This window comes from Methylobacterium endophyticum (assembly GCF_050591105.1).
In the GTDB taxonomy this organism is placed as follows: Bacteria; Pseudomonadota; Alphaproteobacteria; order Rhizobiales; family Beijerinckiaceae; genus Methylobacterium.
The window spans coordinates 1-54860 of record NZ_JBNHES010000022.1; the positions used below are offsets into that span (position 1 = coordinate 1).

Consider the following 54860-nt stretch of genomic DNA (forward strand, 5'->3'; position numbering starts at 1 on the left):
CGCCTCGCGCGCAACATCTTGGCGTCACACCCGTCCGACCTGCCCATCCGCAAGAAAATGAAGCACGCCGCGTGGAGCAAAGACTATCTCTTCAATCTCTTTACTCATGTGCGATAGCCCTGCCCGCAAAGGGGGGAGGGAAAACAGGCGGCGCCGGACCGATCAATCTGAAACGGTCTCAGACCCTCACGCGCACATAGGTGCCGGGCGCCGGCCCGAGGGAGGGCAGGGCGCCGCTGCCGGGGATGCGCGCGGGCACGCGCTCGGGGGCCTGCGCCTCCAGCCAGGAGAACCAGTAGGGCCACCAGGAGCCCTTGTGCTCGGTGGCGGCGGCGATCCAGTCCTCGAGCCTGCCGGTGGCGGGGCCTCCGGTCCAGAAGCCGTATTTCGCCTTGGCCGGCGGGTTGACCACGCCGGCGATGTGGCCCGATCCGGCGAGCACGTAGGCGACCTCGCCGCCAAACTTCGACGAGCCCTCGAACACCGAGACGGCGGGCGCGATGTGGTCCTCGCGGGTGGCGAGGTTGAAGATCGGCACCGTCACCTTCCCCAGGTCGAGGCGGATGTTGCCGAGCACCATCCTGCCCTGGGAGAGGGTGTTGTCGAGGTAGCAGTTGCGCAGGTAGAACGAGTGGTTGGCCGCCGGCATGCGGGTGGCGTCGGCGTTCCAGTAGAGCAGGTCGAAGGCGGTCGGCGGCGTGCCCTTGAGGTAGTTGTTGACCACATGCGCCCAGATCAGGTCGTTGGGCCTGAGCATGTTGAAGGCGTTGGCCATCTTGGACCCGTCGAGGAAGCCCTTCTCCTGCATCCGCGCCTCGATGGCCTGGATCTGCTCCTCGTCGGCGAAGACCTTGAGGTCGCCGGCATGGGTGAAGTCCACCTGCGTGGTCAGCAGCGTGGCGCTGCGGATGCGCCGGTTTCCGGTGGCGGCCTGCATGGCGAGCGTCACCGCGAGCAGCGTCCCGCCGACGCAGTAGCCGGCCGCGGCCACCTCGGTCTCGCCGGTGGCGACCCCGATGGCGTCGATGGCCGCCTCGATGCCCTCGCGCATGTAGCTCTCGAAGTCCTTGCCGGCGTGGCGCTCGTCCGGGTTGACCCAGGAGATGCAGAACACCGTCAGACCTTGGCTGACCATCCAGCCGATGAAGCTCTTCTGGGCGTTCAGGTCGAGGATGTAGAACTTGTTGATCCACGGCGGCACGATCAGGAACGGGCGCTTGAGCACCGTCTCCGTCGTCGGCGCGTACTGGATCAGCTCGATCAGCTCGTTGCGGAACACGACCTCGCCCGGCGTCACGGCGACGTTGCGGCCGACCTCGAAGCCCGAGGGGTCCGTCTGGCGCACCCGCAGCTCGCCCTTGCCGGCCTCGATGTCCTCGGCGAGCATCTTCATGCCGCGCACGAGGTTGGCGCCGTTCTCCTCGACCGTCTTCCGGATCAGCTCCGGGTTCGTCATCACGAAGTTCGAGGGCGAGAGCGCGCCGACGAGCTGGCGCAGGTAGAACTGCGCCTTGTGCCGGGTGTGCTCGTCGATCCCCTCGGCGTTGTCGACGAGATGCTCGGCCCAGCGCGAGGTGATGAGGTAGCTCTGCTTCAGGAAGTCGAAGACCGGGTTCGTGGACCATTCGGCATGGGCGAATCGGGTGTCCTTCGCCTCCGGCTCGGCGACGGGGCCGGTGGCCTCCCCCTGGAGGCGGAACCAGGTCGAGCCCCACAGGCCCATGAAGGCCTCGCTCAGACGGGTCTGCGCCTCCACGGCCTTCTTCGGGTCGGACATCCACTTCTCGGCGACCGTCGAGAGGGTGCGCACGATCTCGGCGACCTCCTCCGAGCCGGCCTTCGGCGGCTTGCCGTCCTCGGGCGGACGGAAATAGGAGGCGGCGGTGCGCCCGATCTGCTCGACCAGCAGGCTGGCGTTGCGCGACAGGGCCTCCACGTCCGGACCCTGCGGTATCGGCTCCTTCATGTTCACGCGTCGCTCGCTCCCTGGGATCCGCGGGCTTGGCGCCCGAGGCGGGTTCGCCGGGACGTCCGTCCCGCGAGCCTCGTTTCCGACAAATTAACGCGCCACCTCGGGATTTGCCCAGTGCGCGGCATGCTTTTGCAGAGACATACATCAGTCCGATGTCGGCATCCCGCTTTCCCTTGCGCGCCGGCCCGCGGGCCGTGGCGATCGGCCTCCTCGCTCTGATGCTGCCTCTGGCCGGGGCCTGCTCGAGCGATGTCAGTGCCATGCGCGACGGGCCGCTCGGCCTCGGCCCCAGCGTCAAGCCGATCCCGGCCCCGGATTTCGTGGCGAACTCCCGGCCGGCGGGCAGCGACTACATGCCGGTGGGCGTCTCGGCCCCGAAGCGCTCGCTGCGGGCGAAGTCCTCGGAGAGCCAGAAGGCGTTGGAGGCGGAGCTGGAGGGCGCCCGCAACCGCAACGAATCGCGCGGCCGGGCGGCGGAGGGCGTCGCCAAGGCCCAGCCCAAGGCGCCCAAGCCGAACGCCGCGCCCCCCGCCGCCGACGCGGCGGAGTAGCGAATTTTGGGGTCGGCCTGCGGCCCTCGAGGTGCTAGACGGGACGACTACGCCAAAGCAGAGCGCCGGACCCGGAATCCCGCGCCGACGGACAGTTCAAGGCCATGACCGATTTCCACCGCATCAAGCGACTGCCGCCCTACGTCTTCGAGCAGGTGAACCGGATCAAGGCCGCCGCCCGCGCCAACGGAGCCGACATCATCGATCTCGGCATGGGCAACCCCGATCTCGACGCGCCGAAGCACGTCATCGCCAAGCTCGTCGAGACCGCCGGGCGCCCGCGCACCGACCGCTATTCCGCCTCCAAGGGCATCGCCGGCCTGCGCCGGGCCCAGGCCGGCTACTATCAGCGCCGCTTCGGCGTGAGCCTCAACCCCGACACCCAGGTGGTGGCGACGCTGGGCTCGAAGGAGGGCTTCGCCAACATGGCGCAGGCCATCACGGCGCCCGGCGACGTGGTGCTGGTGCCCAATCCCAGCTACCCGATCCACGCCTTCGGCTTCCTGATGGCGGGCGGCGTGATCCGCTCCGTGCCCGCCGAGCCGACGCCGGCCTTCTTCCCGGCGGTCGAGCGCGCCATGCAGCACTCGATCCCGAAGCCCGTGGCGCTCGTCGTCTGCTATCCCTCGAACCCGACCTCCTACGTGGCGGGGCTCGATTTCTACAAGGACCTCGTCGCCTTCGCGAAGCGCCACGAGATCATCCTGCTCTCCGACCTCGCCTATGCCGAGGTCTATTACGACGGCGAGCCGCCGCCCTCGGTGCTCCAGGTGCCGGGCGCCATCGACTGCACGGTGGAGTTCACCTCGCTCTCGAAGACCTATTCCATGGCCGGCTGGCGCATGGGCTTCGCGGTGGGCAACGAGCGCCTGCTCGCCGCGCTCACCCGCGTGAAGTCGTATCTCGATTACGGCGCCTTCACGCCGATCCAGGTCGCCGCCACCGCCGCCATCAACGGGCCGGACGACTGCATCGCCGAGATGCGCGCCACCTACAAGAAGCGCCGCGACGTGATGGTCGAGTCCTTCGGCAAGGCCGGCTGGCAGATCCCGCCGCCCGCCGCCTCGATGTTCGCCTGGGTGCCGATCCCGGAGAAGTACAAGGCGATGGGCAGCCTGGAATTCGCCAAGCTGCTTCTGGAGAAGTCCGACGTCGCCGTGGCGCCGGGCATCGGCTTCGGCGAGTTCGGCGACGATTACGTGCGCATCGCGCTCGTCGAGAACGAGCAGCGCATCCGGCAGGCCGCGCGCAACGTGCGCCGCTTCTTCGACAACGCCGACAAGACGCTCCACAACGTGGTGCCCATCGCCCAGGCGAGCTGAGGTCCATCCGCCTCCCGGTCCGAAGTGCCTTCCGGCCATGTGGCCGGGGGGAGACAGGCCCTGCCAAACGGGCGCGGGAACGGGCGCCGCGCTTGCCAGCGGGTTCCGCGATCCGCAGGATTTCCGGGAGACGCCCGTCGATCCGCTCCCGAGAGCTTCATGCGCCGCCTGACCCTGCCCGCCGTCCTCGCGATCGCGGCCGCCTTCACGGCCTCCCTGGCGGCCTGCGCCCCGAACCCCATCGTCGCGCGCGATCCTGTGCCGGCGCCGGGACCGGACGCGGCCTATACCTGCGGCACGCGGCCCTTCGTTCTCGGCGCCCAGATGACGAATTGTGAACCGGTCCTGCGCGAGCGTCAGGTGGTCGTGCGGGCGAAGGGCTGACCGACCGGCCGCGACGAACGACTGAAGAGGCGGACCGCTTCCGGCCCGCCGCCGCCACTGGGAGGCCGCGCGTCTTGAGTTCCGCTCCGCTATCGATCGCCGCCGCGATCGCCTTTCTCGGCCTTGCCGCGCCCTGCGCCGCTCAGCCGGTGCCCTATTACTACGGCGGCCCCGGCGGCCCGACCGTTCTCGACGTGGACCGCGACTCGGGGAGGCCCATCGTCCCGCCGACCCGGCCGGACCTCGCCTCGCCGCCGGCCGTCCCGGTGCCGCATGTGATGAACGGCGGCGGCTTCGGCATGACCGGCTTCGCCTATTACAACGACGGTCCCGGCGAGGGGCAGCTCGGACGCGGCCACCGGAGCCCGCATTACGTGATCGCCCCCGCCTACAAGGGCCCGCTCGCGGGGCGCTGACCGCCCCCACGCGAGATCGCGGCGGCGCGGGGCGGCCGGCGTTTACACCGACCCGCCGGCCCGGTATCACGCGCCCTCGTTTTTCCGACACCCGAAGACCCGAAGCACCAGATGCGCGCCGAGATCGAACAGAGCTCGGATGCCGCCAAGCAGTCGATCGGACTGCTGAGGAGGCATCTTTGACTGGGATACCGTCGAGAGACGCCTCGCGGAGCTGAACGCTGCCTCCGAGGACCCGGAGCTGTGGAACGACGCCGCCGCGGCCCAGAAGGTCATGCGCGAGCGCACCGAGCTGGACGAGGCCTTCACCGCCATCAAGCGGCTCGAGCAGGGTCTTGAGGACGGCGCCATGCTCATCGAGCTCGGCGAGGCCGAGGGCGACGCCGACGCGGTCCGCGAAGGCGAGGAGGCCGTGCGCGCCGTCGAGAAGGAGGCCGCGAGCCGCCAGATCGAGACGCTGCTCTCCGGCGAGGCCGACGGCTTCGACACCTATCTCGAGGTCCATTCCGGCGCCGGCGGCACCGAGAGCCAGGATTGGGCGCTGATGCTCCAGCGCATGTACGCGCGCTGGGCCGAGCGGCGGAAATACAAGGTCGACGTGGTCGAGTGGTCGGACGGCGAGGAGGCGGGCATCAAGGGCGCCACGCTCCTCATCAAGGGCCACAACGCCTATGGCTGGCTGAAGACCGAGTCCGGCGTCCACCGGCTGGTGCGGATCTCGCCCTACGATTCGAGCGCGCGACGGCACACCAGCTTCGCCAGCGTCTGGGTCTATCCGGTCATCGACGACAAGATCGAGATCGAGATCAAGGAATCGGACTGCCGCATCGACACCTACCGGTCGTCGGGCGCCGGCGGCCAGCACGTCAACACCACCGACTCGGCGGTGCGCATCACCCACAACCCCACCGGGATCGTGGTGGCCTGCCAGCAGGAGCGCTCGCAGCACAAGAACCGGGCGACCGCCTGGAACATGCTGCGCGCCCGCCTCTACGAGGCCGAGCTGAAGAAGCGCGAGGAGAAGGCCAACGCCGAGGCCGCCTCCAAGACGGATATCGGCTGGGGCCACCAGATCCGCTCCTACGTGCTGCAACCCTACCAGCTCGTGAAGGACCTGCGCACGGGCACGCAGTCGACGGACCCGGACGAGGTGCTCGACGGCGCCCTCGACCCGTTCATGGAAGCCTCCCTGGCGCAGCGCCTCTACGGCGCCACCGAGGTGGTCGAGGACATCGACTGAGCGGCGGCCGGCCCGGCGCTCAGCGGGTCTCCTCCGTCCGCAGGGCCTCGACATCGGCGCCCGCCTCGAGGAAGCCCGCGGGGTTCACCGGCTCGCCGTCGACGCGCGTCTCGTAATGCAGATGGCTGCCGGTGGAGCGGCCCGTCGAGCCGACGAAACCGACGATCTCGCCGGCGGCCACCCGCCGCCCCGGATGCACCGCGAAGCTCGCCAGATGGGCATAGCGCGTGACGACGCCGTGGCCGTGGTCGATCTCCACGAGGTTGCCGTAGCCGCCGGCCGGCTCCGCCGCGATCACGCGGCCCGCCGCCGTGGCGCGGGCCGGCGCCCCCGTCTCCGCCTTGAAGTCGATGCCCGTATGCAGGGCCAGCCCGCGGGTGAACGGATCGAGCCGGGTGCCGAAGCCGCTGGACAGGCTCAGCTCCCCGAGGACCGGGCGGCCGAGCGGCAGCTCGGCGGCGAGCTTGGCGAGCCGGCTCTCGTCCTCGCGCTGCCGCTGCGCCCGAGCCAGCGCCTCGCCGAAAGCGTCCGCGATCACCGGCACCAGCGGACCGCCGATGCCGCCCTTCGGCCGCTCGAAGCGGGCGAGGTCGAGGCCGGTGCGGGCGAGGGCGCCGCGAAGACGGTCGAGCCCATGCCGCGAGCGGGCGCCGAGGCGCTCCACAATATCGCCCTGCGCGGCGCCGAGGGCGTCGGCGCCCCCTTCGAGGGCCGCGAGGTTCAGTCCCAGCGCTTCCGAGCGCCGGCCAGGCGCCGAATGCCCGCGCAAGGGAAGGAGATCGCGCCCGCCTCCGCGATCCGGCAGCGCGCCGGTGACATCCGGGTCCATCCGCGCGGGAGGAGGGGAGCCGGCCAGGGTCGCGAGGGCGGCCTGCCGGGTTTCGAGCCCCGACAGGCGCTCGGCCAGGGCGGCGAGCCGCGCCTCGGCGTCGTCGGTCTCGCCGCTGCGCTCGCCCGAGACCCTCTCCAGGCGGGCGCCGACCTCGGCGAGCCGCGCCTCGTAGGCGGCGCGCAGGGAATCCTGCTGCGCCAGGAACCGAGCGACCAGGGGATCGCGGAACAGCAGGTAATAGCTCGCCCCGAGCGCCCATAGGGTGGCGAGCGCCAGCCCGGCGAGGAGCACCGGAATCTCCCAGCGCCGGGGGCGCATGCGCATCGATCCGTCGGGCTGGGCTTGTGGGCGGCTCATGGGGGAACCCGCGTCGCGAGCCGCCATTCAACCCCGGTTAGGGTTAAGGAAGCGCCAAGGCCCGTCCCGCTCGTCGGGCTTGGCTTGCGGGCCGTCAGGGCAGGGCGCGCGCGGCGGCCAGCACCTCCTCGGCATGGCCGGGCACCTTCACCTTGGGCCAGATCCGCGCGATCGTCCCGTCCCGGCCGATCAGCACCGTGGTGCGCTCGACGCCCATGTACTTACGGCCGTACATGCTCTTCTCGACCCAGACCCCGTAGGCTTCGAGCATGCCCTTCTCCTCGTCGGCGGCGAGCGGGAAGGTGAGGCCGTGCTTGGCCCTGAACTTGTCGTGGCTCTTCACCGAATCCGGCGAGACGCCGATCACGATGGCGTCAGCCTCCGCGAAGGCGTCCTGCTGGGCGTTGAAGTTCTGCGCCTCCAGCGTACAGCCGCTGGTGTCGTCCTTGGGGTAGAAATACAGCACCACCTTCCGGCCCGCGAGGGCGCCGAGGTCGATGGTCTCGCCGCCGGCGCCGGGAAGGGTGAAACCAGGGGCCTGCATGCCGGGCGCGAGGGTCATCATGCCTTCCTTTCGGCCGATTGATGATGTGTCTGCTCGTCGAGCCATCCACGGGACTGACAACGTGAACACGCAGCCCGGATCGCCGCCCGGTTCTAGGACGCCGGGGCGCTCCGATCCAGCGGTCAAGGTTTGAATGGTTGAGGATACGGCCAAGGAAGCTGCCCGGAACGAGCCCTGCGTCCGGCGTCGGCGCGGGCCGGTCCGCCGCTGGAGCGGGGCGTGCCTGCTCTGGCTCGGCGTCCTGGTCCTGGTGGCGGCGGCGGGCATTGGCGTCGGAATCGTCCGCCTGACCTACGGGCCGCTGCGCATCGACGGCCTGTCCGAGCGCGTCGGCGCCGCCATCGCCGAGCGGATCGGTCCGGGCTGGACGGTCAGCCTGCGCGACAGCGCCCTCGAGCTCGATTCCGAACGCTCCCTGGCGCTGCGCGTCTCCGGCCTCGACATCCGCAACCCGCAAGGGGCGGCGGTGGTGAAGGCGCCCCTCGCCGTGGTGAGCCTCGACACCTGGGGGCTCGCCAGGCTCGCCGTGCAGCCGCGCTCCATCGAGTTCCGCGACATGCAGATGACGGCCCTCGTCCACCGGGACGGGTCGATCGCCTTCGCCGCCTCGGAAGCCGCCCATCCCGGCGAGACCAAGCCGCATACCCTACCGAGCGTCGACCCCGCGCGCGGAACGGTGTCGCCGATCTCGGCGGCGGTGGCCTCGATCTTCGGCGTCGTGCTGGATTCCGCCGGCGTGGTCGGGGCGCTGGACCGGGCCCGCATCACCGATGCCCGCCTCACCCTCGTCGACGAGGACGGCCGCGAGCGCGCCGTGTTCGAGCACGTCAACGGGCTGTTCGGCCGCGATCCCGTGAAGGACGCGCGCCTGTTCGAGCTGCGCATCGACGGGCCGCATGGCGAGTGGCGCTTCGGCGGAACCCTGCGTGAGGCAGGCGGCGCCAAGCGGGCCGGCGTCATCACCCTCGACGACCTGCCGGTGACGGACCTGCTGCTGCTCTCCGGCCAGTCGCGCCTGCCCGTGACCACCGACCTCAAGGTCTCCGCGCGGGCGGACGTCGCCCTGGACGGCGGCCGCATCGAGGACATGAAGGCGAGCCTGCGCACCAGCGACGGCAACCTCCTCATCGAGGAGAAGGACTTCAACCCCGTCACCATCGAGAGCGTCACCGCGAGCGCGAGCTGGGACGAGATCGGCCGTGCCCTGAAGCTCGACGCCCTCGACTATCGCGGCGCCGGCAACAGCGTGCACCTCTCCGGGGCCTGGACCGAGAGCCCGAAGGGCGCCGATTCCGACTGGACCGCGTCGCTCACCGGCCGGGACGCGACCCTGCGCGGCGCCGGCCCCCAGGACGCCCCCGTCAAGGTCGCTACCATCGACGCGCATCTCACCGGCCGGGCCGGCGGCGTCGCCGTGGACGACCTGCGCATGACCGGCGAGAAGTTCGGCGGCCGCATCACCGGCACCATCGGCACCAGCGGCGACGACGACGGCCTCACGCTCCACATCGTCGCGAACGACACCGAGCTGCGCACCGGCCTGCGGCTCTGGCCGGAGCACATCGCGCCGGGCGCCCGCGACTATCTCGTGGACGGGCTGCGGAGCGGCAGGCTCGACAGCGTCGACATCGTCCTCGACATGTCGGCGGCCGAGCTCGCGGCGGCGACGCGCGGCGATCCGATGCCCGACCAGGCGCTGCGCATCGCCTTCTCCGTCTCGGACGCCACGCTCCAGGTCTCCACCGACGCGCCGCCCCTGAGCCGGGGGCGCGTGAGCGGGGCGCTCACCGGACAGACCACCACCATCCGGGGCGTCACCGCCGACATCCGCATGGATGACGGCCGCGCCCTGTCGATCACGGATGGCAGCTTCGTCATCCCCGAGATCACCCCGGAGAAGGTCGTCGCCAAGATCGGGCTGCATCTCGGCGGCGGCGCCGACGCCCTCGCCGGGCTGCTCCAGACCAAGCTGTTCAAGAGCCTGTCGGGCATGGACATGGACCCGGCGACCATCAAGGGCATCGCCGACCTGCGCATCGACTTCCCGCTCAACCTCAAGCACGTCCCCGACCTGCCGGACATGCCGGTGACGTTGACGGGCACCCTCGCCGACCTCTCCGTCGACAAGGCGATGGGCAAGGACAGGCTGGAGGCCGGCCGGTTCGCGCTCGCCTACGACCGCAACGGGTTTTCCATGAAGGGCGACGGCCGGCTCGCCGGCGCGCCGCTCACCGCCGAGATGCGTCTGCCGAAGGCGGGCGCGCCCGGCGAGGCGACGGTGACGCTGCTGGCCGACGATGCCTTCCGCGCCAGGAAGGGGCTGCCCTCCGGGCCTCAGCTGAGCGGACCGATCCCGGTCAAGGCGGTGATCCCGCTGGGCCGCCCCGGCCCCGGCAAGCCTCCGGTTCGGGTCGAGGCGGATCTCGCGCGCGCCGGCATCGACGGGCTGATGCCCGGCTTCGTCAAGGCCGCCGGCAAGCCCGGAAAGCTCGCCTTCAGCTTCGTCGACAACGGCCCCGGCAACGCGACCGAGCTGCGCGAGATCGCCCTCGACGCCGGCTCGGCGAGCGCGCGCGGCAGCGCCACGCTCGGCGCGGAGGGCGGGTTCGAACGGGCCGAGATGACGAGCGTGAAGCTCTCTCCGGGCGACGACATGCGCGTCACCGCCGAGCGCAACGGCAACGGATACCGCGTCAGCGTGAAGGGGGCGGTGGGCGACGCGCGCCCCTTCCTCAAGAGCCTCGGCGGACCGGAGCAGAAGGGCGCCAAGGACCCGAGCCCCAAGGACATCGACGCCGATATCGCCCTCTCCATCCTCGCCGGCTTCAACGACGAGGCGCTGACCAATGCCAGCATGAAGCTGGCGCTGCGCGGGCGGGACCTGCGCTCGGCCAGCATCCAGGGCCGTTTCCGCGCCTCCCCCTTCGTGGCCACCGTCAGCCGGGGCGAGCGCGGCATCCCGGTGCTGGCGGTGGAATCGGCGGATGCCGGGGCGACGCTGCGCTTCGTGGACGTGTACCGGCGCATGCAGGGCGGCAAGCTCGCCGCGAGCATCAACCTCAACGACGGGCCGCAGGCCGGCGTGGTCCAGATCCGCAACTTCGCCCTGCGCAACGAGCCGGCCCTGTCGAGCATCGTCTCGCAGGGCGGCGGCGAGGTCACGGACCCGTCCGGCCGCCGCCGCGCCGTGGCCGGGGACGGCGATGTCGGCTTCGACCGCATGCGCGCGAATTTCGTGCGCACCGGCAGCCGCGTCGATTTCCGCGACGCCGCGATCTCGAACGCGGCCATGGGCTTCACCCTCGGCGGCTATCTCGACACCGGCCGGGAGCGCACCGACATCAACGGCACCTTCGTGCCGCTCTACGGGTTGAACAACGTCGTCGCCCAGGTGCCGCTGTTCGGGCCGCTGCTCGCCGGCGGGCACAACGAGGGGCTGTTCGGCGTGAACTTCCGCGTCTCCGGCAAGCTGCCCTCGCCCGACGTCTCGGTGAACCCGCTCTCGGCGGTGGCGCCGGGCTTCCTGCGCAAGCTGTTCAGCGCCGGGGGCGGCAACGACGCCTTCGCCGACGGAGTGCCGGGCGCGCCTCCGGGAGACCGCTGACCGTCCGCGTCTCCGGCACCCCGCAAAAGCCGGCGCGCCGTGCTATCGGGGCTCGGCGGGACCGATGGTGCGTCCGTGAACGGCAAAGGGCGAGGCGGGATGGCGATGATGCGCGCGATCGGGTTGATGAGCGGCACCTCCCTCGACGGCGTGGACGTCGCCCTGATCGAGACCGACGGCGAGACGATCAAGGTCGCGCGCGGGCACAACAACTTCATGGAGCCCCTCGGACCCACCGGCTATCGCGGCTACACGGACGAGGAGGAGGCGCTCCTGCGCGCCGCGACGAAGGACGCCGAGCGCATCGAGCGGCCGGACGACCGGCCCGGCCATATCCCGGAGGCGGACGCCTTCGTCACCCGCGCCCATGCCGAGGCGGTGGAGCGCTTCCTCGCCGAGAACGGCCTGAGCGCGGCCGATATCGACGTGATCGGCTTCCACGGCCAGACCGTGATCCACCGCCCCGACCAGCGCATCACCATCCAGATCGGCGACGGGCAGGCGCTCGCCGACCGGCTCGGCATCGCCGTGGTCTCCGACCTGCGCCGGGCCGATATCGAGGCGGGCGGGCAGGGGGCGCCGCTGGTGCCGGTGTTCCACCGGGCGCTCGCGGCGGCGGCGGGCTTCGAGGGGCCGCTCGGCATCCTCAACATCGGCGGCGTCGCCAACGTCACCCTCATCGACCGCTCCGGCGGCATGATCGCCTTCGATACCGGCCCCGGCAACGCCCTCATCGACGAATGGATGAAGGAGCGCGAGAACAAGAATCTCGACGATGGCGGCCGCACCGCCGCGCGCGGCCGCCCGGACGAGACGCTGCTCGCCTGGCTCCTCACGCATCCGTTCTTCGCGCGAAGGCCGCCGAAGTCGCTCGACCGGAACTGGTTCTCGCACAAGCTCGCCGGCCAGCTCTCCACGGAGGACGGCGCGGCGACGCTCACCGCCTTCACCGCCCGCGCCGTGGCCCGCGCCGTCGACCACGCCCCCGAGATCCCGACCCGCTGGATCGTCGCCGGGGGCGGCGCCAGGAACGGCGAGCTGGTGCGGCTCCTGAACTACCACCTGCGCGCCGAGATCACGACCGCCGACGCCATCGGCTGGTCCTCGGCCTATCTGGAGGCGCAGGCTTTCGCCTATCTCGCCGTGCGCTCCGTCCAGGGGCTGCCGAACACCTTTCCGAGCACCACCGGCGTGCGCGAGCCGGTGAGCGGGGGCGTGCTGTCGCGGCCGGGCGGTGCAGGATAGGCGCCGACCGTTTGTGACTCCGCGCATCCCGCGCTAGAGCGGGCGCGCGATGTCCCATAACAGCTTCGGCCACCTCTTCCGCGTGACGACCTTCGGCGAGAGCCACGGGGTGGCGCTCGGCTGCGTGGTGGACGGCTGCCCGCCCGGTCTCGCGCTCGATGCCGAGGAGATCCAGGCCGAGCTCGACCGCCGCAAGCCCGGCCAGTCCCGCTTCACCACGCAGCGCCGCGAGCCGGATCAGGTGAAGATCCTCTCCGGCGTGTTCGCCGACGACCGCACGGGCGGGCGCCAGCTCACCACCGGCACGCCGATCGCGCTGATGATCGAGAACACCGACCAGCGCTCGAAGGACTATTCCGAGATCCGCGACAGCTACCGTCCGGGCCATGCCGATTATGCCTACGAGGCGAAATACGGCATCCGCGACTATCGCGGCGGCGGCCGCTCCTCGGCCCGCGAGACCGCCGCGCGGGTGGCGGCGGGCGCCGTGGCGCGCAAGGTCGTGCCGGGAGTGACCATCCGCGCCGCGCTGGTCCAGATGGGCCCGCACGCCATCGACCGCGCCAACTGGGACTGGGACGAGATCGGCAACAACCCGTTCTTCTGTCCCGACGCCAAGGCGGCGGCCCTGTACGAGACCTATCTCGACGGCATCCGAAAGGACGGCTCCTCCATCGGCGCGGTGATCGAGGTGGTGGCCGAGGGCGTGCCGGCGGGGCTCGGCGCGCCGGTCTACGGCAAGCTCGACGCCGATCTCGCGGCGGCGATGATGTCGATCAACGCGGTCAAGGGCGTCGAGATCGGCGACGGATTCGCCTCCGCCGCCCTTACCGGCGAGGACAACGCCGACGAGATGCGCGCCGGCAACGACGGCCGCCCGCGCTTCCTCGCCAACCATGCCGGCGGCATCCTGGGCGGCATCTCGACGGGCCAGCCCATCGTCTGCCGCTTCGCCGTGAAGCCGACCTCCTCGATCCTGACGCCGAGGAAGAGCGTCACCCGCGACGGCGGCGAGGTCGACCTCGTCACCAAGGGCCGCCACGACCCCTGCGTCGGCATCCGCGCGGTGCCGGTGGCCGAGGCGATGATGGCGTGCGTGCTGGCGGACCATTATCTGCGTCACCGGGGGCAGGTCGGCGGCTCATAATCGGCCGGACTGCCGTTCCCTCCTCCTTGAGGGGAGGGTTAGGGTGGGGATGGTGCAGGAGGCACCGCCCACGCTCGATCCGGCACCACCCCCACCTCCGGCTCCTCCCCGCAAGGGGGAGGACAGGCGCATGTCACGACCCGAAAGGCCTGAAGTGTCCCATTGCAGCGTCACCGAGGCCATCGAGGCCTTCGCCCGCGGCGAGATCGTGGTCGTCACCGACGACGACGACCGCGAGAACGAGGGCGACCTCGTCGTCGCCGCCTCGCTCTGCACCCCCGAGAAGATGGCCTTCATCATCCGCAACACCTGCGGGATCGTCTGCGCGCCGGTCACGCGGGGGGAGGCGCGCCGCCTCCATCTCGACCCGATGGTCGCCTCGAACGACGCGCCGCTCGGCACCGCCTTCACCGTCACGGTGGACGTGAAGCACGGGCTCACCACCGGCATCTCGGCCGAGCAGCGCTGCAACACCGTGCGCGCGCTCGCCAACGGCAACATGGGCGCGGCCGATTTCGTGCGGCCCGGCCACGTCTTCCCGCTGATCGCGCGGGACGGCGGCGTCCTCATGCGCTCTGGGCATACGGAGGCGGCGGTCGATCTCTGCCGGCTCGCCGACCTGCCGCCGGTGGGCGTGATCTGCGAGCTCGCCAACGACGACGGCACCGTGATGAAGGGGCCGCAGATCGACGCCTTCGCGCAGGCGCACGCGCTGAAGCGGGTCTCCGTGGCCGATCTCATCGCCTACCGGCAGGCGCGCGACCGGCTCGTCGAGCGCGTCGGCCATTTCCCGGTGAAGACCGAGTTCGGTCCGATGACGGGCTACGCCTACACGACGCCCTTCGAGTCGATCCAGCAATTCGCCTTCGTCCACGGGGACATCCGCGACGGGCGCGACATGCTGGTGCGGCTGCACCGCTCCAACGTCGTCGCCGACGTGATCGAGGGCGGCCGCCAGATCGAGGGGGTGATGCGCCGCTTCGCCGAGGAGGGCCGGGGCGTGCTGGTCTATCTGCGCGACGGCACCGCCGGGGTGCCGCTCTCGCGCTATGCCGAGGAGGGCTCGGAGGCCCAGCGCGTGCGCCAGTGGCGCGAGGTGGGGCTCGGCGCCCAGATCCTGCGCGACCTCGGCGTGGTCTCGATCCGCAACCTCGCCACCTCGGCGCGCTCCTATGTCGGCCTGTCGGGCTTCGGCATCGAGCTTCTCGGCAACGTTCCCCTCGACGGCTGAGGGAACCGGCGGGCGCCGCCCCGCGTAGCAGCCAGACCATGAGACGCGCCCCTTCCGACGCCATGCCTCAGCGATGACAGAGACGTACGACGCTCCCGCCGGGCGGGACGCCGAGGATCTGGCCGTCGCGGAACGCCGGCTGCGCGACAGCGAGCGGCGCTACCGCACGCTCTTCGACGCCATCGACGCGGGGTTCTGCGTGGTGCAGGTGGCGTTCGAGGGCGAACGGCCCGTCGATTACCGCTTCCTCGACGTCAATCCGGCCTTCGAGGGGCAGACCGGCCTCGTGGGCGCGCAGGGGCGCTTCGCCCTCGACCTCGTGCCGAATCTGGAGCGGTTCTGGATCGAGACCTACGGGCGCGTGGCGCTGACCGGAGAGCCGATCCGCTTCGAGAACGGCTCGGAGCCCATGGGCCGCTGGTTCGACGTGCACGCGTTCCGGGTCGGAGAGCCCGAGGATCGACATGTCGCGATCCTGTTCAACGACATCTCCGACCGGCGCCGGGCCGAGCTCGCCCTGCGCGAGAGCCAGGATCGGCTGCGGCAGGCGCTCTCCGCCGGCCGGGCCATCGGGACCTGGGACTGGGACGTCGCCGCCAACCTGGTGACGGCCGACGAGCGCTTCGCCGTCCTCTACGGCGTCGATCCGGCCATGGCCGCGCGCGGGGCGCCCATCGGCGACTTCTTCGCCGGGATCCATCCCGACGACCTGCCCCGCGTGCGGATCGCGGTGGAGGCGGCCCTGCGCACGGGGGAAGCCTTCTCCGAGGAGTACCGTCTGCTCCAGGCGGACGGCTCGGTGCATTGGGTGGCGGCGCAGGGGCAGTGCAGGCTCTCCCCCGAGGGTGCCCCCCTGCGCTTTCCCGGCGTGAGCTTCGACATCTCGGACCGCAAGGCGGCGGAAGGCCGCCAGCTCGCCCTGCTGGAACTCGGCGACCGCATGCGCGACCTCACCGACCCGGCCGCGCTCGCCTTCGCCGGAGCCGAGGTCCTCGGCAAGGCCCTCGACGTGAGCCGGGCCGGCTACGGGGTCATCGACACGGGGGCCGAGACGATCACCATCGACCGGGACTGGAACGCGCCGGGCGTCACCACCATCGCCGGAGTGCTGCGGTTCCGGGACTACGGCTCCTATATCGACGACATCAAGCGCGGCGAGACCGCGGTGGTGGCCGATGCCCGCACCGACCCGCGCACCCGCGACACCGCCGCCGTGCTCGAGGCGATCAACGCGCGCTCCTTCGTCAACATGCCCCTGCGCGAGCGCGGCGATGTCGTCGCGCTGCTCTACGTGAACCACGCCCGGCCCCGCGTGTGGTCGGAGGAGGACGTCGCCTTCATGCGCGACGTCGCCAACCGGGTGCGCGCCGCGACGGAGCGGGTCCGCTCGGAGAAAGCGCGGCGCCAGAGCGAGGAGCAGTTCCGGGTCTTCGCGCAGGCGGTCCCGAACCAGATCTGGGCGGCGCGGCCGGACGGGCATTTCGACTGGTTCAACGACCAGGCCTATGCCTATAGCGGCGACGGGCGCGGCACCCTCGACGGGCCCGCCGCCTGGGAGCGGATCGTCCATCCCGACGATCTCGGGCCGGCGGCGGCGGCCTGGGAGCGGTCGCTGCGGCAGGGCAGCGTCTACGAGGCCGAGTTCCGCATCCGCCGGGCCGACGGCGCCTATCGCTGGTTCCTGGTCCGCGCCGAGCCGGTGCGCTCGCCCGAGGGCGAGGTGGTGCGCTGGGTCGGCACCAACACCGATATCGACGATCGCAGGCGGCAGGCCGCCGAGCTGGAACGGCTGAACGAGACCCTGGAGGACGAGGTCGCCGAGCGCACGCGCGACCTCATGCGCACCGAGGAGGCGCTGCGCCAGTCGCAGAAGATGGAGGCTGTGGGCCAGCTCACCGGCGGCATCGCCCACGACTTCAACAACCTGCTCACCGGCATCACCGGGAGCCTGGAGCTGCTGAGCGCGCGCATCGCGCAAGGGCGGCTCAACGACGTGGAGCGCTACGTCACGGCCGCGCAGGGGGCCGCGCGGCGCGCCGCCGCCCTCACGCACCGCCTGCTCGCCTTCTCCCGCCGGCAGACGCTCGACCCGAAGCCCACCAACGTCAACGCCCTGGTGGCGGGGATGGAGGAGCTGGTGCGGCGCACGGTGGGGCCGGGCATCGCGATCGAGGTGGTCGCCGCCGGCGGCCTGTGGGCGACGCTGGTCGACCCCAACCAGCTCGAGAACGCGCTGCTCAACCTCTGCATCAACGCCCGCGACGCCATGCCGGAGGGGGGCCGCCTCACCATCGAGACCGCCAACCGCTGGCTCGACATCCGCGCCGCGCAGGAGCGCGACGTGCCGGCCGGGCAGTACATCTCGATCTGCGTCTCCGACACCGGCACCGGCATGGCGCCGGACGTGGCGGCGAAGGCCTTCGATCCATTCTTCACCACGAAGCCCCTCGGCCTCGGCACGGGCCTCGGCCTGTCGATGATCTACGGCTTCACCCGCCAGTCCGGCGGCCAGACCCGGATCTATTCGGAGCCGGGCGACGGCACCATGGTGTGCATGTACCTGCCCCGCCATTACGGCGAGGTCGACGAGGGGGAGGCGCTCCCGGAATTCGCCGACGCGCCGCGCGCGGGCGAGGGCGAGACGGTGCTCATCGTCGACGACGAGCCCACCGTGCGCATGCTGGTGACGGAGGTGCTGGAGGAGCTCGGCTATGCCGCGATCGAGGCGGGCGACGGCGCCTCGGGGCTGAAGGTGCTGCAATCGGACGTGCGCATCGACCTGCTGGTGACGGATGTCGGGCTGCCCGGCGGCATGAACGGGCGCCAGATGGCGGACGCCGCCCGCCTCTCGCGCCCCGGCCTCAAGGTGCTGTTCATCACCGGCTATGCCGAGAACGCGGTGGTCGGCAACGGCCATCTCGAGCCCGGCATGCATGTCATGACCAAGCCCTTCGCGATGGAGGCGCTCGCCTCGCGCATCAAGGATCTGATCGCGGGACGGTGACGCGCGCCGCGTCGTGCGGCTAACGGTGCGGTCAAGGCTGCGGCGAAAGGTGCTGTCGTCGCGCCCGCGCGCCGCTCTACCTCGCGGGTTCCTCACTGTGCGGGAATCGTCGCGGATGCATCGTCGAACCGTCCTTGGAATGCTGGCGGCCGCTGGCGCCGCCCCCCTGCTGTCGTCGCGGGCGGGAGCGGCCGAGGCGCCCCCCGTCGCCCGCAACGTCGTGCTGGTGCACGGGTTGTTCGCGGACGGATCGTGCTGGACGGAGGTGATCCCGCGCTTGCAGGCGGCGGGGCTGAACGTCGTCTCGGTGCAGAACCCACTGACGACGCTGGAGGAATCGGTCGCCGCCTGCCAGCGGGCGCTGGCGCGGCTCGACGGCCCGACGGTGCTCGCCGGGCATTCCTTCTCGGGCATGATCGTCAGCGAGGCCGGAATCGATCCGAAGGTGACGGCCCTCGTCTACGTCGCCGCGCGGGCGCCGGATGCCGGCGAGGATTACGCGGCGCTGGCCAAGACCTTCCCGACGCCCGCCGCGTCCGCCGGTATCGTCTTCGACGGCGAGTATGGCCGGCTCGGCGAGGCCGCCTTCCTGCGCGATTTCGCGGGCGACCTGCCCGAGGCCAAGGCGAAGGTGCTCCACGCCGTGCAGGAGCCGTTCAGGAAATCCCTGCTCGCGGGCAGGACCACGCAGGCCGCCTGGCGCTCGAAGCCGAGCTTCTACGCCGTCTCCACCGAGGACCGGACCATCGACCCGGACCTCGAGCGCTTCATGGCCAAGCGCATGGGCGCCAAGACCATCGAGGTGAAGGCGAGCCATGTCTCCATGATATCGCAGCCCGCCGTCATCGCCGGGCTGATCCTGGAGGCGGCCGGCAGGAAGGCGTCCTGAGGCCGGGATTGGAGACGCGTCCCATCGCCTTGCGACGGCCCGCGTCTCCATAATCTCTTGTCTTGCCGCGCACTCTTGCGCCGAACCGGCAACCCCTTCGGCGGAGTGCGCTCTAGCGCCCCATCAGAGCGTCGACATGGTGGGCCACCGACTTGCCCAGGCCCTCCAGCGAGTAGCCGCCCTCCAGCACCGAGACCAGGCGGCCGCCGGCATGGCGGTCGGCCAGTTCCATCAGCTTGCGGGTGGCCCAGCCGAAATCGGTCTCGTCGAGGCGCAGGTTCGCCAGCGGGTCGAGGTGGTGGGCGTCGAAACCGGCCGAGATCAGGACGAGGTCGGGGGCGAAGGCGTCGACGCGGGCGAGGACGCCCTTCTCGAAGGCCTCGCGGAACACCGCGCCGTCGTCGTTGGGCCGCAGCGGCACGTTGACGATGGTGTCCTTCGAGCCGCGCTCGGAGGCCGCGCCGGTGCCGGGAAAGAGCGGCATCTGGTGGGTGGAGGCGTACATCACGTCGCCGTCGTCCCAGAAGATGTCCTGCGAGCCGTTGCCGTGATGGACGTCCCAATCGACCAGCGCCACCCGCGAGACACCATACGCCTTGCGGGCGTGGCGGGCCGCGATGGCCGCCTGGTTGAACAGGCAGAAGCCCATGGCCCGCGTCTTCTCGGCATGGTGGCCGGGCGGGCGCATGGCGACGAAGGCGTTGGCGCATTCCTTGTTCATCACCGCGTCGACGGCGTGGACCGCGCCGCCCACCGCGCGCAGCGCCGCCTCCAGGCTGCCCGGCGACATCGTGGTGTCCGAATCGATGGAGACGAAGCCGCTCTTCGGCGAGGCGGCGACGATGGCCTCCACATAGTCCTCGGGATGCACGAGGGTCGCGACGGTGGGCTCGGCCAGCGGAGCTAGGACGCGCACAAGACCGGCGAAGCGCTCGTTCTCCAGGGTCCGCTCGACGGCGCGGATGCGGTCGGGCCGCTCCGGGTGGCCGGGATGGACCGCGTGGTCGAGGGCGGCGGGATGGCTCACATACAGCGTCGTCACTCTTCATCCCTCCCGTCGGGCGGCCGTTGACCGGCCTCGTTCCCTGTCTCTTCCCGGCAACAACGCCGGCAAATGCGTCCCCGCTCCGGCCCGGCGCCCTGCCGCGCGGCGAGGGCGGGGTTAATCTCGCCTGCGTCGCGGTTCGCATCCTTGCATGCCGTGGACCAGCCGGACAGACATCAATGCGCCGATCCCGTTCCCTCGTTGCGTTGTCCTTGGCGTTGTCCCTGCCCGCGATGCTGCTCGGCGCCTGCCAGTTCCAGGGCGTGCCCGATCCGAAGCTCTCCGCGCGCGACGCCGCCTTCATGGCCCTGGTGCCCGACGCGGAAGCCGACCCGCATTTCGCCCGCTACCTGATGAACGATCCCACCAAGGAGCCGCCGGGCACCATCGTGGTCGAGACCAAGGAGCGGCAGCTCTATCTGGTGATGCCGGGCGGCAAGGCCATGCGCTACGGCGTCAGCGTCGGCGACGAGGCCTATGGCTGGACCGGCGACGCGACGGTCTCGCGCAAGGCCGAATGGCCGGCCTGGAACCCGCCCGCCGAGATGGTCAAGCGCTGGCCGCATGTCCACCCCATGGAGGGCGGCCCGATGAACCCGCTCGGCGCCCGCGCGCTCTACCTCTCCGACAAGGGCCGCGACACGCTCTACCGCATCCACGGCACCAACGAGCCGGAGAAGATCGGCCGCGCGGTCTCGTCGGGCTGCATCCGCATGCGCAACATCGACGTGGTGGACCTGTTCGAGCGCGTGCCGGTCGGCTCCAAGGTGATCGTCCGCTAAGGATCGGCTCTCCTCCCCCTTGCGAGGAGGAGTTGGAGGTGGGGGTAGTGCCGGACGTGGCGCGGCTTCTCCGGAACCACCCCCACCCTCGGTCCCTTCCCGCAAGGGGGAGGGAAGAGCGGACCCTTCCGTCCTCGAGCACTGCCGGCAGCGCGCCAAGTAACGCTCCCGTAAGGCTGGATCGTGAGCACACTTTAACCTGAACGTCAGTTCAGACTTCCCCGTTAACCGCCCAGGCGATGCCGTCCCGCATAGTGGAAACACACAGGGACACAAGACCGGCGCCAGTAAAGGCCGGGGAGGCATCAAGCAATGAGCAACCTTTCGCTTCAGGACTTCTGCAACCGTATCGTCGCCGCCGGCACCGTCACCGGCGAGGACGTGGCCGCTCTCTCCCGCGACGTCCTCCCGGACGGCATCGAGAGCCGCGACCAGGCCGACCTGCTGATCGCGCTCGAGCGCAGCGCGACCGACGCGGACGGCGCCTTCGCCGATTTCCTGGTCGCGTCGGTGGTGAACTTCGCCGTGTGGGGCGAGCGCCCGACCGGCTATATCGACCGGGAAGTGGCCGAGTGGCTCGGCGCCTCGCTCGCCGGCCGCGCCGGCCCGACCCCGGTCGGCGCCCGCATCGCCGTCGAGGTGGTGCGCGAGGCCCAGTCCAGCGACGAGGCGATGATCGTCTTCGCCCTCGACGCCAACCGCTGGACCCGCCAGCCCGCCCCCGCCAAGCGCCCGGCCTTCCTCCTCGCCGCTTGAGGCCCGGCCGCGACCCGGCTCGGAAAACCGGGGCCCCTTTTCCAGGGCGAGCCCGGAGCCGGCTCAGGTCGACCACGGTTGAGCTTTCGTCCGCTGCGCATGTGCTTTATCGGGGGCTCTGGCCGGGGTGATCCCCAGGGGGCCACCCGACAGCTTTGATCCGAGTGCGGCGCGCGATGTTCGAGAAGATCCTGATTGCCAACCGGGGCGAGATCGCCTGCCGCGTCATCAAGACCGCCCGCAGGATGGGCATCAAGACGGTGGCCGTCTATTCGGACGCCGACCGCGACGCCGTCCACGTCGCCATGGCCGACGAGGCCGTCCATATCGGCCCGGCGCCGGCGGCGCAGTCCTACCTGCTGATCGACAAGATCATCGACGCCTGCAAGCAGACCGGCGCCCAGGCCGTGCATCCCGGCTACGGCTTCCTCTCCGAGCGCGAGGCCTTCCCGAAGGCGCTTCAAGCCGCCGGCATCGTCTTCATCGGCCCCAATCCCGGCGCGATCGCCGCCATGGGCGACAAGATCGAATCGAAGAAGGCCGCGGCCGCCGCCAACGTCTCCACCGTACCGGGCTTCCTCGGCGTCATCGAGAGCCCCGAGCACGCCGTCACCATCGCCGACGAGATCGGCTATCCGGTGATGATCAAGGCGTCGGCCGGCGGCGGCGGCAAGGGCATGCGCATCGCCCACTCCTCCGACGAGGTGGCCGAGGGCTTCGCCCGCGCCAAGTCGGAAGCCTCGTCGTCCTTCGGCGACGACCGGGTGTTCGTGGAGAAGTTCATCACCGATCCGCGCCACATCGAAATTCAGGTGATCGGCGACAAGCACGGCAACGTGATCTATCTCGGCGAGCGCGAATGCTCGATCCAGCGCCGCAACCAGAAGGTCATCGAGGAGGCGCCGTCGCCGCTCCTCGACGAGGCCACCCGCCGGAAGATGGGCGAGCAGGCCGTGGCGCTGGCCAAGGCCGTGAACTACGATTCCGCCGGCACCGTCGAGTTCGTCGCGGGCCAGGACAAGTCCTTCTACTTCCTCGAGATGAACACCCGGCTCCAGGTGGAGCATCCCGTGACCGAGATGATCACCGGGCTCGATCTCGTCGAGCTGATGATCCGGGTCGCGGCAGGGGAGAAGCTGCCGCTCTCGCAGAGCGAGGTGAAGCTCGACGGCTGGGCGGTCGAGAGCCGCGTCTACGCCGAGGATCCGACCCGCAACTTCCTGCCCTCCATCGGCCGGCTCGCCACCTATCGGCCGCCGGAGGAAGGGCGGTTCGGCAAGGCCATCGTGCGCAACGACACCGGCGTGGAGGAAGGCGGCGAGATCGCGATCCACTACGACCCGATGATCGCCAAGCTCGTGACCTGGGCTCCCACCCGTGCCGAGGCGATCGATTCCCAGGCTGAGGCGCTGGACGCCTTCGCCATCGAGGGCATCCGCCACAACATTCCCTTCCTCGCAGCCCTGATGGCGCATCCGCGCTGGCGCGAGGGCAACCTCTCCACCGGCTTCATCGCCGAGGAGTTCCCGGAGGGCTTCGTCGCCCCCGAGCCGAAGGGCGAGGTCGCCCGCCGGATGGCGGCGGCGGCGGCGGCGATCGATCACAAGCTCAACCAGAGGAAGCGCGGCATCTCCGGCCAGATGCGCGATTCGAGCCTGCTGCATTTCGAGCGCGACCGCGTGGTGGTGCTCGCCGGCGAGACCTACCCCGTCACCGTCGATACGCAGGACGACGAGCTGGTCGTCACGCAGGACGACGGCACCACGTTGACGGTCGCGAGCGACTGGCGGCCCGGCGAGCCGGTCTGGAGCGGCACCATCGGCTCGGATCGCGTGGCGATCCAGGTGCGGGGGCTCCTCAACGGCGTCGCGCTCCAGCATGCGGGCGCCGCGGCGGAAGCCCGTGTCTACACCCGCCGCGAGGCGGAGCTCGCCGCGCTGATGCCGGTGAAGGAAGCCGCCGGCTCCGGCAAGCAGGTGCTCTGCCCGATGCCGGGCCTGGTGAAGGCGATCCTCGTCAAGGAGGGCGCCGAGGTGAAGAACGGCGAGCCCCTCGCCATCGTCGAGGCCATGAAGATGGAGAACGTGCTGCGCGCCGAGCGCGATGCCACGGTGGCGAAGATCCACGCCAAGGAGGGCGACAGCCTCGCCGTCGACGCGGTGATCCTCGAATTCGCCTGAGCGGGACGCGCGGTGAGCGCGGTCCATAACGAGCAGACGAAGCTGCTGGCGACGGCGATCAACAATGTCGCCGTGGCCTTCATCGTCATCGGCGCCGTGACGCCGATGACGGCCGCGAGCTTCGGTGTCCCGACCGTGCCGACGCTGACCCTCGGCAGCGGTTTCTTCGTGACCATTTGGCTTTGCGCGGGCGCGGCCCTACATTTCCTGGCGAGACGTGCGTTGCGGAGCATGAAGCCGTGAATTCCGGCGAGATCCTCGTCACCTTCATCATCCCCGCGATCGTCGTCGCGGGCGCCTATCTCGCCGTGCTCGCCAACGAACGGGCCGTTCGGCGCAGCGAGCGGATGCCGCCGGGCGAGTAGGCGCGTCGTCGACGGTTTCTCGCGGCTGAACCCCGGACGGCATGCCCCTCTATTTCGCCTACGGCGCCAACATGGACGCCGCCGCCATGGCGCTGCGCTGTCCGGCCTCGACGCTCATCGGCCAGGGGCAGCTCCGGCGCCATCGCTTCATCGTCATGAAGGAGGGCTACGCCTCCGTTGTGCGCGATCCCGCGCGCACCGTCTGGGGTGTGCTCTGGAACCTGTCGCTCGCCGACGTGCCGGCGCTCGACCGTTACGAGGGCGTCTCCGGCGGGCTCTACGTCAAGGCGTCGCAGCCGGTGGCGGCGGCGGGCGGGGTAAAGCGGGCGCTGATCTATCTCGGCCGCAGCACGGCGCCCGGCGTTCCGCGTCCGGGATATCTCGAAGCGGTGCTGCGCGCGGCGGAGGCCGCCCAGCTTCCCGCCGCCTACCGGCGCGAGATGGCGGCGTGGTCCCGGCGCCAAGTGCTCTGAACCAGGTGCCCTGAACCGAGGCCGGCGGCGCCGGTCATGGGCGCCCGGCGCGTCACCGGAGGAGCGAGGAATGAGCGACAGGCGCACGGTCGAGATCGTCGTCGAAGGCCGCGTCCAGGGCGTCGGCTACCGTGACTGGACGCAGCGCCGCGCGGTCGCGCTCGGCCTCTCTGGCAGCGTGCGCAACCGCGCGGACGGCACCGTCGCCGCGATCGTCTCGGGACCGGCGGATGCCGTCGCCGCGATGATCGACGCCTGCAAGTCCGGCCCCGGCGCGGCCCGCGTCGACGGCGTGAGCGTCACCGAGCGCGGAGGCGAGCCGGTCCCGGACGGGTTCGCGATCCTCCACGGCTGAGGCCCCCTGTCCGAAGGATCGCGCGGCCCGCGCGGGACGCGGCGCCGGTCTGTCCGCCTTCCCCCTCGACAGGCCGGTCCGGCGCGGGCTAGCCAGCCTGCATCCCGCGTCGGCACCGGAAACCATGACGAACCTGACGGGCAACCCGAATCTCTCGCCGCTCGACCTCGCCGCATTGGCCTTCTTCGTCGTGGCCTGGGTCGGCTACGGCCTGTCCGTGGGCCGGCTGCGCGGGCGGTTGGTGTCGCTGTCGCAGCTCATGAACGAGCAGCGCCGGGAATGGGCCCGGCAGATGGTGGTGCGCGACAACCGCGTGGTCGACACCACCATCAACGCCTCCCTCCAGAACGGCACCGCCTTCTTCGCCTCCACCTCGCTCATCGCGCTCGGCGGCGTGCTGACGCTCTCGCGCTCGGGCGACGACGTGCTGACCCTGTTCGGCGCGCTGCCCTTCGGCGCGCTGGCGACGCGGGCGACCTGGGAGATCAAGGTCGCGGGGCTGGCGGTGGTGTTCGTCTATGCCTTCTTCAAGTTCGCCTGGGCCTACCGGCTGTTCAACTACAGCGCCATCCTCATCGGCGCGGTGCCGCCGAAGGGATCGAGCACCCCGGTCGAGGTCATGCATCGCGCCGCCCAGCGGGCCGCCGCCATGAACACCGCCGCCGGCAGCCATTTCGCGCGCGGGCAGCGGGCGTTCTTCTTCGCGCTCGCCTATATCGGCTGGTTCGTCGGGCCCTATCTGTTCATGGCGGCGACGACGGCCGTGGTGCTGGTGATGTGGCGGCGTCAGTTCGTGTCGGAGATCCGGGGCGTGCTGCTCGCGGACGCCATGGCCGAGAACGAGGACGCGCCGCGATGAACGAGGCCGAGATCGAGGAAACGATGCTGCGGCTCGTCGCCGAGCGCGGCAAGGCCAAGACGGTCTGCCCCTCGGAGGTCGCCCGCGCGCTCGGCGGCCCCGCTCCCGAGGACTGGGGGCGGCTGATGAAGCCCGTGCGGCGTGTGGCCGTGCGCCTCGTGCGCGAGGGCCGCGTCGCGATCCTGCGCAAGGGGCGCCCGGTGGCGGACCCGGAGGATTTCCGCGGGGTCTACCGGCTCGGCGTGCCGGGCTCGTCCGGTGCCGGAAACAGCGAATCGGAATAACCCGCCAGCCGGTAGGCGAGGAGGCCGACCCATTCCTTGGCGGCGATATCGAAGGCGAGCAGCCCGTCCGAGGCGAAGGTGTTGAAGCGGCCGAGGTCCACCCAGCCCCGCGTGCGGTAGTCGACCGGATAGGCCGTCACCGCGAAGCCGGCCTTGCGGAAGCAGCCGACCGCGCGCGGCATGTGCCAGGCGGAGGTGACGAGCAGCCAGCGCTCGCCGGGCTTCGGCAGCAGGAGCTGCGCGCTGAAGGCCGCGTTCTCGCGGGTGTTGCGCGAGAGGTTCTCCAGGATGAGGCGGCTGCGCGGCAGGCCCAGCGTGTCGCCGTAGCGGCTGATCATGTCGGCTTCCGAGACGCTACCTTCCTGGAGGCTGCCGCTGCCCCCGGAGAAGACGAGGCGGGCGTTCGGGTAGCGGCGGGCGAGATCGGCGAAATAGATGGGCCGCTCGCCCGCGTCGTTGACGACGACCTGTCCGCGCGCGCTGGTCAGGCCCGCTTCCACCCCGCCGCCGAGGACGATGATGCCCGTGACGGGCCGGCCGTCCTCGGCGAAGGCGGCGAAGCGCTGCTCCAGCGGCAGCAGGGCGAGCGGGCTCAGCGGCGACAGGCCGGCGAGCAGGAGCCCGGCGAAGCCGAGGATCGCCAGCGCCAGACCCGTCCGCCGCCGCTTCGACACGCAGGCGAGGACGCAGCCGGCGAGTCCTGAGAGCATCAGGAAGTTCGACGGCGTGATCGCGAAGAACACGAGCTTCGAGAGCGGGAAGAACATCGCGCGGCCTGTCGCTTGATGGGAGGCCCGTCAGGACCTCGTGTCCGCCTCGAAGCGGGCGAGCGCATCGGCGTCGGGCGGCAGCAGCCCGGAGAGGCCACGGCCCGATTCGACCTCGCGCTGGAGCCAGATCTCGAGCCGCTGCTGGTCCACCGCCTCGAGCGCCACGGCCTCGGCGAACTCCGCCGGGCAGACCACCACGCCGTCGCCGTCTCCGACGACGACGTCGCCGGGATGCACCGCCGCCCCGCCGCAGGCGACGGGCTCGCCGAACCCGGCGAGCATCAGGCCGTGCCCGTGGCTCGCCGGCAGCGCCGATTGCCAGGAGGGCATGGTGCTCGGGCCCGGCAGCAGCCCGTCTGTCACGAACGCCACGGCGCCGCGCGCGGCGAGACGGGCGGAGAGGAGGGCAGCGAAGGGCAGCGCCTCGCGCGCCCCGCCGGTATCGGCCACCACCACGGCGCCCTCGGGCACCGCTTCGATGGCGTCGGCGAGCGACACCGCCGGCTCCCCGCGCGCCGGGATGAAGCGCAGGGTGAAGGCGGTGCCGGCCGCGCCCGCGCCGGTGCGGGCCCGCAGGCCCCTCAGCGAGCAGCCGGGCAGGCCGCGCCGCGACAGCGCCCGCGCGAGACCGGCGGTCGGCACCGCGAGGAGCGCATCGCGCAGGGTCGGGTCGAGGGTCATGGCGCTCCGGTGGGTCGGCGGTGAATCGTTGGCGCGAAGCTGTATCAGGAATGCGGGCCGGCAGGATCGCCTTGCGGGACCGCCCGCGCTCAGCTCAGCGGCTGCGTGACGACGCAGGCGGCGGCGGGCCGCGCGGCGATGCCGGAGAGCCAGCGCCGGATGTTCGGGCGCTCCTGCTTCTCCACCGGGATGTTGAGCCAGCGATGCGCGGCGCAGCCCACGGCGATGTCGGCGATGCCGAACGTCTCCCCGACCATGGCGGAGCGCCCTTCGAGATGGCGATCGAGGATCGCCGCGCATCGTTCCGTCGCCGAGATCGAGGCGGCGATCAGCATCCGGTCGGGCTCCGGCGCCCGGAAGGTCTGCCAGAAGGCGTCGCGCATGGCGGGGGTGAAGGTGGTCGCCTGCCAGTCGAGCCACTGCTCGAGGAGCGCGCGCTCGCGCAGGTCGCCGGGCAGCGCGAGTGGTCCGCCATGGGCGGCGGCCAGGTAGCGCAGGATGGCGTTCGACTCCCAGAGCGCGAAGCCGTCCTCCTCCAGCACCGGCACGAGGCCGTTGGGGTTGAGGGCCCGATAGGCGGGATCGTGGACCACGCCGTGCGCGCCGCCGGCGTCCACGCGCTCATAGGCGAGCCCGAGTTCCTCCAGCGCCCACATGGCCTTCTGGACGTTGACCGAGTTCGCCCGTCCCCACAGCTTGCGCATGGTCCTACTCCTCCCGCTGTCCTTCGCCGCCGGAGGTCGGCGGATACGCGTGCTCGACGCCGGACGGGTCGGTGACGCGTACACCCCCGGCCGTCTCCCGCAGGTAGCCGGGGCCGACCGGCACCTTGCCGTGGCCGCCGGGGATGTCGAGCACGTAGAGCGGCTGGGCCAGTCCCGAAAGCCGTCCGCGCAAGGCCCGCATCAGGTCCTGGCCCTCGCCGAGGCCGGTGCGGAAATGCCCGGTGCCCGGCGCGAGATCGCCGTGGTGGAGATAGTAGGGCTTCACCCGGTTCTCCACGAAGGCCCGCATCAGCGCCTCCAGCGTCGCGGCGTCGTCGTTGACGCCGCGCAGCAGCACGCTCTGGCTCACCATCGGGATGCCGGCATCGACAAGCCGCGCGATGGCGGCGATCGCGGCGGGGGTGAACTCGCGCGGGTGGTTGGCATGCAGCGCCACGAACACCGCCCGTCCGAATTTTTTCAGACTGGCGATGAGATCGGTGTCGATGAGCGCCGGGCTCGCCACAGGCACGCGGGTGTGGAGGCGCAGCACCCGCACATGCGCGATCTCCGAGAGCGCCGCCGCGATGGCGCCGAGCCGCCGGGGGGAGAGCGCGAAGGGGTCGCCGCCGGTAAGCACCACCTCCCAGATCGCGGGCCGCGCCGCGACATAGGCCAGCGCCGCCTTCAGTTCGGCCTCGGTGAGCGAGCCGAGCCCGTCGGGGCCGACGCCCTCGCGGCGAAAACAGAACCGGCAATAGACCGGGCAGACATGCAGCGGCTTCAGCAGCACCCGGTCGGGGTAGCGGTGCACGATGCCCGGCAGCGGCGCGTGCGCGTCGTCGCCGATGGGGTCTGCGAATTCCCCCTCGGCCGGGACGATCTCTTCCTCGCGGGGCAGGAACTGGCGCGCGATCGGATCGGCGGGGTCGGCCGGATCGATCAGCTCGGCCATGTCGGCGGTGAGCGACAGGGCGTAGCGCGCGCTCACAGCCTCCAGCATGGGCAGGTCGCCGGGCCGGGCGAGCCCCGCCGCGACGAGATCCGCCGGGCTGCGGATCGGGCGCGTCACGGCCCGGTCTCCGCCACCGGCGTCCAGATCACGTCCTCGATGCGGGGCGCTCCCGTGGCGAGCATCACCAGCCGGTCGAGCCCCAGAGCGACGCCGCTCGCTTCCGGCATGATGGCGAGCGCGGCGAGAAAATCCTCGTCGATTGGGTAGCGCTCGCCGTAGACGCGCTCCTTCTCCGCCATCTCCGCCTCGAAGCGGCGGCGCTGCTCGGCCGGATCGGTCAGCTCGCCGAAGCCGTTGGCGAGCTCGACCCCGCAGGCATAGAGTTCGAAGCGCTCGGAGACGCGGGGATCGCCCGGCTTCCTGCGCGCCAGCGCCGCCTCGCTGGCGGGATACTCGCAGAGCAGCGTCGGGCGGCCGATGCCGAGATGCGGCTCGATCTTGGCGACGAGCACCCGGCTGAACAGGTCCGCCCAGGTGTCGTCGGGCGCCACCCGCAGGCCGGCTTCCGCGACGGCGGCGGCGAGCGCCTCGCGGTCCGTCCCGCCGTCCTCGGCGATGCTCGCCAGCAGATCGATGCCGGCATGGCGCGCGAAGGCTTCCGCCAGCGTCAGCCGCTCGAAGGGCGCGAACGGGTCGCTCTCCCGTCCGCGCCAGCGCAGGACCGTCGCCCCGGCGGTCTCGGCGGCGAGCGCCAGGATGTCGGCGCAGTCGGCCATGGTGGCGGTGTAGGGCTCCTCGGCGCGATACCATTCGAGCATCGTGAACTCGGGATGGTGCAGCGGCCCGCGCTCGCGGTTGCGGAAGACCCGCGCCAGGCTGAACAGGCGCGGCTCGCCCGCCGCCAGCAGCTTCTTGCAGGCGAATTCCGGCGAGGTGTGGAGGTAGAGCGGGCGCTCCGACCCGTCCGCCCCGACGGCGCGCGTGGCGAAGGCCGAGAGATGCGCCTCGTTGCCCGGCGACACCTGGAGGGCGGCCGCCTCCACCTCCACGAAGCCGGCCTCCTCGAAATGCAGCCGCAGCCGCGCGGTGACGCGGTTGCGGACGAGCAGGGCGGCGCGGCGGTCGGCATGGCGGGGCGGCGCCCACCAGGGGGAGGGGGCGCTCAACGCGCCGCTCCCGCGTTCACGCCGGCCTGCCGGAATCGCGGGCGGATGCCTCGCCGGCTGGCAACCGGGACGCGGATAGGATAGTGGCGGGGCTCGCGACCTCTCGTTTGCGGGCGACCGCGCTCGGCGCATGCCCCGATCTTCGACAACGCAGGACCTATTTCCGTGAAGGTGATCGCCTCAACGCTCCGCAAGGGCAACGTCGTCGAGAAGGACGGCAAGCTCTACGTCATCCTGTTCGCCGAGAACATCCACCCCGGCAAGGGCACCCCGGTGACGCAGCTCGACATGCGCCGCATCACAGACGGCGTGAAGGTCTCCGAGCGCTACCGCACCACCGAGCAGGTCGAGCGCGCCTTCGTCGAGGACCGCGAGCATACCTTCCTCTACAGCGACGGCGAGGGGTTCCACTTCATGAACCCCGAGAGCTACGAGCAGATCGCGGTGCCGGAGGACGTGGTGGGCAGCGCCGCCCCCTATCTTCAGGAGGGCATGGCCGTGATGCTCTCGATCCATAACGCGGTGCCGCTCACCATCGAGCTGCCCCAGCGCGTCACCCTCGAGGTCACGGAGACCGAGCCGGTGATGAAGGGCCAGACGGCCTCCTCCTCCTACAAGCCCGCCGTGCTCTCCAACGGCGTGCGCACCACCGTGCCCCCGCATATCAACGTCGGCACCCGTGTCGTCGTGATGACCGCGGACGGCGCCTATGTCGAGCGCGCCAAGGACTGACGGGCGGCGGCCTCACGGGGGCGGCGCTGCCGTCCCCTCCGAGGCTTCGTAGCACTGCTGCGAGAGGCGCTGCGCCTCCAGCTGCTCGGCGGGCGTGAAGGCGCGCGGCGCGAAGGCCCAGAGCTTGTCCCGGCGCAGCGCGTCCGCCGTGCAGCGGGCCGCGATCCGGCAGGCGCCGGGCGAGCCGCCCGTGCGGATGCAGTTCGCGGCGTAGTCGCGGCGGAACTCCGGCATGCCGGCCTTCAGATTCGGCCCGGTCACGAAGGCCACGCCCGACAGCACAGCCAGCAGCAACGGCTGGTGCACCAGATAGATCGCGAGGCTGTGCCGTCCGGCGAGGGCCGCCGCCCGCGCGATCGGAGTCCGGGGATGCCACGCACCGAGGCGCGAGCGCGCCAGGACCGGCAGCGCGACCTGCCCGAGGGCCAGCCCGGCGAGCACCGTCCCGAACCACGGAAACAGCGGCACGTAGTCGTTGGTCTGCGGCGTCAGCCGGCCGAGGCCGAGGAAGAACAGCGCCGGCGCATCGAGCACCGGATGCGCCACCAGCCGGGGCGCCGCGATCACCAGGGCCGCGACGGTTGCGGTGATAGCCGGCGGCACGCGCAGGAAGGGCAGCGCCAGCAGGCTCGACACGGCGATGCAGTGCAGGATGCCGAAGAAGATGTAGCTGTCGGGAAAGGCGAGGACGGTCGCGACGGTGATGAGCAGCGCCGCCCCCGCGATCCGGCCGAAGCGGATCAGGATCGCGCGCGGGCGCAGGCCCGAGCGGTTCATCAGCACGAGCCCGATGCCGACGAGGACGAGGAAGCTGCCCGCGATGAGATGCGCGGCGACCTTGCCGGGGCCGCTCAGCGCGTGGTTTTCCGGCGTCAGGCGCAGGAAGCCGAGATCCCAGGTGGCGTGATAGCCTGCCATGGCGAGAAGCGCCGCCCCGCGGGCGACGTCGATGACGGCGAAACGGCCGCCGCGGGCATGGTCGGAGGGGCCGGCCGCTGCGGCGGGAAGTGACATGGACGCGGCCCTAGCATCCCCCGGCGCGCCGGGCGACCGTCGTCGCGACTCTCGGAAACGTGATCCCGTTTCGCGGTCGTCAGGGAGGTCGGGTCCGCCGAGGGGCGTCGTCTGCGAATCCGCGAGTCGGCGCATGCGCTTGCGCTCCGTGGAGCGGTCCTCCGCTGTGGCTAGCCGGCCCGGTTGCGGCGAATTGCGTAAGCGGACGGCGCCCCTGCCGGACAAACGGGCTTCCGCCGAGTCTAGACTTTGTTAATCTCGTTGCCGTGCCGCAGCGTGTGATTCGGGTTGGGTTGCTTACATGTCCGACGAAGCGGGATCACGGCTGGCCGATCTGATTCCGGCCGGCCGTCTCGATGCCGATCCGGCCAAGGCCGAGGACGCGGCGGGTCTCGATCTCGTCGAGGTCGCCGGCCACATCAAATGGTTCGACGTGGCCAAGGGGTTCGGATTCATCGTCCCCGACGACGGGCGGCCCGACGTTCTGCTCCACATCACCTGCCTGCGCCGGGACGGGCACCAGGGTGCCAGCGAGGGCGCGCGCATCGTGGTGGAGGCCGTGGAGCGCGCGCGCGGATGGCAGGCGTTCCGGGTCGTCTCGCTGGACCAGTCGAGCGCGACCCACCCGTCCGAGCTGCCGATGGCGCGCACGCATGTCAGCGTCACGCCGACGAGCGGGCTGGAGACGGCCGTGGTGAAGTGGTTCAACCGCCTGCGCGGCTTCGGCTTCCTCAGCCGGGGGGACGGCACGCCGGACATCTTCGTGCACATGGAGACCTTGCGCCGCTACGGCATCGCCGAGCTGAAGCCGGGCGACGCCGTGCTGGTGCGCTACGGCGACGGATCGAAGGGCGTTATGGCCGCCGAGGTCCGACTGGTCGACGGGGCGCTTCCGGCGTCGCATTGATGGGCGTCACTCGCATGCTGCACGGTCTCGTCCGTCCGGGCGTTGCTCTTCTCTGCCTCGCCCTCGCGCCGATGGCGGCGGCCCCCGTCCTCGCGGAGACCGTCCAGGCCGCTCCGGCGGCGGTGCGGCGCGAGCCGCTGACGATCGTCTCGGCGAACGGGGCGCACGCCTTCAGCGTGGAGGTGATGCGCGACGACGCCTCGCGGGCGCGCGGCCTGATGTTCCGCCGCAGCATGCCGGCGGACCAGGGGATGCTGTTCGACTTCGAGGTGAACCAGCCCGTCTCGATGTGGATGAAGAACACTTATCTCCCCCTCGACATGGTCTTCATCCGGGCCGACGGCACCATCGCCCGCATCGCCGCCGACACCGAGCCGCTCTCCACCCAGGTCATCCCGTCGAACGAGCCGGTGCTCTCCGTTCTCGAGCTCAACGCGGGCACCGCCGCGAGCCTCGGGCTCAAGCCCGGCGACAAGATCCGGCACCCGCTCTTCGGGAGCCGCTGAGCCGCTCGCGTCTTGCGAACGCATGGTGAACAGGTTGTTGACGCCTGTGCCGATTCAGGCCAATGTTCCTCTATTGTTCCGTCGCGTCGCGGTTCGCCGGACGCTGGCAGGGAGGAACGGTGCGATGCTGGACGAAATCGACCTCTGCGACCTCGTTCCGTTCCGTAACGCCGACTGGCTGGTCGGCGACGAGGGGATCGAGCACCGGGGAACCGGCTACTTCATCGCCCGCGACTTCGTCGCCCGTCGCCGCGACGGAGAGCTGTGGGAGTGGCCCCTGCACATGGCCGAGAAGCGCTGGTGCACGCCGAGCCTGTTCCGCGAGGCGTTCCTCGTAGCGCTCGATCGCTACGGCATCGCGCGGGATGCCGGGCTGGCGGAATCCTTCGCCCTCGGCTTCGGCATCCGCGCCGGTCGCTCGGCCGTGCCGGAGGCGGGATTCGTCATGCTCGGAGATCTTCTGCGTCCGCAAGGCGGCGAGCGCCGGCGCCGCGTTCCCTCGGCGGCGGAGGCCGGTACGGCGCGGGCGCCCCGGACGGCGGAGCGGATCGCCGCCCGCGTCTGATCGGCCGGGAACGGCTTGCCCCGGCGGCGCAGGCATGCTGCCGTCCAGGGTAACGGGAGGGCCGGCGGATGCAGCAGGACGACGGACGGAACGGGCGCGACGATCCGCGATCCGAGGGGTTTGGCGGCCTTCTCGTGCCGCCGCTCTCGCGCAGGGGCTTCGTGATGACGAGCCTGATGAGCGGGCTGACGCTCGCGACGACCCGCGTCGAGGCGCAGGCCATCCACACGGATGCGGCCGGGCTGGTCGCCGGCGAGGTGAGCATCCCCGCTGCCGGCGGGCCGATGCCGGGCTACCGGGCGATGCCGGACGGCGCCGGACCGTTCCCCCTGGTCCTCGTCGTCGAGGAGATCTTCGGCGTCCACGACTACATCAAGGATGTCTGCCGGCGTCTCGCCAAGGCCGGCTACTGCGCAGTGGCGCCGGAGCTCTACGCCCGCCAGGGCGACCTCTCGACCATGACCGACGTGCAGACCATCCTGCGCGAGGTCATTCTCAAGACCCCCGATTCTCAGTGGATGGCCGATCTCGACGCCGCCGCCGACTGGGCGGTGGCCTCCTCCCATGCCGATCCGGCGCGCAAGGCGGTGATGGGCTGGTGCCGGGGCGGGCGCGGGGTCTGGCTCTACGCGGCGCATCGTCGCGACCTGAAGGCGGCGGTGGCCTGGTACGGGCCCCTCGGCGGCGAGCGCAGCGCGATCCAGCCGAGGACGGCGGGAGATGTCGCGGCCGAGATCCGGGCGCCGCTGCTCGGGCTCTACGGGGGCGCCGATACCGGCATCCCGGTCGCCTCCGTGGAGGAGGCGCGCGACCGCGCCAGGGCGGCGGGCCGCGAGGTCGAGATCGTCGTCTTCCCCGATGCGCCCCACGGCTTCCACGCGGATTACCGTCCGAGCTACCGCAAGGCGGCGGCGGAAGACGGCTGGGCCCGCGCGCTGGCCTTCCTCAAGGCTCACGGCGCCGGCTGAGCCCGGCCCGGCGCGAGTTGCGAACTCCGGCTTGGCTGTGCCCTCGGGGACACGGTTCCCCCGTGCCGAGTGTGTCACTGTGGCAGTGGCAGCAGCGCGGATGCCGTCCGTGCGGGCCGGGCCCAAACACGGATGAAACTTCGCGACGAGTCCGCCGTTCAGCCGAAATAGAGTACCCCGACCATGAGCGACGCGCACCCTGCGGGCACGAAGCCGGTCATCCTCGTCGTGGAGGACCAACCCGACGAGCGCTTCCTCGCGGCGACTCTTCTGGAAGAGACCGGCTTCACCGTGATCGAGGCCGAGACCGCCGACCACGCCCTCGCCATCCTCAACGACCGTGCCGAGGAGGTCAGCGTCGTCTTCTCGGACGTGCGCACCCCCGGCCCCATCGGCGGCTTCGAGCTGGCGCGCATCATTGGCGTGACCTGGCCGAGCGTGCGGGTGCTGCTCACCTCGGGCGACGCGGGCGACCAGCCGAGCGACCTGCGCATGTCGGCGACCTTCATTCCGAAGCCGTGGCGGGCGCAGGACATCCTCACCTGGGTCGAGGAGGCCGCCGGCCTGCCCCCCGGCCGCCAAGGTCCGGCGGTGATCGGGGATGCGAGCCGGAATTTTCCCCGCGACGGGGAAACTTGAGGGGGCTGGCGCGTTGGGCAACCCCGTTCACGCAAGCCGACGCCCGAGCCGGGGCGCGATCCCGTCATGAAGATCATCGCCAGCAACCACGCCGCCGACTATCGCCGTCCCGACAGCGCCGGGACCTCGATCCGCGAGACGCTGTTTCTCGACGGTCTCGGCGAGGCGTTGCGCGGTGTTTACGGGGAGATGGAGGGCGAGCCGCTGCCGGACTCCCTCGCCGCGCTGGCCGCCCTGCTCGACCCGCGCGGCGACCGGGGCGATCCGGCCTGAGGCGTCTCCGTCCGCGCGGTCGTTGCGTCGGCGCCATCGCCAGGGCCGCCCGATGCCGCTATGGAACGGGTCACTCTGGAGCGTCGAGCCTGCCATGCGTCCCCGTCCCGCGTGCCCGCGCACCGAGTCCGAGAGCCGTCGCCGCATATTCGCGAGCCGCCTCGTCACTCTCTCGCTCGCGGCGCTGCTCACCTCGACAACCGTTTCCCTTGCCGCCGCCCCGCCGGCGCAGCCCGTGGAGGGCCCCGGCGGCATGGGCGACCGCGCCGCGACGGTGACGAAGCGCGGCCTCGGCACCACGAGCGCCTCCACCTACGCCTTCTACAAGTCGGGGCCGGCCCCCGCCGAGGGGCGTCCGGTGGCGATCTTCCTGCACGGCTGGGGCGCGGTGAACCCGCAGGCCTACGGCGCCTGGATCGACCATCTCGCGCGGCAGGGCTTCCTGGTCCTGTTTCCCCGCTTCCAGGAGGTGAACCGCTCGCGCCCCTCCGATGCCACCGACAAGGCCGAAGCCCTGGTGAAGGCGGCGCTCGCCGAACTCGCCGCCGATCCCGACGCCAAGCCCGACCTCTCCAAGGTCGCCGCCATAGGCCATCTCGCGGGCGCGCCCATCGCCGCCAACCTCGCGGCCGGGGCGAAGGCGAAGGGCCTGCCGCCGGTGAGGCTCGTCTTCGCGATCATGCCCGGCGGCATCGCCAGCAATCCGAAGGCGCGCGGCGTGGCGCTGGCCGATCTCGCCGCCGTGCCCGCCGAGACGACGATGATCGCGCTGATCGGCGACAAGGACGCCCGCGCCGCCGATCTCGCCGCCCGCCGCATCCTGCGCGAAGCGGCGGCCGTACCGAGCGAGCGCAAGCTGCTGGTGCGCGCCCTCTCGGACGATCACGGCTTCCCGGCGCTGACCGCGACGCTCGCGGCTCCGGCGGGGGTCAACCCGGCCTTCGACGGCGGCGCGATCAAGATCCCGCCGGAGCCGAAGGACGCCCCGAAGCCGCCGCCCTTCAAGTGGTCGGCGGAGATGGCGCTTACGGGCGAGCAGCAGACGCTGGTCGCGCAGATCAACAACGCGCGGACCGACACGCTGGATTACCTCGCCTTCTGGAAGACCTTCGACCTCGCGGCGGCCTCGGCCTTCTCGGGCGCCGACGCCACCGGGCTGAAGAGCAACCCGCGCTTCAGCGACATGGAGCGCTGGGCCGATGGCTGGCCGGTGAAGCGGCTCGCGGTCGAGACGCCGAGGGCGGCGCCCCCGGCCCCGCCGGCCGCCACGGCGGCGGTCCCGGCCAATCCGTCGCCGGCCAAGGCCACTCCCGCCGCCGCGCGCAGGCCGGCCGCGCCGAAGCACCCCTGAGCCGGCCCTTCCGACCGTCGAGCGCGAGACCGCGATGAAGCTCTTCCACTCCCATTTCTCCCCCTTCGTCCGCAAGGTGATGGTCTGCGCGCACGAGCTCGGCCTCGCGGGCGAGATCGCGCTCCTGTCGAGCGCCGCCCATCCCGTGCAGCGCGACGGCAATATCCTCGCCCGTCATCCGCTGGCGCAGGTGCCGACGCTGCTGCTCGACGACGGCACCGCCCTCGCCGACAGCCGGGTGATCTGCGAGTATCTCGACGCCAGGGGCGGCCACCGGCTCTTCCCCGCGGACGGGGTGGAGCGCTGGCGCGCCCTCAACGAGCAATCCCTGGCGGACGGGCTCCTCGATGCCGCCCTCCTCATCCGCTACGAGCTGACCGCCCGGCCCGAGGCGGCGCGCTCCCCTGCCTGGATCGAGGGCCAGACCGCCAAGATCGAGAGCGCGCTCGGCTGGTTCGAGAGCGCGGCCCCGGCTTTCGGCGGCCGGGTCGACATCGGCACTGTCGCGACGGCTTGCGCGCTGGGCTATCTCGACCTGCGCTTCGGCGATCTGGCCTGGCGTGCCGCCCATCCGGCCCTCGCGGCCTGGGAGGAAGGGTTCTCGGCGCGGCCGTCCATGCGCGAGACGCGCCCGCCCGCCGCCTGAGCGAAGTCTTCGCCGGCGTGTCCGAGACACCACGCCGGCGCGACATCTTGCTACGACTGTTCAGAGCACTCGCCGGACGCTGTTCCTGTCCCGGTTCATGGCGCGCTGCTTGCTATGCTTTCCGTGCCCGCCACGCACGGATGCGCGCCATGCCCGATTTCGTCGCCGCCCTTCTCGCCGCCGCCGTCTTCTGCCTGGGCGTGATCGCGCTCAACGCCCTGACGCGCCTCGTCATCCAAATGCAGGTGGCCCCGCAGGACCTCGCCGAGAACGGCTTCGTGCAGTATGGCGGCGCGCTCGTCCTCGCCCGCGCCGCCTATCGCCGCCGCCCGCAGGACCGTCTGCGGGCGTGACGGCTCCTCCGAGATTGGCCGGATAACCCTGCTTTCGTTCTCGGCCTCATGCGTCGCGGCTGCTTTCCAGCACGTCGGGATGAGTGCGAGGCGGAGAGAAGGAGAGTATGTCCGGTTGCCGCGTTCGGCGTCGCTCCGCGCTCCCTCTCCCCCTTGCGGGAGAGGGTGGCCCGCGAAGCGGGTCGGGTGAGGGGAGCGCCCTTTCCGGATAGCGCGCTCCCCTCTCCCGACCCTCGCTGACGCGAGGGCCACCCTCCCCCGCAAAGGGGGGAGGGTGCACCGGACGACGCTGGGCTGATTAGTCGAAAGCCGGATGAGCCGTTTCGGCCAGACACTCAGAACGACGCCCGCACGCCGCCGAAGACGCTGCGGCCGCTGCCCGGATAGAACGCGACCGGGCCGCCCGGCGTCGCGGCGGCGTTCACCACCACCGAGATGTCCGAGACGTAGCGTTCGTCCGTGAGGTTGCGCGCGTCGACGAACACCGACACGCCGTTGGCGAAGTCGATGCCGGTCTTGACGTTGAACAGCGCGTAGCCCGGCGTCTTCAGGGTGTTCATGTGGTCGGCGAAGGCGCCCTGCGGCACCCAGTCCACGGAGGGCGAGACGTAGAACCCGCTCGGATGGGCATAGGTGAGGATGCCCCTCAGCACGTCCTGCGGGATGCCGGCGATCCGGCGGTTGCCGAAGACGGGGTCGTTGACGAAGCGGAAGTCGTTATGCGTCCAGACGCCGCCGAGGCTGACGCTGTCGGTCGTGGCGGCGAGCCCGCGCGCCAGTTCGAGGGAGACCGCCGCCTCGACGCCCTGATGCAGGGTGCGCGGCGCGTTGAAGGTCGCCGCCGGGATCGCCAGCGCCGGATTGATCGTGAAGTTGATAAGCTCGTCCCGGACTTCCGAGCGGTAGAGCGTCACGTCCCAGGTGAGACGGTCGACATGCCCGCGCGAGCCCGCCTCCACCGTCCAGGCGCGCTGCGCCCTGAGCGGCACGAAGGTGGTGCCGAGGGTGTTGGTCTGCGCGAGATCGGAGAAGTCGGGCACGTCGCGCGAGCGGGTGACGTCGCCGAAGACCTGGATGTCGGGCAACGGCTGCCAGAGCAGGCCGAGCTTCGGGTTGACGCCTTCATAGGTCTCGGTGCCGAATTTCGGCTTCAGATTGCCGGCAAAATTCAGCGCCGCGACGGGGTTCGGCACGGCCGGCAATCCGCCCTTGTCGCTGTAGGTGCGGTTCGAGGAGAACAGCTTGGCCCCCGTCATCAGGGCGACGTCGGGCAGGAACCAGAACCGGTTCTCGCCATAGGCCTCGTAGTTCGAGGCGCTCTGCAACGCGTTCAGGGTCTGGGTGAAGCGCTGGCCCTGGACGTTCAGGAACTGGAGGGCCGAGTTCTGCCCGGCGAAGGCGCGTAGCCCCAGGGTCGTGTCGTTGCGGAAGCCCGCGATGTCGAAGGTGCCCGACCAGTGCGGCGAGATCCCGTAGGTCCAGCCGTCCTGGTCGATGGCCTGGAAGATCGGGTGGTAGAGCGACTTGTGGATCGCCCAGGTGTCGATGTCGAGCTTGCCGACATCGAGCACGAAGGAGGTGCGGTTGGCGACCCGCTCGGTCTCGACCTTGCGGGACTGGTTGCCGGAGACGGCGCTCGGGTTGGCCAGGGTCGGGTTGTTGAGCGCGTTGAACAGGCTCAGCGTTCCCGGCAGCTTCTGGTCCGTGAGATAGACGCCGATGTAGAAGCGGGTCTCGACCCCCGGCGCCAGCCGGTAGCCGATATTGGCGTTGAAATTCTTCGTGCCTTGCGCCTCGTGCGCGCGGTAGCCGTCCGAGTTCGTGAGCGTGCCGCTGATCGTGGCGTCGACGGGGCCGGATATGCGCGAGACCTGGAAGCTCTCCCGGATCGTGCCGAAGCTGCCGCCTTCGAGGCGCAGGATGTTCGGGGCGAAGGCCGTGTAGGCGGTGGGAGTCACGAAGTTGACGGCGCCGCCGAGCGTGGTCGCTCCGAAGGTCAGGGCGTTGCCGCCCTTGTAGACCTCGGCCGAGCGCAGGGCCAACGGATCGACCTGATAGAAGTCGCCGCTGCCGTCGGCGAGGTTCAGGGGAATGCCGTCTTGCAGGAGCTCGATGCCGCGCAGGTGGAAGCCGCGCGCGATCCCGGAGCCGCGCACCGAGAGGCGCAACTCCTGACCGTAGCGCTCCTGCACATAGACGCCGGGAACGTCCTTGAGCACGTCGCGCAGCGTGTTGGCGTAGGTGTTTGTGAACTCGGCCGCGTCGACGAAGGCGACGGAGCCCACGGTGGAATTCACCGCCGCGCGCTGCTCGGCGACGCTTGGCACGGTGGCGGAGCCGGCGGCAGCGGTCGGCGCCGCGGCTCCGGCGACGTGAAGCTCGGGCAGGACGGTCGCCGCACCGGGGTCGGCATGGGCCGCCTGGGGCAGGGCGGTGGAGGCGAGCAGGCACAGGGCGAGCGCACGCGCGCTCCGGGGAAAGGGGGCGGACATCGAAGAACACTCCGAACGGCGGCCGGCCGCTCACGGCCGGTCCTCGCGCGTTCCGTCAAGGAGAAGGGGAGCCCCCGCGAGGCGCGCGTCGGCGCCGTCTGCGGGGAGGACTGTCGCTGGAGCCGCGTTCTAGTGCTGGTGGCCGCCGGCCGCCGCGCCCGGCGCCTGCGCGCCGATGGGGGCGACCGTGAAGGTCACGGGCACGGTGCCCGCCCGCTCGAAGGTGAGCGAGCCCTGCACGCTCTCCCCGGCCTTCGGCGCGCCGGAGAGATCCTCGAACATGAGGTGGTAGCCGCCGGGCTTCAGCTCCACCGTCTCGCCGGGCTTCACCGCGAGCCCGCCCTCGACGAGCGCCATCTTCATGACGCCGCCCTCCATCGTCATGGAGTGGATCACGCCGCGTCCCGCCAGCTGGATCGCGGCGCCGACGAGGCGGTCCGGCTCCTTGCCGGTGTTGGTGACGCGGACATAGCCCCCGGCGACCTTGGCGCCGGCCGGGGTGGCGCGCATCCAGGGCTGCTCGATGGTGAGGTCGCCCGCCTTCACGGGGGCCGGTCTGGCGGGTGCGGCGGCGACGATGGTCACGCCGGGGGCCGGCGACTTCAGGTCGTGCGCGGACTGCCCGGCGGCCGGAATGTCGGACCATGCATAGGAGCCGGTCTGACAATCCTGCTGCACGGGGAAATACACCGTCGCCCCCGGCGCGAAGGCGTCGGAGACGCGGGCGAGGAAGGTGAACTCGTCGATCTGGTCGTCGGGCAGGCTGCCGCCGCTCCAGGTGATGGTCTTCACCCCTTCCGAGACGGTGCCGTGGAAGGATTGGTAGGCCCGCGCGTAGGGGCCCTTCTCGGTCGTCACCTGCCAGCCGGGCTTCGGCATCGGCTTGGCGCCGACGACGCCCTCGGGAATGGTGACGCTGACGCGGGTGGTCGGGGTGCCGCCGCAGCCGTGCATGATCTGCACGACGCCGCGATAGGCCGCGTTGGGGCTCGCCTCCTTCCGCTCCAGGGCGGCATGGGCGAAGGCGGCGGAGGCGGAGAGGACGAGGAGACCGGCGCCGAGCACGGCTCGGGGCATCCGGGATGAGAAGACGGTCATGGGGCGATCCGGGGTCTGAACGGGAAGGGAGCGCCGTCTCGCGAGCGGGCGGCGCGGCTTCGGTGCGTTCAGACGGCGGGGGGCCCTCGCGGACGGGCGCTGAGGCCGGGCGGCGCGCGCGGACGGGCCTGCTCGGAGGCGTCCCAGCGGACCCGCAGGACCGGCCGCGCCTCCCAGGACAGGCCGAAGGCCAGCGGGCGCGGCGGCTCCGCGCCGGCGGGCGCATGGGCGGCCGTGCAGCAATCGGCGTGCTTGTGGGGAGCGGCCGGCAGGCCCTTGCCGCCGTCGGGGGCGGGCCCGCCATCCGACAGGCCGAGGCAGAGGGCGCCGTCGAGGCCGGCGGCGTGGGCGGGCATCATCCCGCCGAGCACCGCCTGGAGGACGAGCGCGTAGAGCGCGATCACGGCGGTGATCGCGCGCAGACGTCCCGATCCTGCCGCGCCGGAGAGCATGGGCCACCCATAGGCGATCTCGCCGACCGCCGTCACTTCCCTGCCACAGGCGCGCCGGTTGCGCTGTTGCCGCAGGGCCGCAGCCGTCGATCATGCGTGGCCGTGTGCGCCGGCGCACGCGTGGGGCGCCGGGCGCCACAATCTGGCCCGGAGAACATGGGTTCTTAACGCCACCTCGACACACCTGAGGGCACACGAGAGTCGCGTGGTTACCCGTTTCTCTCGCAGCCCCATCACCGGACAGAGCTTTCGACCGATGCTGAACCAGCTCTCCACCCCTCGCGCGCTCGGCCTCGCCCTCCTCGCCTCGGCCTCGCTCCTGGCGTTTCCCGTGGCGGCCCGCGAATCCGCCGACGCGCAGGCCGAATGGGCGCAGGACTACGCCGCCCCCTCGGGCATGCAGGTCCAGCGCTCCTCGACGCCGATCCTGTCGCCGCAGACGGTGGCCGCCACCGAGCAGATGATCGAGCGCTACAAGGACATCGTGAACCGCGGCGGCTGGCGCCCGGTCTCCGGCGCCGACCGGCTGCGCGTCGGTTCGCGGGGCGGGGCGGTCGACGCCGTGCGCCAGCGCCTGATCGTCACCGGCGACCTCGATCCGGTGGCCGGCACCTCGGGCACCTACGATTCCTATGTTGCCGCCGCCGTGAAGCGCTTCCAGGCCCGGCACGGCCTCAGCCAGACCGGCTCCATGAGCCAGGCGACGCAGCAGGCCATGAACGTGCCCGCCGACGTGCGCCTGCGCCAGCTCGAGATCAACGCCGTGCGCCTGCGCTCCTACTCGGGCGATCTCGGCAACCGCTTCGTCATCACCAACATCCCCGCCGCGCTGGTGCAGACGGTGGAGAACGGCCAGGTCGTGACCCTGCACGCCGCCGGCGTCGGCAAGATCGACCGCCAGTCGCCGATCATGAACACCAAGGCGACGCAGATCAACTTCAACCCGACCTGGACGGTCCCGGCTTCCATCGTGAAGAAGGACCTCATCCCGAAGATGCAGAAGGATCCGAACTACCTCACCGACAACAAGATCCGCATCCTGTCGAACGGAAGCGAGATCTCGCCGCGCTCGGTGAACTGGAACTCGGACGAGGGCACGCGCTATACCTACCGGCAGGATTCGGGCGCCGACTTCAACTCGATGGGCATCGTGCGCATCAACATCCCGAACCCCTACGGCGTGTTCATGCACGACACGAACACCAAGGGCGTCTTCGGCGACGACTTCCGCTTCATCTCCTCGGGCTGCGTGCGCGTGCAGAACGTGCGCGAGTACATCACCTGGCTCCTCAAGGACACGCCCGGCTGGGACCGCGCCCATGTGGAGCAGGCTATCGAGAGCGGCCAGCGCGTCGACGCCACCCTGTCGAAGCCGGTGCCGGTCTACTGGACCTACATCACCGCCTGGTCGACCCCGGACGGCCTCGTGCAGTTCCGCGACGACATCTACAAGCGCGACGGCGTGAACGTCCCCTCGACCATCTCGGCCCCGACCCCGGTGGCGAGCGCCCAGTCGACCGCGCCGGAGACCTTCGAGCCGGGCGACGAGGAGAACTGATCCTTTCCCCGTCCGGGGCTTCTATCCGGCCGTAAGACCTTCGGGCCCGCGTCTCGTAAAGAGGCGCGGGCTTTTTCGTGGCTCCGCGCCGAAGCTCCCGCATGGGCGAAGCTCAATTTTTTTGAGCGGAACCGTAAAAAGACCTGTGCTTGGCCTGGCATCCCAGCCCGTGTAGGAATCCGGCCTTCGAATGCCCGCCCGTGCACGCCGACGGACGACGGGGCCCATAACCCGTACCAGAATAGAGGCCATTCCCATGAGCGCCGGTTCCGCCACCGACACCTCCGCCCAGAGCAACTTCTTCCACGCCTCGGTCGCGCAGACCGATCCCGAGATCGCCACGGCCATCGCGCAGGAGCTCGGCCGCCAGCAGCACGAGATCGAGCTGATCGCCTCCGAGAACATCGTCTCGCGCGCCGTGCTGGAAGCGCAGGGCTCGGTGCTCACCAACAAGTATGCCGAGGGCTATCCGGGCCGGCGCTACTACGGCGGCTGCCAGTTCGTGGACATCGCCGAGAACCTCGCCATCGATCGCGCCAAGCGCCTGTTCAACTGCGGCTTCGCCAACGTGCAGCCGAACTCCGGCTCGCAGGCCAACCAGGGCGTGTTCATGGCCCTCATGCAGCCGGGCGACACCTTCATGGGTCTCGACCTCGCCGCCGGCGGCCACCTCACCCACGGCGCCCCCCCGAACGTCTCGGGCAAGTGGTTCAAGCCCGTCTCCTACACCGTGCGCCGCGACGACCAGCGCATCGACATGGAGCAGGTCGAGCGCCTCGCCCACGAGCACAAGCCGAAGGTCATCATCGCCGGCGGCTCGGGCTACCCGCGTCACTGGGACTTCGCCAAGTTCCGCGAGATCGCCGACGCGGTCGGTGCCTATTTCTTTGTGGACATGGCCCATTTCGCGGGCCTCGTGGCGGCCGGCGTGCACCCGTCGCCGTTCCCGCACGCGCATGTCGCCACCACGACGACGCACAAGACCCTGCGCGGCCCGCGCGGCGGCATGATCCTCACGAACGACGAGGCTCTGGCCAAGAAGTTCAACTCGGCGATCTTCCCCGGCCTCCAGGGCGGTCCGCTCATGCATGTCATCGCCGGCAAGGCGGTGGCTTTCGGCGAGGCGCTGAAGCCCGAGTTCAAGATCTACGCCAAGCAGGTCATCGAGAACGCCAAGGCGCTCGCCGACACGCTGATCTCGGGCGGCTACGACATCACCTCGGGCGGCACCGACAACCACCTGATGCTGGTCGACCTCCAGAAGAAGGGCCTCACCGGCAAGGCGGCGGAAGCCGCGCTCTCGCGGGCCGACATCACCTGCAACAAGAACGGCGTGCCCTTCGACCCGCAGAAGCCGACCATCACCTCCGGTATCCGCCTCGGCACTCCGGCCGGCACCTCGCGCGGCTTCGGCGTCGCCGAGTTCAAGCAGATCGGCGCCCTCATCGTCGAGGTGCTCGACGGCGTGGCGGCCAAGGGCGAGGCGGGCGACGCGGCCGTCGAGGCGAGCGTCAAGCAGCGCGTGCACGCGCTGACGGACCGCTTCCCGATCTACGGCTGAGCGGCCGCTTCCGGCTTCCGCCGGGAGCCCTCAGGGACTACATGACGGCCGCGGGGTGGAAACGCCTCGCGGCCGTTCCCGTTTCCCGCTCCTTCCAGGAAGTGTTCCGCCCGATGCGGTGTCCCTATTGCGGCGGCTCCGACACGCAGGTGAAGGACTCGCGCCCGAGCGAGGACGGGGCCGCGATCCGCCGCCGCCGGGTCTGCCCGGACTGCGCCGGCCGCTTCACCACCTTCGAGCGGGTGCAGCTGCGCGAGCTCACCGTGGTCAAGCGCTCCGGCAAGCGGGTGCCCTTCGACCGCGACAAGCTCCAGCGCTCCATCGACGTGGCGCTGCGCAAGCGCCCCGTGGAGCCGGAGCGGATCGAGCGGCTGGTCAGCGGGCTCACCCGGCAACTGGAGAGCAGTGGCGAGGCGGAGATCGCCTCCGAGGCCATCGGCGAGCTGGTGATGGAGGGCCTGAAGGGGCTCGACGACGTTGCCTATGTCCGTTTCGCCTCGGTCTACAAGAATTTCCGCGAGGCCAAGGACTTCGAGGAGCTGCTCGGCACCCTCGGCGAGCCGCGGCGCGACGACGGGAAGGCGCCCTCGTGACCAACGCCGATGCCGGCCGCATGCGGCTCGCCCTGGCGCTCGGCCGGCGCAACCTGGGGCGGACCTGGCCCAACCCCTCCGTGGGCGCGGTGGTCGTCTCGGACGGCGGCGTGATCGTCGGGCAGGCGGCGACGGCGCCGGGCGGGCGCCCGCATGCGGAGCCGCAGGCGCTGGCCATGGCCGGGGAGGCGGCGCGGGGAGCGACCCTCTACGTCACCCTGGAACCCTGCTCCCATCACGGCCGCACGCCGCCCTGCACCGATGCGATCATCGCGAGCGGCGTGGCGCGCGTGGTCACGGCGGCGGGCGACCCGAACCCCGAGGTCGCGGGCCGGGGGCACGCGCTGCTGCGTGAGGCGGGAATCGCGGTGGAGACCGGCCTCCTGGAGGAGGAGGCCGCCCGCGACCATCTCGGCCACGTCACCCGCATGCTCCACGGCCGCCCGGCAGTTAGCCTGAAGCTCGCGCGCACCCGCGACGGCTTCGCCGCCGGCACCCCCGAGACGCGCCTGCGCATCACCGGCCCGCTGGCGGACGGCGCCGTCCATCTCTGGCGCGCGCATGCGGACGCGATCCTCGTCGGCATCGGCACCGCGCGCGCCGACGATCCCTCGCTCACCGTGCGCCTGCCGGGCCTCGCCGAGCGCTCGCCGATGCGGGTCGTCTTCGATTCCGAGCTGCGCCTCTCGCCCTCGAGCGTTCTGGCGCGGACCGCCCACGACGTGCCGACCCTGGTCGTCACCACGCGCCGTGCCCCCACCCATGCCCGCCGGGCACTGGGGGCGCTCGGGGTCGAGATCGTCGTGGTCGAGGGGAGCGCGGGCCGCCGCCTCGATCTCCACGCGGCCCTGCGGGCACTGGCCGAGCGCGGGGTGACGCGGCTGTGCAGCGAGGGCGGCCCGCGTCTTGCGGACGCCCTGGCCGAGGCCGATCTCGTCGACGCCTGCACGCTCATCACCGGATCGGCGGTGCTCGGCGAGGCGGGCGGCCTGCCTGCCGTGGGCGAGAACCTCGCCCGGCGCCTGGAGGATTTCCGGGTGACAGAGACCCTCGATCTCGGGCCCGACCGGGCCGTCACCTACGAGCGGAGGCGCTGATGTTCACGGGGCTCGTCTCGGATGTGGGCACCGTCCTCTCGGTCGAGGGCGACGAACGCCTGCGGCGGCTCGCCATCCGCTGCGCCTACGATCCGGCGACGATCGCGCTCGGCGCCTCCATCGCCTGTTCCGGCCCCTGCCTCACGGCGGTCTCGGTGGAGCCGGCCGAGGGCGGCTGCATCTTCGCGGTGGACGCCGCCGCCGAGACGCTCGCCCGCACCACCGTGGGCGCATGGCGCGCCGGCACGCGCATCAACCTCGAACGCTCCCTCAGGATCGGCGACGAGCTCGGCGGCCATCTCGTCACCGGCCATGTCGACGGCCTCGCCGAGATCGTCTCGCGCGAGCCGGTCACAGGCGGGGAGGGGGATTGGGGCGCGAGCGAGCGTTTCACCCTGCGGGCGCCCGACGCCCTCGCCCGCTTCGTCGCGGAGAAGGGCTCGGTCTGCCTCGACGGGACCTCGCTCACCGTCAACGGCGTCGAGGGCGCACTGTTCTCCGTGCTGCTGATCCCGCACACCCTGGCGGTGACGACCTGGGGCGAGCGCCGGCAGGGCGACAGGCTCAATCTCGAAGTCGACCTCATCGCCCGCTACGCCGCCCGGCTCACCGAGGCGCGCGGCCTGTCGGCTTAGCTCACGTTAAAGACAAGGCTCGGCATGACCCTGACGCTCTACACCTTCGGACCCGGCATGGGCCTGCCGGACCCGAGCCCCTTCGTGATGAAGGCCGATCTGCTCCTCAAGATGTCGGGCCTGCCCTACGTCACCGACACCACGGGCTTCCGCAAGGCGCCGAAGGGCAAGCTGCCCTACCTGCGCGACGGCGATGCTCTGATCGCCGATTCGACCCTGATCCGCTGGCATCTCGAGAAGCGGCACGGCATCGATTTCGATCCGGGCTATTCCCCGGCCGAGATCGCGGTCGGCTGGGCGGTGGAGAAGATGCTCGACGAGCACGTCTATTGGGGGATGGTCGACGCGCGCTGGCTGGACGACGCCAATTTCGACCGCGGGCCGCGCCATTTCTTCGGGTTCGCCCCGGCGCCGCTGCGACCGCTGATCTGCGCCATGGCGCGGCGGAGCGTCCGGGGGCGGCTGAAGGCGCAGGGCTTCGGCCTCCACGCCAAGGCCGAGCGCGAGGCGCTCGTCATCCGCTCCATCGACGCGCTCTCCGCCATCCTCGGCGACAGGCCGTATCTGCTCGGCGAGACCGTCTCCGGCAGCGACGCCACGGTCTTCGCCTTCGTCGCCGGCCTGCTCTGCCCCTATTGCGAGACGCCCCTGCGCGAGGCGGTGTCGGGCCATGCCAATCTCGTCGCCTACGCGCAACGCATGGGCGCGCGCTACTACCCCGATCACGTCTGGCCGGCCGCCGCCTGAGACGGACGCAATGCTGCCGCGCCTTGTGGTCCGCCCGCCGCCGGTCTAGTGCTCGCCACCCGTCGGCGGCCGAGGTCGCCGGGCGGGCGGGAACGCCGCCGGGGCGACCCGGACACCAGGGTGGAACCGTCCGGAACGGGACGACGACTAGCATCCACGAAGGCCGGACATGGTTTCGACCACACCCACACCCCGCCGCGACACCGAGGTCGGGCCCTCCCTGAAGGGCGCGCGCATCCTGGTGGTCGAAGGCCGCTTCTACGACGACATCGCCGACGCGCTGCTCGCGGGCGCTCAAGCCGCCATCGACGCGGCCGGCGCCAAGGCCTTCACCGTCACCGTGCCGGGCGCCCTGGAGATTCCCTCAACCGTGGCGATCCTGGTCGAGGCGGCCGAGCGGGCCGGCGAGCCCTACGACGCCGCCGTGGCGCTGGGCTGCGTGATCCGGGGCGAGACCGGCCATTACGACATCGTCGCGGGGGAGAGCGCGCGCGCCCTCATGGACCTGTCGGTGTCGCTGCGGCTGCCGCTCGGCAACGGCATCCTCACCGTCGAGACGGAAGCGCAGGCCCATGCCCGCGCCAGCGTCTCCGAGATGAACAAGGGCGGCGGCGCGGCCGAGGCGGCGCTGTCGGTGCTCGCCCTGAAGCGCGCGGCCGAGGCCGCGCTCGCCGCCGTCGCCTCCCGGCGCGAGGGCTCTCGGAGCGCCGAGGCATGAGCGGCGTGGCGAAGCTCAGCGAGCGGACCGGCGCCCGCATCGCCGTGGTGCAGGCGCTCTACGAGATGGAGATCTCGGGCAAGGGCGTCCTCGAGGCGCTCGCCGAGTTCGAGGCCCACTGGATGGGCCAGGAGGTCGACGGGATCAGCCACCCCCCGGCCGATTCCGACTTCTTCCGCGACCTGCTGCGCGGCGTCGTGCAGGAGCAGCGGGCCATCGATCCGGCAGTGGAGGGCGCGCTGGCCCAGGGCTGGCCGTTGAAGCGCATCGAGGCGGTGCTGCGCGCCATCCTCCGGGCCGGAACCTACGAGCTGATGTTCCGCCGCGACGTGCCGGCGCGCTCGGCCATCTCCGAATATGTCGACGTCGCCCACAGCTTCTTCGAGGGCGAGGAGCCGGGCCTGGTGAACGCCGTGCTCGACAAGGTCGCGCGCGGGACCCGCGCCGCCGAGCTGGCGTTGCCGGCCCAGGCGAAGACCAAATGAGCAAGGCTAAGTGAGCGACGCTCCTTGAGCCGCTCCGGCGAGGATGCGCTGATCGCGCGCTACTTCGCCCCGCTGGCGGGAGAGGGCGCGGACGGCCTGCGCGACGACGCCGCGACGCTGACGCCGAGCCCCGGCCACGACCTCGTCCTCACCGCGGACGCCGTGGTCGCCGGCGTCCACTACTTCCCCGACGATCCGCCGGGCTCCATCGCCCGCAAGGCGCTCGGGGTGAACCTGTCCGACCTCGCCGCCAAGGGCGCGGCGCCGCGCGGCTTCCTGCTGACCCTGGCGCTCCCCGACGACTGGACGGAGGACTGGCTCGCGGGCTTCGCCGCCGGCCTCGGGACGGCCGCCGCCGCCTTCGGCTGCCCGCTCCTCGGGGGCGACACCGTGCGCGCCGCCGGGCCGGCGCTCATCGGCGTCACCGCCATCGGCGAACTGCCCGCCGGCTCCATCCTGCGCCGGAAGGCGGCGCGGGAGGGCGACCTTCTCTGCGTCAGCGGCACTATCGGCGACGCGGCGCTGGGGCTCGCCCTACGCCTGAACCCGGACGCCCCCTGGGCCGCCGCCCTCGCGGGCGAGGAGCGGGCCTTCCTGGCCGACCGCTACCTGCATCCGCGGCCGCGCCTCGCCCTCGCACCGCATCTGCGCGGTCACGCACGCGCGGCGATGGACGTGTCGGACGGTCTCGCCGGAGACCTCGCGAAGATGCTGGACGGTCTCGGGCTCACGGTTCGGGTCGACGAAGAGAACGTGCCGCTCTCGCCAGCGGCGCGGCATGCCGTCGCGTCCGATCCCTCGCTGGTCGAGACCGTGCTGACCGGAGGCGACGACTACGAGCTGCTGTTCGCCGTCGCGCCCGACGCGATCGATGGTCTGCGCGAGCAGGCGTCGGCGACGGGCGTGCCGATCACGGTCCTCGGCCGGATCGAGCGCGGCGAGGGGCCCCCGGTCTTCCTCGACCGCGCTGGGCGGCCGACCGTCTTCGCGAACCGCTCCTTCGCGCATTTTCGCTGATCGCATCGGCGCGGGGCCCCGCCGCGCCCCTCCGTTCCCCAGGGGCCTGTCCCGAGGATCGGGGCGGCGGCGATACTGCACAAAAGTTCCGGTTCCGACTGTCATACGGCGTTTGCGCTGCGCGGCGAAGTTTGGCAATCAAGACGGGCGTTTCCGGGGAGGAATGCAGGTTCGGACCATGCGCCCAGCGGCCGCCCAGGCCGGGGTCCGGACCCGATACGCCAGAGAAATCCCATAACAAGCAAGGACGGTAGAATGACCGCACTGTTGCTGATCATCGTGGGCGGGCTCTGCGCCGTCGCCTACGGAATCGTCACGATCAACGACGTGATGAAACGGGACGCCGGCACCCAGCGCATGCAGGAAATCGCCGGTGCCATCGCCGAGGGCGCCCAAGCCTATCTCCGGCGGCAATACATCACCATCGGCATCGTCGGCATCGTCCTGTTCGCGGCGCTGGCCTACTTCCTCGGCATCAAGGTCGCCGTCGGCTTCCTCATCGGCGCGGTGCTCTCGGGCGCGGCCGGCTTCATCGGCATGAACGTCTCGGTGCGCGCGAACGTGCGCACGGCCCAGGCGTCGTCCTCCTCGCTCGGCGCCGGGCTCGACGTGGCCTTCAAGTCGGGCGCCGTCACCGGCATGCTGGTCGCCGGTCTCGCGCTGCTCGGGGTCGCGATCTATTACGCCTACCTCACCCGCGGCGCCGGGCTGGCGCCGGCCAGCCGCGAGGTCATCGACGCGCTGGTGGCGCTGGGCTTCGGCGCCTCGCTGATCTCGATCTTCGCGCGCCTCGGCGGCGGCATCTTCACCAAGGGCGCCGATGTCGGCGGCGATCTCGTCGGCAAGGTCGAGGCGGGCATCCCGGAGGACGATCCGCGCAACCCCGCCACCATCGCCGACAACGTGGGCGACAATGTCGGCGACTGCGCCGGCATGGCGGCCGACCTGTTCGAGACCTACGCGGTGACGGCGGTCGCCACCATGGTGCTCGCGGCCATCTTCTTCGCCGGACAGACCGATGTCGGCGGCCGCAACGTCCTCGAGGCGCTGATGCTCTATCCGCTCGCCATCGGCTCGGCCTGCATCCTCACCTCCATCGCCGGCACCTACGCCGTGCGGCTCGGGGCCAACCAGTCGATCATGGGCGCCCTCTACAAGGGCCTCGTCGCGGCGGGCGTCCTCTCCATCGGCGCCATCGCGATCGTGAACGTCGTGCTGTTCGGCGGCTTCTCGACCACCTTCACCACGGTGACGGGGACGTCGTTCACCTCCGGCGCGCTGTTCGCCTGCGCGGTGATCGGCCTCGTCATCACGGCGCTGATCGTGGTCATCACCGAATACTATACCGGCACGAACTTCCGGCCGGTGAAGTCGATCGCCTCCTCGTCGGTCACGGGCCACGGCACCAACGTGATCCAGGGCCTCGCGATCTCGCTGGAATCCACCGCTCTGCCGGCCGTCGTCATCGTGGCCGGCATCATCTCGACCTACGCGCTGGCGGGCCTGTTCGGCATCGCCATCGCCGTCACCGCGATGCTGGCGCTCGCCGGCTTCATCGTGGCCCTCGACGCCTTCGGCCCCGTCACCGACAATGCCGGCGGCATCGCCGAGATGGCCGGCCTTCCGAGCGAGGTCCGCAAGTCCACCGACGCCCTCGACGCGGTCGGCAACACGACCAAGGCCGTCACCAAGGGCTACGCCATCGGCTCGGCGGGCCTCGGCGCGCTGGTGCTGTTCGCCGCCTACACCTCGGACCTGAACTACTTCATCGCCAATGCGAGCCCGACGCAGTATCGCTTCTTCCAGGGCGTCACCGTCGATTTCTCGCTCTCCAACCCCTACGTCGTCGTCGGCCTGCTGCTCGGCGGGCTGATCCCGTTCCTGTTCGCGGGCATGGCGATGACCGCGGTGGGCCGCGCCGCCGGCGCCGTGGTGGAGGAGGTTCGCCGCCAGTTCCGCGAGAAGCCCGGCATCATGCAGGGCACCGACCGGCCCGATTATGGCCGGGCGGTCGACATGCTGACGCGGGCCGCGATCAAGGAGATGATCGTCCCCTCGCTGCTGCCGGTGCTGATGCCGATCGTGCTCTTTTTCGCGATCCAGGCGGTCGCGGGTAAGAGCCAGGCCTTCGCCACGGTGGGCGCGAGCCTGCTCGGCGTGATCCTCACGGGCCTCTATGTCGCCATCTCGATGACCTCGGGCGGCGGCGCCTGGGACAATGCCAAGAAGTACATCGAGGACGGCCATCACGGCGGCAAGGGTTCGGACGCCCACAAGGCGGCCGTGACCGGCGACACTGTCGGCGACCCCTACAAGGACACCGCCGGCCCCGCCGTGAACCCGGCGATCAAGATCACCAACATCATCGCCCTGCTGCTGCTCGCCGTCCTCGCCCATCTCTGAGCGGGATCGGCGCGATCCGCGCCGCGCGCGTCTGAAACGAGACCGGGCCGCTCCTTCGCAGGGGAGGCCCGTCCTTTTCCTCGGTACCGGCGGGTGGGGTCAGCCCAGGCCGCCGGTCTCCGTGACGAAGCGGGCGATGGCATCGGCGCCGTGGCCGTCGCGCAGCGATGAGAACACGTAGGGGCGGCTGCCGCGCATGCGCTTGGTGTCGGCTTCCATGATCCCGAGATCGGCGCCGACGAGGGGGGCGAGATCGGTCTTGTTGACGACGAGCAGGTCGGAGCGGGTGATGCCGGGGCCCCCTTTGCGCGGGATCTTCTCCCCGCCGGCGACGTCGATCACGTAGAGCGTGATGTCGGCGAGCTCCGGCGAGAAGGTCGCCGCCAGGTTGTCGCCGCCGGATTCGATCAGCACGAGATCGAGCTTGGGGAAGCGCCTGCGCATCTCGGCCACCGCCGCGAGATTGATCGAGGCGTCCTCGCGGATCGCCGTGTGCGGACAGCCGCCGGTCTCGACGCCCATGATCCGCTCCTCCGGCAGCGCCCCCGCCACCGTGAGGAGCCGCGCGTCCTCCTTGGTGTAGATGTCGTTGGTGATGGCGCAGATGTCGTAGCTGTCGCGCAGGCGCTTGCAGAGCTGCTCCATCAGCGCCGTCTTGCCCGAGCCGACGGGACCGCCGATGCCGACGCGGAGGGGGCCGTTGCGGGATGTCATGCAGGGCTTTCAGAGGCGGCGGCCAGGACTCCGAATCCCAGGCCGAGGATGAGACACAGCGGCGAGTATACGATCCGATCGAGCCGGGCGAAGGGTTCCACCGGGTGGGCGCGCCGCCAAGCCGGGACATACCCGGCAATCGCACGGCCCGTGAAGACGAGGGCGAACGCGAAACCCGCGACGCCGACCAGGGAGCGCGGTATCGCTCCGGGCCAGCGCAGCAGGATGGCGGCGGCCGCCGCCATGCAGAGGCAGGCCGCCACGGCGAGCGTTGGCCCGCGTCCGGGCATGCGCCGGAGCCGGGGATCGCCGACGACGGTTCGGATCAGGTCGGCTTCAGTCCGCGCCGGCCAGGTCGCGCCGAGCCCCCAGGTCAGGTGGAGGCCCGCGATGCTCACGAGGAGCCCCGCGATGAGCAGAGACAGCACATTCACGAGCGGAAGATCCTGCTGTACTGCGTCTCGTGCCGGAACGAGCCGAGATCGAGGCGCAGCGTCGCCGAGCCGAGGGCATCGAGGCCGAGCCCGTCGACCTCCTCCGCGAGCGCGCCGACGCGGGGGCCGAGGGCGGCGACGATGCGCGTGCCCGCCGCCTGCCCGATCGGCGCCACGCGCAAGGCGGCCGAAACGAGGTTCTGGACGAAGGCGAGGCCGTAGGCGGCGAGCGTCGCGCCGCGATCCATGCCGTGCGCCGCCGCCGCCGCGCCCAGCGCGACGGGATAGGCGGTCTCGCCCGGCAGGGCCTCGGCGATGTCGCTCAGGCGCGGGCAGGGCCATGCCGCGAGGGTGGCGTCGAGGAAGCTGCGGCCCTGCTGGCTGGTCTCCAGCCGCAATTCCCGCGAGGGGGCGAGCGCCAGGGCCAGCGCGTTGACCGCCGCCAGGGCGTCCCGGTCTGCGGCTTCGGCGGCGGCATGGGCGTTGCCCGCCAGGATCATGTCGTTGCGGCCGGCGCCCCGTTCGAGCACGTCGGCGAGCCAGGCGGCAATGCCGGCCTCGTCGGCGACATGGCCCGCCTCGACGGCCCATTCGAGCCCGTGCGAATAGGCGAAGGCGCCCACCGGATAGGTCGGCGACAGCCACGCCATCAGCCGCAGCGTCTCAATCATGGCCGTGGGAATGGCCGTGGTGGTGAGGGTGCCCGTCATGTGCGTGCGCGCCATGGCCATGCTCGCCGTGGGCATGTGTGCTGGCATAGGCGCCTCC

At 71.1% G+C, this 54860-nt stretch carries 57 protein-coding genes (1 of these 57 running past the window's edge); 40 read left to right on the top strand and 17 right to left on the bottom strand.

All coding sequences use genetic code 11. The features are described from left to right. Window positions 1-178: 178 nt before the first annotated feature. Window positions 179-1966, bottom strand: coding sequence for a class I poly(R)-hydroxyalkanoic acid synthase (phaC, locus tag ACP56T_RS19370; RefSeq protein WP_430913854.1), 1788 nt, complete (start codon window positions 1964-1966; stop codon window positions 179-181). Window positions 1967-2124: 158 nt separating this feature from the next. On the opposite strand from phaC, the gene ACP56T_RS19375 reads away from it, so the two are divergent. The 5 genes from ACP56T_RS19375 (at window position 2125) to prfB (ending at window position 5885) form a co-directional block, all read left to right on the top strand. Beyond that, window positions 2125-2523, top strand: a complete 399-nt coding sequence (locus tag ACP56T_RS19375) for a hypothetical protein (protein WP_430913791.1) — start codon at window positions 2125-2127, stop codon at window positions 2521-2523. Window positions 2524-2627: 104 nt separating this feature from the next. Then, on the top strand, window positions 2628-3845 hold the full coding sequence (locus tag ACP56T_RS19380) for an LL-diaminopimelate aminotransferase (protein ID WP_430913792.1): 1218 nt from the start codon (window positions 2628-2630) through the stop codon (window positions 3843-3845). Window positions 3846-4004: 159 nt separating this feature from the next. Further along, window positions 4005-4229 (top strand): hypothetical protein, encoded by a 225-nt coding sequence (locus tag ACP56T_RS19385; protein ID WP_430913793.1) that lies wholly within the window; start codon window positions 4005-4007, stop codon window positions 4227-4229. A gap of 74 nt (window positions 4230-4303) precedes the next feature. Next, window positions 4304-4645, top strand: coding sequence for a hypothetical protein (locus ACP56T_RS19390; protein ID WP_430913794.1), 342 nt, complete (start codon window positions 4304-4306; stop codon window positions 4643-4645). Window positions 4646-4756: 111 nt separating this feature from the next. After that, a protein-coding gene (gene prfB, locus ACP56T_RS19395) for a peptide chain release factor 2 (protein ID WP_430913795.1) occupies window positions 4757-5885 on the top strand; the annotation gives its coding sequence in 2 pieces (ribosomal slippage) (window positions 4757-4825 and window positions 4827-5885; 1128 coding nt in all). A 19-nt stretch (window positions 5886-5904) separates the two neighbouring features. Here prfB and ACP56T_RS19400 read toward each other — a convergent pair. Both ACP56T_RS19400 and ACP56T_RS19405 read right to left on the bottom strand, forming a co-directional pair. Beyond that, the gene (locus ACP56T_RS19400; RefSeq protein WP_430913796.1) at window positions 5905-7041 is read right to left on the bottom strand and encodes a M23 family metallopeptidase; all 1137 of its coding nucleotides are present in this window, start codon (window positions 7039-7041) and stop codon (window positions 5905-5907) included. 127 nt (window positions 7042-7168) lie between these two features. After that, window positions 7169-7636 (bottom strand): peroxiredoxin, encoded by a 468-nt coding sequence (locus ACP56T_RS19405; protein WP_430913855.1) that lies wholly within the window; start codon window positions 7634-7636, stop codon window positions 7169-7171. 136 nt (window positions 7637-7772) lie between these two features. Between ACP56T_RS19405 and ACP56T_RS19410 the strand changes: the two genes are divergently transcribed. From ACP56T_RS19410 to ACP56T_RS19435, 6 genes are all read left to right on the top strand, one after another. Then, entirely contained in the window at window positions 7773-11243 is a 3471-nt protein-coding gene (locus tag ACP56T_RS19410; protein ID WP_430913798.1) for a YhdP family protein, read from the top strand. Between the two features lie 99 nt (window positions 11244-11342). Then, complete coding sequence (locus ACP56T_RS19415; RefSeq protein ID WP_430913799.1) at window positions 11343-12488, top strand: anhydro-N-acetylmuramic acid kinase; 1146 nt, start codon at window positions 11343-11345, stop codon at window positions 12486-12488. 49 nt (window positions 12489-12537) lie between these two features. Further along, window positions 12538-13635, top strand: a complete 1098-nt coding sequence (aroC, locus tag ACP56T_RS19420) for a chorismate synthase (protein WP_430913800.1) — start codon at window positions 12538-12540, stop codon at window positions 13633-13635. 154 nt (window positions 13636-13789) lie between these two features. Then, complete coding sequence (ribB, locus tag ACP56T_RS19425; protein WP_430913801.1) at window positions 13790-14866, top strand: 3,4-dihydroxy-2-butanone-4-phosphate synthase; 1077 nt, start codon at window positions 13790-13792, stop codon at window positions 14864-14866. Window positions 14867-14939: 73 nt separating this feature from the next. Continuing rightward, the gene (locus tag ACP56T_RS19430) at window positions 14940-17870 is read left to right on the top strand and encodes a PAS domain-containing protein (RefSeq protein ID WP_430913802.1); all 2931 of its coding nucleotides are present in this window, start codon (window positions 14940-14942) and stop codon (window positions 17868-17870) included. Between the two features lie 139 nt (window positions 17871-18009). Continuing rightward, entirely contained in the window at window positions 18010-18759 is a 750-nt protein-coding gene (locus ACP56T_RS19435; protein ID WP_430913803.1) for an alpha/beta fold hydrolase, read from the top strand. A gap of 112 nt (window positions 18760-18871) precedes the next feature. Here ACP56T_RS19435 and ACP56T_RS19440 read toward each other — a convergent pair whose 3' ends face one another. Beyond that, complete coding sequence (locus tag ACP56T_RS19440; protein ID WP_430913804.1) at window positions 18872-19801, bottom strand: histone deacetylase family protein; 930 nt, start codon at window positions 19799-19801, stop codon at window positions 18872-18874. Window positions 19802-19983: 182 nt separating this feature from the next. Between ACP56T_RS19440 and ACP56T_RS19445 the strand changes: the two genes are divergently transcribed. The 9 genes from ACP56T_RS19445 (at window position 19984) to ACP56T_RS19485 (ending at window position 25858) form a co-directional block, all read left to right on the top strand. Next, the gene (locus tag ACP56T_RS19445; RefSeq protein ID WP_430913805.1) at window positions 19984-20586 is read left to right on the top strand and encodes a L,D-transpeptidase; all 603 of its coding nucleotides are present in this window, start codon (window positions 19984-19986) and stop codon (window positions 20584-20586) included. 312 nt (window positions 20587-20898) lie between these two features. Continuing rightward, window positions 20899-21342, top strand: a complete 444-nt coding sequence (locus ACP56T_RS19450) for a hypothetical protein (RefSeq protein WP_430913806.1) — start codon at window positions 20899-20901, stop codon at window positions 21340-21342. 176 nt (window positions 21343-21518) lie between these two features. Next, complete coding sequence (locus ACP56T_RS19455; protein WP_430913807.1) at window positions 21519-23522, top strand: acetyl-CoA carboxylase biotin carboxylase subunit; 2004 nt, start codon at window positions 21519-21521, stop codon at window positions 23520-23522. A 12-nt stretch (window positions 23523-23534) separates the two neighbouring features. Beyond that, complete coding sequence (locus ACP56T_RS19460) at window positions 23535-23765, top strand: hypothetical protein (protein ID WP_430913808.1); 231 nt, start codon at window positions 23535-23537, stop codon at window positions 23763-23765. Continuing rightward, entirely contained in the window at window positions 23762-23887 is a 126-nt protein-coding gene (locus ACP56T_RS19465) for a hypothetical protein (RefSeq protein WP_430913809.1), read from the top strand. Before ACP56T_RS19460 ends, ACP56T_RS19465 begins: the two co-directional genes overlap by 4 nt. A 41-nt stretch (window positions 23888-23928) precedes the next feature. Beyond that, complete coding sequence (locus ACP56T_RS19470; RefSeq protein ID WP_430913810.1) at window positions 23929-24360, top strand: gamma-glutamylcyclotransferase family protein; 432 nt, start codon at window positions 23929-23931, stop codon at window positions 24358-24360. A 70-nt stretch (window positions 24361-24430) separates the two neighbouring features. Continuing rightward, window positions 24431-24715: an acylphosphatase gene (locus ACP56T_RS19475; protein WP_430913811.1), complete on the top strand. Its 285-nt coding sequence runs from the start codon at window positions 24431-24433 to the stop codon at window positions 24713-24715. Window positions 24716-24839: 124 nt separating this feature from the next. Further along, complete coding sequence (locus ACP56T_RS19480; protein ID WP_430913812.1) at window positions 24840-25574, top strand: DUF599 domain-containing protein; 735 nt, start codon at window positions 24840-24842, stop codon at window positions 25572-25574. Continuing rightward, the gene (locus ACP56T_RS19485; protein ID WP_430913813.1) at window positions 25571-25858 is read left to right on the top strand and encodes a DUF3253 domain-containing protein; all 288 of its coding nucleotides are present in this window, start codon (window positions 25571-25573) and stop codon (window positions 25856-25858) included. The genes ACP56T_RS19480 and ACP56T_RS19485 overlap by 4 nt, the downstream gene beginning before the upstream one ends. Here ACP56T_RS19485 and ACP56T_RS19490 read toward each other — a convergent pair. From ACP56T_RS19490 to epmA, 5 genes are all read right to left on the bottom strand, one after another. Continuing rightward, window positions 25804-26625 carry a YdcF family protein gene (locus ACP56T_RS19490; protein WP_430913814.1) on the bottom strand — a complete coding sequence of 274 codons (822 nt, stop codon included), beginning with the start codon at window positions 26623-26625 and terminating at the stop codon, window positions 25804-25806. The two genes, ACP56T_RS19485 and ACP56T_RS19490, sit on opposite strands and share 55 nt — an antisense overlap. A gap of 30 nt (window positions 26626-26655) precedes the next feature. Beyond that, window positions 26656-27309, bottom strand: a complete 654-nt coding sequence (locus ACP56T_RS19495) for an RraA family protein (protein WP_430913815.1) — start codon at window positions 27307-27309, stop codon at window positions 26656-26658. 89 nt (window positions 27310-27398) lie between these two features. Further along, window positions 27399-28013, bottom strand: coding sequence for a glutathione S-transferase family protein (locus ACP56T_RS19500; protein WP_430913816.1), 615 nt, complete (start codon window positions 28011-28013; stop codon window positions 27399-27401). Window positions 28014-28017: 4 nt separating this feature from the next. Further along, the gene (locus ACP56T_RS19505; protein ID WP_430913817.1) at window positions 28018-29085 is read right to left on the bottom strand and encodes a lysine-2,3-aminomutase-like protein; all 1068 of its coding nucleotides are present in this window, start codon (window positions 29083-29085) and stop codon (window positions 28018-28020) included. Further along, entirely contained in the window at window positions 29082-30134 is a 1053-nt protein-coding gene (gene epmA, locus ACP56T_RS19510; RefSeq protein WP_430913818.1) for an EF-P lysine aminoacylase EpmA, read from the bottom strand. Before epmA ends, ACP56T_RS19505 begins: the two co-directional genes overlap by 4 nt. 165 nt (window positions 30135-30299) lie before the next feature. On the opposite strand from epmA, the gene efp reads away from it, so the two are divergent. After that, entirely contained in the window at window positions 30300-30866 is a 567-nt protein-coding gene (gene efp / locus ACP56T_RS19515) for an elongation factor P (protein ID WP_430913819.1), read from the top strand. 12 nt (window positions 30867-30878) lie between these two features. On the opposite strand, the gene ACP56T_RS19520 is transcribed toward efp, so the two are convergent. Further along, window positions 30879-31880 carry a heparan-alpha-glucosaminide N-acetyltransferase gene (locus ACP56T_RS19520; protein WP_430913820.1) on the bottom strand — a complete coding sequence of 334 codons (1002 nt, stop codon included), beginning with the start codon at window positions 31878-31880 and terminating at the stop codon, window positions 30879-30881. Between the two features lie 301 nt (window positions 31881-32181). On the opposite strand from ACP56T_RS19520, the gene ACP56T_RS19525 reads away from it, so the two are divergent. The 9 genes from ACP56T_RS19525 to ACP56T_RS19565 all read left to right on the top strand — a co-directional run bounded on the left by ACP56T_RS19525 (window position 32182) and on the right by ACP56T_RS19565 (window position 38088). Then, window positions 32182-32787 (top strand): cold-shock protein, encoded by a 606-nt coding sequence (locus ACP56T_RS19525; RefSeq protein ID WP_430913821.1) that lies wholly within the window; start codon window positions 32182-32184, stop codon window positions 32785-32787. A gap of 14 nt (window positions 32788-32801) precedes the next feature. After that, entirely contained in the window at window positions 32802-33293 is a 492-nt protein-coding gene (locus ACP56T_RS19530) for a DUF192 domain-containing protein (RefSeq protein WP_430913822.1), read from the top strand. Window positions 33294-33417: 124 nt separating this feature from the next. Next, window positions 33418-33858 carry a hypothetical protein gene (locus ACP56T_RS19535; RefSeq protein ID WP_430913823.1) on the top strand — a complete coding sequence of 147 codons (441 nt, stop codon included), beginning with the start codon at window positions 33418-33420 and terminating at the stop codon, window positions 33856-33858. 68 nt (window positions 33859-33926) lie between these two features. Next, complete coding sequence (locus ACP56T_RS19540) at window positions 33927-34826, top strand: dienelactone hydrolase family protein (RefSeq protein ID WP_430913824.1); 900 nt, start codon at window positions 33927-33929, stop codon at window positions 34824-34826. A gap of 183 nt (window positions 34827-35009) precedes the next feature. Then, the gene (locus ACP56T_RS19545; protein WP_430913825.1) at window positions 35010-35465 is read left to right on the top strand and encodes a response regulator; all 456 of its coding nucleotides are present in this window, start codon (window positions 35010-35012) and stop codon (window positions 35463-35465) included. Between the two features lie 66 nt (window positions 35466-35531). Then, window positions 35532-35738 carry a hypothetical protein gene (locus tag ACP56T_RS19550; protein WP_430913826.1) on the top strand — a complete coding sequence of 69 codons (207 nt, stop codon included), beginning with the start codon at window positions 35532-35534 and terminating at the stop codon, window positions 35736-35738. Between the two features lie 94 nt (window positions 35739-35832). After that, window positions 35833-37089, top strand: a complete 1257-nt coding sequence (locus tag ACP56T_RS19555; RefSeq protein ID WP_430913827.1) for an alpha/beta hydrolase — start codon at window positions 35833-35835, stop codon at window positions 37087-37089. A 34-nt stretch (window positions 37090-37123) separates the two neighbouring features. Next, window positions 37124-37735, top strand: coding sequence for a glutathione S-transferase (locus tag ACP56T_RS19560; RefSeq protein ID WP_430913828.1), 612 nt, complete (start codon window positions 37124-37126; stop codon window positions 37733-37735). A 149-nt stretch (window positions 37736-37884) separates the two neighbouring features. Then, window positions 37885-38088, top strand: a complete 204-nt coding sequence (locus tag ACP56T_RS19565) for a hypothetical protein (RefSeq protein WP_430913829.1) — start codon at window positions 37885-37887, stop codon at window positions 38086-38088. Window positions 38089-38423: 335 nt separating this feature from the next. Here the strand turns inward: ACP56T_RS19565 and ACP56T_RS19570 are convergent, their stop codons facing one another. The 3 genes from ACP56T_RS19570 to ACP56T_RS19580 form a co-directional block, all read right to left on the bottom strand. After that, complete coding sequence (locus ACP56T_RS19570) at window positions 38424-40580, bottom strand: TonB-dependent receptor family protein (protein WP_430913830.1); 2157 nt, start codon at window positions 40578-40580, stop codon at window positions 38424-38426. A gap of 129 nt (window positions 40581-40709) precedes the next feature. Next, window positions 40710-41678, bottom strand: a complete 969-nt coding sequence (locus ACP56T_RS19575) for a DUF1775 domain-containing protein (RefSeq protein ID WP_430913831.1) — start codon at window positions 41676-41678, stop codon at window positions 40710-40712. A gap of 68 nt (window positions 41679-41746) precedes the next feature. Continuing rightward, a complete protein-coding gene (locus ACP56T_RS19580) occupies window positions 41747-42166 on the bottom strand; it encodes a hypothetical protein (RefSeq protein ID WP_430913832.1) in 420 nt (139 codons plus the stop codon). A 220-nt stretch (window positions 42167-42386) separates the two neighbouring features. On the opposite strand from ACP56T_RS19580, the gene ACP56T_RS19585 reads away from it, so the two are divergent. The 10 genes from ACP56T_RS19585 (at window position 42387) to ACP56T_RS19630 (ending at window position 52944) form a co-directional block, all read left to right on the top strand. Beyond that, entirely contained in the window at window positions 42387-43688 is a 1302-nt protein-coding gene (locus tag ACP56T_RS19585; protein WP_430913833.1) for a L,D-transpeptidase family protein, read from the top strand. A gap of 256 nt (window positions 43689-43944) precedes the next feature. Then, window positions 43945-45249: a serine hydroxymethyltransferase gene (gene glyA / locus ACP56T_RS19590; protein WP_430913834.1), complete on the top strand. Its 1305-nt coding sequence runs from the start codon at window positions 43945-43947 to the stop codon at window positions 45247-45249. A gap of 113 nt (window positions 45250-45362) precedes the next feature. After that, complete coding sequence (gene nrdR, locus ACP56T_RS19595; RefSeq protein WP_430913835.1) at window positions 45363-45842, top strand: transcriptional regulator NrdR; 480 nt, start codon at window positions 45363-45365, stop codon at window positions 45840-45842. A gap of 20 nt (window positions 45843-45862) precedes the next feature. Then, window positions 45863-46939, top strand: a complete 1077-nt coding sequence (gene ribD / locus ACP56T_RS19600) for a bifunctional diaminohydroxyphosphoribosylaminopyrimidine deaminase/5-amino-6-(5-phosphoribosylamino)uracil reductase RibD (protein WP_430913856.1) — start codon at window positions 45863-45865, stop codon at window positions 46937-46939. Continuing rightward, window positions 46939-47574 carry a riboflavin synthase gene (locus ACP56T_RS19605; protein ID WP_430913836.1) on the top strand — a complete coding sequence of 212 codons (636 nt, stop codon included), beginning with the start codon at window positions 46939-46941 and terminating at the stop codon, window positions 47572-47574. The genes ribD and ACP56T_RS19605 overlap by 1 nt, the downstream gene beginning before the upstream one ends. Window positions 47575-47598: 24 nt before the next feature. Beyond that, the gene (locus ACP56T_RS19610; RefSeq protein ID WP_430913837.1) at window positions 47599-48321 is read left to right on the top strand and encodes a glutathione S-transferase family protein; all 723 of its coding nucleotides are present in this window, start codon (window positions 47599-47601) and stop codon (window positions 48319-48321) included. A 169-nt stretch (window positions 48322-48490) separates the two neighbouring features. Then, a complete protein-coding gene (gene ribH / locus ACP56T_RS19615) occupies window positions 48491-49039 on the top strand; it encodes a 6,7-dimethyl-8-ribityllumazine synthase (protein ID WP_430913838.1) in 549 nt (182 codons plus the stop codon). Next, window positions 49036-49524, top strand: coding sequence for a transcription antitermination factor NusB (gene nusB / locus ACP56T_RS19620; protein ID WP_430913839.1), 489 nt, complete (start codon window positions 49036-49038; stop codon window positions 49522-49524). The genes ribH and nusB overlap by 4 nt, the downstream gene beginning before the upstream one ends. A gap of 24 nt (window positions 49525-49548) precedes the next feature. Next, entirely contained in the window at window positions 49549-50541 is a 993-nt protein-coding gene (gene thiL, locus ACP56T_RS19625; protein WP_430913840.1) for a thiamine-phosphate kinase, read from the top strand. 255 nt (window positions 50542-50796) lie between these two features. Beyond that, complete coding sequence (locus ACP56T_RS19630) at window positions 50797-52944, top strand: sodium-translocating pyrophosphatase (protein WP_430913841.1); 2148 nt, start codon at window positions 50797-50799, stop codon at window positions 52942-52944. A gap of 99 nt (window positions 52945-53043) precedes the next feature. Here ACP56T_RS19630 and ureG read toward each other — a convergent pair whose 3' ends face one another. The 4 genes in view from ureG to ACP56T_RS19650 are tightly spaced (each overlapping or abutting the next) and all read right to left on the bottom strand, a layout consistent with a single transcriptional unit that may run on beyond the window. Next, on the bottom strand, window positions 53044-53658 hold the full coding sequence (gene ureG, locus ACP56T_RS19635) for an urease accessory protein UreG (protein WP_430913842.1): 615 nt from the start codon (window positions 53656-53658) through the stop codon (window positions 53044-53046). Next, window positions 53655-54092 carry a DUF3995 domain-containing protein gene (locus ACP56T_RS19640; protein ID WP_430913843.1) on the bottom strand — a complete coding sequence of 146 codons (438 nt, stop codon included), beginning with the start codon at window positions 54090-54092 and terminating at the stop codon, window positions 53655-53657. The genes ureG and ACP56T_RS19640 overlap by 4 nt, the downstream gene beginning before the upstream one ends. Then, window positions 54089-54817 (bottom strand): urease accessory protein UreF, encoded by a 729-nt coding sequence (locus ACP56T_RS19645; RefSeq protein ID WP_430913844.1) that lies wholly within the window; start codon window positions 54815-54817, stop codon window positions 54089-54091. Before ACP56T_RS19645 ends, ACP56T_RS19640 begins: the two co-directional genes overlap by 4 nt. Then, window positions 54756-54860, bottom strand: partial view of an urease accessory protein UreE gene (locus tag ACP56T_RS19650; RefSeq protein ID WP_430913845.1) — the 3' end only. It continues 414 nt past the right edge of the window; the window shows 105 of its 519 coding nt (coding positions 415-519); the start codon falls outside the window, past its right edge — the gene reads right to left on this strand; the stop codon is at window positions 54756-54758. The genes ACP56T_RS19645 and ACP56T_RS19650 overlap by 62 nt, the downstream gene beginning before the upstream one ends.

Bases quoted from the DNA above. Each gene is read 5' to 3' on its own strand.
- nusB (WP_430913839.1), top strand. From the start codon at position 49,036: ATGAGCGGCGTGGCGAAGCTCAGCGAGCGGACCGGCGCCCGCATCGCC.
- ribD (WP_430913856.1), top strand. From the start codon at position 45,863: ATGCGGCTCGCCCTGGCGCTCGGCCGGCGCAACCTGGGGCGGACCTGG.
- ACP56T_RS19610 (WP_430913837.1), top strand. From the start codon at position 47,599: ATGACCCTGACGCTCTACACCTTCGGACCCGGCATGGGCCTGCCGGAC.
- ACP56T_RS19400 (WP_430913796.1), bottom strand. From the start codon at position 7,041: ATGCGCATGCGCCCCCGGCGCTGGGAGATTCCGGTGCTCCTCGCCGGG.
- ACP56T_RS19480 (WP_430913812.1), top strand. From the start codon at position 24,840: ATGACGAACCTGACGGGCAACCCGAATCTCTCGCCGCTCGACCTCGCC.
- ACP56T_RS19500 (WP_430913816.1), bottom strand. From the start codon at position 28,013: ATGCGCAAGCTGTGGGGACGGGCGAACTCGGTCAACGTCCAGAAGGCC.
- ACP56T_RS19585 (WP_430913833.1), top strand. From the start codon at position 42,387: ATGCTGAACCAGCTCTCCACCCCTCGCGCGCTCGGCCTCGCCCTCCTC.
- ACP56T_RS19485 (WP_430913813.1), top strand. From the start codon at position 25,571: ATGAACGAGGCCGAGATCGAGGAAACGATGCTGCGGCTCGTCGCCGAG.
- ACP56T_RS19605 (WP_430913836.1), top strand. From the start codon at position 46,939: ATGTTCACGGGGCTCGTCTCGGATGTGGGCACCGTCCTCTCGGTCGAG.
- ACP56T_RS19520 (WP_430913820.1), bottom strand. From the start codon at position 31,880: ATGTCACTTCCCGCCGCAGCGGCCGGCCCCTCCGACCATGCCCGCGGC.
- ACP56T_RS19415 (WP_430913799.1), top strand. From the start codon at position 11,343: ATGGCGATGATGCGCGCGATCGGGTTGATGAGCGGCACCTCCCTCGAC.
- glyA (WP_430913834.1), top strand. From the start codon at position 43,945: ATGAGCGCCGGTTCCGCCACCGACACCTCCGCCCAGAGCAACTTCTTC.
- ACP56T_RS19555 (WP_430913827.1), top strand. From the start codon at position 35,833: ATGCGTCCCCGTCCCGCGTGCCCGCGCACCGAGTCCGAGAGCCGTCGC.
- ACP56T_RS19630 (WP_430913841.1), top strand. From the start codon at position 50,797: ATGACCGCACTGTTGCTGATCATCGTGGGCGGGCTCTGCGCCGTCGCC.
- ACP56T_RS19645 (WP_430913844.1), bottom strand. From the start codon at position 54,817: ATGGCGCGCACGCACATGACGGGCACCCTCACCACCACGGCCATTCCC.
- ACP56T_RS19560 (WP_430913828.1), top strand. From the start codon at position 37,124: ATGAAGCTCTTCCACTCCCATTTCTCCCCCTTCGTCCGCAAGGTGATG.
- ACP56T_RS19575 (WP_430913831.1), bottom strand. From the start codon at position 41,678: ATGACCGTCTTCTCATCCCGGATGCCCCGAGCCGTGCTCGGCGCCGGT.
- aroC (WP_430913800.1), top strand. From the start codon at position 12,538: ATGTCCCATAACAGCTTCGGCCACCTCTTCCGCGTGACGACCTTCGGC.
- ACP56T_RS19540 (WP_430913824.1), top strand. From the start codon at position 33,927: ATGCAGCAGGACGACGGACGGAACGGGCGCGACGATCCGCGATCCGAG.
- ACP56T_RS19435 (WP_430913803.1), top strand. From the start codon at position 18,010: ATGCTGGCGGCCGCTGGCGCCGCCCCCCTGCTGTCGTCGCGGGCGGGA.
- ACP56T_RS19455 (WP_430913807.1), top strand. From the start codon at position 21,519: ATGTTCGAGAAGATCCTGATTGCCAACCGGGGCGAGATCGCCTGCCGC.
- ACP56T_RS19550 (WP_430913826.1), top strand. From the start codon at position 35,532: ATGAAGATCATCGCCAGCAACCACGCCGCCGACTATCGCCGTCCCGAC.
- ACP56T_RS19490 (WP_430913814.1), bottom strand. From the start codon at position 26,625: ATGTTCTTCCCGCTCTCGAAGCTCGTGTTCTTCGCGATCACGCCGTCG.
- ACP56T_RS19430 (WP_430913802.1), top strand. From the start codon at position 14,940: ATGACAGAGACGTACGACGCTCCCGCCGGGCGGGACGCCGAGGATCTG.
- ACP56T_RS19535 (WP_430913823.1), top strand. From the start codon at position 33,418: ATGCTGGACGAAATCGACCTCTGCGACCTCGTTCCGTTCCGTAACGCC.
- ACP56T_RS19405 (WP_430913855.1), bottom strand. From the start codon at position 7,636: ATGACCCTCGCGCCCGGCATGCAGGCCCCTGGTTTCACCCTTCCCGGC.
- ACP56T_RS19570 (WP_430913830.1), bottom strand. From the start codon at position 40,580: ATGTCCGCCCCCTTTCCCCGGAGCGCGCGTGCGCTCGCCCTGTGCCTG.
- ACP56T_RS19450 (WP_430913806.1), top strand. From the start codon at position 20,899: ATGAGCAACCTTTCGCTTCAGGACTTCTGCAACCGTATCGTCGCCGCC.
- ACP56T_RS19410 (WP_430913798.1), top strand. From the start codon at position 7,773: ATGGTTGAGGATACGGCCAAGGAAGCTGCCCGGAACGAGCCCTGCGTC.
- ACP56T_RS19495 (WP_430913815.1), bottom strand. From the start codon at position 27,309: ATGACCCTCGACCCGACCCTGCGCGATGCGCTCCTCGCGGTGCCGACC.
- ACP56T_RS19545 (WP_430913825.1), top strand. From the start codon at position 35,010: ATGAGCGACGCGCACCCTGCGGGCACGAAGCCGGTCATCCTCGTCGTG.
- phaC (WP_430913854.1), bottom strand. From the start codon at position 1,966: ATGAAGGAGCCGATACCGCAGGGTCCGGACGTGGAGGCCCTGTCGCGC.
- ACP56T_RS19445 (WP_430913805.1), top strand. From the start codon at position 19,984: ATGCGCCGATCCCGTTCCCTCGTTGCGTTGTCCTTGGCGTTGTCCCTG.
- ribH (WP_430913838.1), top strand. From the start codon at position 48,491: ATGGTTTCGACCACACCCACACCCCGCCGCGACACCGAGGTCGGGCCC.
- ACP56T_RS19565 (WP_430913829.1), top strand. From the start codon at position 37,885: ATGCCCGATTTCGTCGCCGCCCTTCTCGCCGCCGCCGTCTTCTGCCTG.
- nrdR (WP_430913835.1), top strand. From the start codon at position 45,363: ATGCGGTGTCCCTATTGCGGCGGCTCCGACACGCAGGTGAAGGACTCG.
- ACP56T_RS19375 (WP_430913791.1), top strand. From the start codon at position 2,125: ATGTCGGCATCCCGCTTTCCCTTGCGCGCCGGCCCGCGGGCCGTGGCG.
- ACP56T_RS19475 (WP_430913811.1), top strand. From the start codon at position 24,431: ATGAGCGACAGGCGCACGGTCGAGATCGTCGTCGAAGGCCGCGTCCAG.
- ACP56T_RS19530 (WP_430913822.1), top strand. From the start codon at position 32,802: ATGCTGCACGGTCTCGTCCGTCCGGGCGTTGCTCTTCTCTGCCTCGCC.
- ACP56T_RS19470 (WP_430913810.1), top strand. From the start codon at position 23,929: ATGCCCCTCTATTTCGCCTACGGCGCCAACATGGACGCCGCCGCCATG.
- ureG (WP_430913842.1), bottom strand. From the start codon at position 53,658: ATGACATCCCGCAACGGCCCCCTCCGCGTCGGCATCGGCGGTCCCGTC.
- ACP56T_RS19525 (WP_430913821.1), top strand. From the start codon at position 32,182: ATGTCCGACGAAGCGGGATCACGGCTGGCCGATCTGATTCCGGCCGGC.
- ACP56T_RS19385 (WP_430913793.1), top strand. From the start codon at position 4,005: ATGCGCCGCCTGACCCTGCCCGCCGTCCTCGCGATCGCGGCCGCCTTC.
- ACP56T_RS19380 (WP_430913792.1), top strand. From the start codon at position 2,628: ATGACCGATTTCCACCGCATCAAGCGACTGCCGCCCTACGTCTTCGAG.